Source organism: Pseudogracilibacillus amylolyticus (SeqCode), from assembly GCF_051918545.1.
Classification (GTDB): Bacteria; Bacillota; Bacilli; order Bacillales; family Amphibacillaceae; genus Pseudogracilibacillus.
Genome location: NZ_JBPPZG010000005.1, coordinates 1 through 41,656, shown reverse-complemented (window position 1 = coordinate 41,656; position 41,656 = coordinate 1). Strand labels below are relative to the sequence as shown.

Below are 41,656 nucleotides of genomic sequence, written 5' to 3'. Positions count from 1 at the left end.
TAAATACTGGTCAACTAACTCTTTACCAGTAGGCAATTCATCTTGATTCGGTACATTCCAATCTTGCTTTTTAAGAAATTTAAATGCAGTCTTATCAATATTATATTTCCAAGGTGAAAAGACTTGGACATGCTCCCATGATAAAATATTTTCTCCTACTTGGGAACCGGATTCCAATAAAATAAATGATTGTTCATAACTGGCTAAATGGGCTGCTGCGGCAAGACCTACTGGTCCAGCACCAATGACTACAACTGGTAGATGCAGGTTATATTGATTATTGCTTACTTGTTGTTCTTCTTGGGGTTGACAACAATTCGTTTTAATTTCTATAGGTTTCACGTTCATCATCCTCCTAAATTTTTAATTGTATTCCTTCATCGAATTTATAATCCGGGTCTTTGTTGTATACAAAAACACTAAAGCATTTTACAAATTATTACCAATTATTTTTTCCATTGCCATAACATCCACAAATTTATCATCAAGGATTCCTTGATTCTTAAATACCCCTACTTTACGATATTGCAATTTATTATATAATCCTTGACCTAAAGCGTTAAATGGAAAAGTAAACAGAACTAACTTATAAAAATCGTGTTTCAATACTTCTATTTCTAGTTGTTTTAGTAATTTTTGCCCCACCCCCTGTCCTCTAAAGTTTCGATGAATATAGATAGAAACTTCTCCCACCCTCTTGTAAACTTTTCTAGAATTATAAGGATTGATAGCTGCCCATCCCATAATGCCTATTTCTTTATTCTCTGCGACTAAGCCAACGTATCTACCTTGATGCTGAAGAAACCAGGAATGTATATATTCTTGATTTTTTATCTTCACCTCAAGTGTGGCAATTCTATCCTCTATGGCTTGATTGTAAATATTTAAGATTTCAGTTAGATCTTTTTCCTCCACTTTTCTAATATTCATTATGTATCCCTCCCCAAACAATTTGATTATATCAATACTTGACAAAGTCAAATGTTTACCAATAAGGAAAGCACTATTTATATAGTGGTACAACATCCAGGACCGTCATTCTTCTTCAAAGCACCTAGTAAAATTCGCAAACTGTCTATTACCTGATCTTTTTTATCAATTGGAATGAATCCTAATATCTGCCCAATATATTGATTCATCTGGTCTGAAATTTCATTTGCCTTCGCTTGCCCATTTTTAGTAAGTGATAAGACTACAAACCGTCTATCATTAGGATCAGACATTCGGGAAACATAATCTATTCCCACCAATTTATTAATTTGTCTGCTTAGCATTCCCGTATCCATTGATAATTTCTCAGCTAAGTCAATCAAAGATATACGAGGATGTTTATTCAACTCATATATAATATGGCTTTGCTGAACTGTTATTCCACAACATTCAGACCCTTCACGCTGCAATAAGCCGAAATCCCGAACTAATTGTTGGAGAATTTCTCTTATCTCAATTGCTTCTGTATTCATTATTGTCACCTCAATTCAAATGATAATAGCAATAATTGATTTTGTCAACTAATCAAAATATATTAAGCGATTAATAAAAAAGAACTTAGAAAATATTCTCCATAAAATTTCTTTCCTAAACCTTCCTAAACCCTTTTTATATAATATAGTTAAGGAATCAGCCCATTTTGATAATTTCTTCCTGCCCCGAAGAATAATATTAAATTTTGTTATTACCTTTTGTTATCTTAAATGCTCTAACATAGCTTCCTATATGACTTTACACAAAATCAATTAAATTTTCAATATCCTGTTATATCCTCAAAAAAACTACCATGCCAGCTAAAAACCTACCAAAATCCTACCAAAAATCTTACTTTAAACCCTAACATGTTAAAATTGATATTATCATTAAAAAAAAAGCAAGTCATCATTTTTTATCACGAGTTAATTTTAAAGGGTTATCGGAAAATAGTGTGGAAAGATATTAAAAGACCTATTCTCCAACTATTAAAAACAAAAGCAGGATAGCACTTCTATTCATGATTCTTACGTGTTATCTTGTTTGTTTCACTATTGCGCCCTATTGTGGCATAATGAGTTTTTTTCAAATAAGTAGAGCTTAAATTATGGAACAATTTTTTCAGCAATCCTTGTAGCATCGTCGCTGACACCATAAATTAATGCTGAACTTCTTTTACTTTGCCAACTCAAACCAATAAAATAGAGTCCTTTTATGTTTGTAATTCCATAATGATGAATGGGTTTTCCATTTTCATTAGTGACACCATCAATATTAATCCATGAGTAATTATTATGATAACCAGTTGCCCAAATAATTGATGACACTTGCTTTGGAGTCGAACCCTGAAAGTATATTTGACCATCATTTACGCTCTTAACACGTCCTAAAATCTCAACATGCTTTTTGACAATCTTATAATCATCCCCTATAATCGGATCTCTTTTCTGAAGAAACTTCCCTAGCATTGATTCAGGCTTTGCTTTAGATAGCATTAAAAATTCAAACCACCAAAATAAACTTTTTCCAGTAATTCTTTGAGGTAATCTTTTAATCGGTTTACTTTTAGCAAGCAAAACAGAGTGAGTTCGGCTTAGTTCTGCAGCAATTTGAATACCTGTGTTTCCAGCACCGACAATTAAAACCTTTCCTTCAGGAATTTGTGAGGGATTTTTATATTCAGAAGAATGAATCATAAAAGGAATCGAATTATCATGTATTTTAGGAATAAAAGGATGATGAAAAGCCCCAGTAGCAACTACAACATGTTTTGTTATATACCTTTGATTTTGAGTAATCACCAGGAACTTTTGGTCATTCCTTTGTGTGAGTTCTATTACTTTTTGATTGTATATCACAGGTAAATCGTTTTCTTCTTTAAAACGCTTCAAGTAATCTACAACTTCGTTTTTTAGAGGAAATCCCTCCGGTCTCCCTTTAAACAAGAATCCATGTAACTGACTGTAATTCCTTGGGGTAAACAACTGTAAAGAATCATAGCGTTGTCGCCAAGATTCACCTGTCGATTCGTTTTCATCAAGAATTGTAAAACGCTTATTTTTCTTTTTTAATGAGTAACCCATTGCTAACCCTGCTTGCCCTCCGCCAATTATGATAACATCGTATTCCATGGAAACCTCCAATTAAGCATTAATACTTATAAAAGGGAAAACAGAGTGTTGATCGTACCATTTTCAAACATTATATAAATCCCTAAACCTATGAATACAATAGGTACAATCCAACGTTCATATTTCTCAATTTTTTCCGATACAAAATCTAAGGTGGCTAAGCGATAACTGACATAACATAAAACCCCAACCATTATTAAAAAGACAATAACAGCAACAAAGATTTCAATTATATTTAATGTCGTGAAGTACGGTATATAAATGGAAAAATCATCCGCACTGGATGCCAATACAATGAAAGTAACCGTCAAAAATAACTGATTAAATTTGCCTGAGGAAAATAAGGATAAAATGCTACTTTCATCTTCATCTTCTTCCCCTTTAATCCATATTTTTATACCTAAGTAAAGTGGTAAAAGTCCAAGTAGTCCTATAACCCATTGCTGAGGAATTAAATTTGCAACCCCCAGAGCAACTAAAAGACTTACAGCTATAATAATTGCAGTCCCTATATATTGTCCTATCCAAATATGTTTTACCTGACCTTTTTTTATTTGCGAGAACAAAAGAATTAATATAACGAGATAATCAATTCCTGTTGCTACATAAACCGCAGCAGCAGTAAGCGCCGTTACAATCATTTTTCCATCTCCAATGTTTTTGGGATAATAAGGACTTTTCTTCAAATTGAAAAGCCCTTAAATTGGAACACTTATACAGATATACTAAAATATTTGTTGGCAGGCGTAATTTTATTATTCTGTTTTAACACTTTAAACCTATTCATCTTCATCCACGCGCATAAGCCTTAACCCATTTAACGCTACTAAAAGAGTTGCACCCATATCAGAGAGAATGGCAATCCAAAGTGTTAACCAGCCCGGAATCACTAGCAGTAAAGCAATAAATTTAATAGCAATGGCAAAAGTAATATTAGCTTTGATGATATTTAGAGCTTTTCGGCTAAGTTTCACAGTGAATGGAAGCTTTCTTAAATCGTCTCCCATTAAAGCAACGTCTGCCGTTTCTAACGCTGTATCTGTACCAGCCCCACCCATTGCAATTCCAACAGAAGATGCAGCAAGCGCTGGAGCATCATTGACACCATCACCAACCATGGCTACATTACCATATTCCGATCTCAATTGTTTAATATAGTCCAATTTATCCTGTGGCATCAATTCTGATTGAATATCCGATACGCCTACGTGCGAACCAATTGCATCTGCAGTACCTTTATTATCACCGGTCAACATAATTGTCTGTTTGATACCTAACTGATTTAACTTTTGAATCACATCTTTACTTATTTCACGTACTTCATCAGCAACTGCAATAACAGCAAGTATATTTTGTTCAGTTCCAATAATCATAGCTGTTTTTCCTTGATTTTGAAGGTTTTTAACCTTATCTTCGAACTCTTGGCTAAAATCAGGAACAAATAATTCCTTGAAGAGTTTTGGACTTCCTATATAATAGGTTCTTCCATTTACAATTCCTTTTATACCCCGACCCGTAATAGAAGAAAAGTCTTCCACAGTTATATCTGAGTAAGAGATATTCTCTTGCTCTGCTTTTTTCATAATTGCTGAAGCAAGAGGGTGTTGCGAACGGTATTCAAGCGCTGTAATGATGGAAAACAGCTCTTTTTCTTCTATCTGTCTATTTAATAAGTTGAAATCTGTTACAACTGGAACACCTTTTGTGAGTGTACCCGTTTTATCAAATGCAATTGCTTTTAAGGAACCCATTTCCTCCAAGTATACTCCGCCTTTTACAAGTACACCTTTTTTTGCTGCATTTCCGATAGCTGAAACGATAGCAATCGGAGTGGATATAACTAATGCACAAGGGCAACCAACAACAAGAACAGCTAAACCTTGATAAATCCACGTTTCCCAACTGCCATCAAAAAAGACAGGAGGGATAACAGCAACTAACGCTGCAATAATCATAATGATAGGCGTGTAATATTTCGCAAACTTATCGACAAAAGCTTGCGCTGGAGCACGTTCCCCTTGTGCTTCTTCTACAAGGTGTATAATTTTGGAAATTGTAGTATCCTCTACTAATTTGGTTATTTTAACCTCAAGCAAACCTTCTTCATTTAAAGTACCTGCAAATACATCATCATCAAGCGTCTTGGTAACAGGAACAGACTCACCTGTTATAGCTGCTTGATTCACGGATGAGTTACCATTTACAACCACACCATCCATAGCAATCTTTTGCCCTGGTTTCACAATCATGATGTCACCTACAACGATATCATCCACATGGATCATGATTTCTTGTCCATTTCGCCTAACGAGTGCTTCTTTTGGTGCAATGTCCATTAATGAACTAATCGATTGTCTTGCTCTATCCATAGAGAATCTTTCCAGTGCCTCGCTTATTGCAAAGAGAATAACAACAACAGCAACTTCAGCCCACTCACCAATAATAGCGCCACCAATAACAGCAACTGTCATAAGGGTTTTCATATCAAATTCAAAGCGTAATAAATTTTGGAACCCGACTTTAAATAGTGATAATCCTCCGATTACCATGGAAGCTAAAAATAATAAGGTAGTTACAATGTTTTCTTCACCGTTAACAAACAAGGAAAGATAACCGAAAACAAGAAATAATGCTGAAGTAAGCAAAGTACTATGCTTTTTATAAAAAGGTATTTTCTCTTCCTTTTTTTCTTCTTGAACCTCTTGAGAAGCCTGTTGTCTCCGTTCGTCAGGAGCAACCTTTAAGTTTTCAAAAGCACCAGCCTTTTCTAATTCTTCAATGGAAGTTTCACCATAAACGGATATTTTTGATGCTCCAAAGTTTACCTTTGCATCTTGAACTCCTGGAAGCTCTTTAACATTTCTTTCAAATTTCCCCGCACAATTTGCACATGAAAATCCTTGAACTTGGTATACATTTTTTTCTTGATTAACCTCTGGTTGAGCTTGATTCCTAGTTTTTTCAGGAGCCACTTTTAAATTCTCAAAAGCACCGGCTTTTTCTAATTCTTCAATTGTAGGTGCTCCGTAAACGGATATTTTTGATGCTCCAAAATTTACTTTTGCATCTTGAACGCCTGGAATCTTTTTAACATTTTTCTCAAACTTTCCTGCACAATTTGCACACGAAAATCCTTGAACCCGATAGACGTTCATTTCTTCTTCCATTAGTTTCACCTTTTGTTCAGACATTGACCTTCACTTCTTTCTTATGTGCTAAGGCGATCATCATTATCTGCCTGATATGTTCATCATTTAACGAATAGAAAGCGAGTTTTCCTTCTTTTCTATGGTTGACAATCCCTTGCTTATAAAGCGTTCGTAAATGATGAGAAGCATTTGCTATCGTAACACCTAAGATATTTGCTATATCACAAACACACAACTCTTCATCCTGACAAAGAGCATAAGCGATTTTTGCTCTATTTTCATCAGCAATAGCCTTTAACATTTGGCTAACACCGGAAATATCAACTGTTTGTAAATCCCCTTGTATTCGATTAACCTTTTCTTCATCATAACAAAAAATTTCACAAGTTTGTTGGTTAGACATTTTTTCACCTCAATTTTATTCAAGTATCTATTTGAATGAAGTATAACTTTTTGCATCGCTTTAGTCAAGTAAATATTTGAATGAACAACGAATTTTTTATAGTTTCAAGTAATAAATATTTATGCTAATTTGTTGGTTAGCCATTATTATGTTGTAATTAAAATTACACATGAAATAATTTATAATATGAAACAAAACAAAAAAAGAGGATACCATGTGTATTTTGCAATGGAAAAGTACATAAGATTGCAATGTAAATATACACAAGCTTGCCAGCCTAATTTAGTTTAGTTGTTTCTTGATAATGCATGGGTGATTCTAAAACTATCGCCCGTGAAATTCAGGATGTGGGCATGATGAATCACGCGATCTACAAGTGCTGCTGTTAATCTCGAATCACCGAAAATACGATTCCACTGACTGAATTCTAAATTGGACGTGATGATAAGACTTTTCTGTTCATACCAGGCAGAGATTAGTTGAAAAAAAAGTTCAGCACCTTCGGTGGTGAACGGGACATAGCCCATTTCATCCAAAATGATGAGATCAACATTTTTAAATTTGCTTTGAAAAAATCCCAGTTTATCCTCTTTCCAAGCTTTCTCCAAATTCGCCACCAAATCAGATACACGATAAAACCTTACCTCTAGCCCTGTCTTACATGCCTCGTAACCAATGGCTGTCGCTAAATGTGTTTTTCCTGTACCTGGTGACCCTGTTAAAATCAAATTTTCTTTTGATTGAATAAAGTGCAGTCTCTTTAGTTCTTCCACATCCATTTGAGGAGGAAAGTGAATCTGGTCATGCCACTGAAAAGTGGCAAGCGACTTTTCTTGAAGAAAGCGAGCTTTTTTGATTAATTTTTCTACTTTGGCTGCTTCACGCAACTCTAATTCCTTGGACAGTAAGGATTCCAAATACTGTCGTGAATTTTCAAAGGGAATGCTTTCATATATTTCTGCTATATGGGCGAGACGAAGCGATTTACACATGGCTTTCAATTCACTCATCACGCTTCACCTGCCGAACCTGTTAACTTTTGAAGCTTATCATATTTGGACCAATCAATGTCGTAAGGGTGATGATTCGGTTCCTGAAGAGTAGAAGGCTGCTTACCTACCAGCTCATAAAACGCTTCATTGATTTCTGTTATATCATAAGTGGCAAGCAATGAAATTAACCACTTCATTCTTTCTTTTCTAATATCGTAATTCCCCACTTTGATATATTCAGCGATACGGCCAGGTAAATATTTAGCGTGACGTGAATAATCTACTACACGTGGTTTGGCCAGCCAGCTTTTCAAAATAGAACGCCAAGGTATCTTGTGTCCTTGATGCATATAAGGGCGATAATCTTCATGAAGTATTTCTCCATAAGGAGATATGACCTTAAAACGGTCCCAATACTTCACGATAGTCAGCTGTGAGTAATTATACCCTTTAGGGATATAAACTTTCGTTTTATCTATCACAACTTCTCCGTATTTATTAGCTTTCAATTTTTCTTCCTTGAAAACAGGATACGCTTCATCCGGCAGAGCCAATAGAAATTGATGTTCCTCCTCTGACAGTTCAAGTATCGAACGCTTTTTCTCGTAATGCATTCGAGTACGATCCTCAGCTAATTGTTTTTCCAACAATCGTGTGAAATGGTCTAAATCTTTAATTACGGGAGCTGGGTTAATAAAATTGTAACGAATATACCCAACTTTATTTTCTACATTCCCTTTTTCATTACCAGAATAGGGATTACAAGCCTGCGGCTTAAACCCATGAAAGTTCGCAAACATAAGAAATTCATTGGTAAACACGGTTTCTTCATTCCGGCTCCTTGGTTTTATTACGGCCGTCTTCATATTATCAATCCGTACTTTCTTAGGAACGCCGCCCAACTGTTTAAAGATTTTCTTCATACCATAGAAAAGACATTCTTGGTTTTCTCCCGGCAAAGGAATGGCGTAAGCATCATTACTAAAAGGTAACGTCATGACGAGACAATGGACATCCATATACTTTCCATCCTTCACTGCTTCCATCAGACCGAAATCAAGTTGTGCCTCGGCTGGGGGATGGGATAGCCTTTCGTAGTTTTCATCATGGTCTTCTTCTGATAAATTCCTACTCTCCCGCCATTCTTGAATAAAGTTACATACGGTTCGGTAAGAACCGGGAAATTCCATCTTCTGTAGACTTTCGAATAATTGTTTATTTGTTCGTCTGGATTTCCTTTTCAGTTTTAGATCCTCTAAAAGCCAGTCGGAAATAATTTCTCCCCATTTCTTTTCATACATCATACCTTTTCTATTTTTATTTTTTTCTTTAGGTATCTGATCAACATCAGCATATTTCTTTGCGGTACGCCAGTTGATGTTATGTATATTTGCGATGGCATTAATAGATAATGATTTATCATTTCTCAAACATTTGATAGAATTAACTTCAGGCATTGTCAGCATTCCTTTCGACCTCCACTGCTTTGATTAGACACCAATAACAGTAGAGAAAATTTTGGAGGCTGGCAAGCCTTTTTTTATGTGCAACGTTATGTACTTTTACGCTGCATTACTATGTACTTTTATTTTGCCATATACACCATGCCCATACATTGAACATGATATCCTCTAATTAGCTAAATTAAGTCTATAATTTACTTGTTCCTGTTCCCCATCAAGCCAATTATAAAATGATTTCTTTGATATTTTAATTAAACGCCCTACCCTAACCACTCGAAAAGGCGGATTCTCCAATAACTCATAAGTCTGTCTCCTACCAATATCTAAGATTTCCATAATATCTTTTAGATTCAATACATCTGACATTTTTTATCCTACTTTTATTAATCAAAAACATAAAAAAAGAACAGACATTGTTTGGCTGCTCTTTATAAAAGTAATATTATTTTAATGTCTTATTCAAACGTTTTTGTTAAATCTAAAACATTGTCACTTTCTTCCTTAAAATCTGGTTCATCTTTTATAAAATTCATTTCTTCGCTTGTTAATACCTCTTTACTGCAACCCGAAATTCCATCTTTACATTGACTATCAATCAATTCTCCATTTTCATATTTATAATATCTTTCAAAATCATCCGAACTGGAATGTCTATCAGGATTATCTGCATTTACATTAATTAAAATATATTTGTTATGCCAAATTTGAACATCAGTCACATTTCTCAAATCTTCAATAGTTAACGTACTATACTTAGTATTTGAAAATTCGCCCATATGTTCCGATTCCTCTTTAAATTCTTCTAAAGCTAAATCAATCAAAACCTCATTTTCCGCAGTATCATCGTAATCTATTTCATTTTCTCCATCATTACCTATCTTATCATCTATTTCTTTCATTTCAGACAGAACACCAGATTTTTCATTAGCATCTTCACTACCGCCAATACTACATGCTGCAAGTAATGTCATAATCAATATTAAACTTATCACCTTCAAACTTTTTAAAATAATAATCACCCCACCGATAAATTTATATTAATATAAGGGTAACACAAAATTAATACTGATAAAAACTAAAATCGACTATTCGCCAGCCGTTTTCTGTATTTTCTAAATCCATTTCTATTAATGACTTCACTGTACTTTCGCCACCATAGACATTTAAAATATTATCGAATACACCTAAAACTTTTTGCCTTCCATCTACTGCATCACCTAAATAAATATTTAAATTACTGACTGATGATGTTATATCAGACATTTCTTCCTCATATTCCTCTGGTGAGGAAAAGTTCAAGTCATTTATAATTGCTGGCGATAAATATTTTTCTACATCATCTTGTTTTGGATGCTGTTCATAATTAAAATAGGCTAAAATGAATTTTTCTGCTGTTTCACTAGCTTCAAAATAGAGCGTTTCATTTTCTTCTATCATTTCTTCAAATTTTCGTTCATTATTATCTAACGCATTTTGTAAATTTGATTTTTCTATATATTGAAATATACTGAAAGCAATCAATACGATAAATAACAAACCAATTAATACATAACTTTTCATCATTTCACCTCTTTATAATCCCAATGTGTTTTTAGGGTCATTTTTATCCTCATGCGCTTGACCTAACTCTGTCATATGTTCCAAATGTAAGTGATTTCCTGTACTTGTACCTGTCGTGCCACACTTCCCTAGAGAATCACCTTGACTAACACTATCCCCAACTGATACAGATAGTGATGTCATATGAGCATATCGAGAAAATTCATTTTCAGAGTGTTGAACAGTAACATAATTTCCGTACCCTACATTACTATGAATAGCTTCCACAACTTCACCATTTTTCACAGACAATATGTCATCTTCTGGTGTACAAGCAAAATCTAATCCGCCATGAAATGATTCCGCCTCACCAGTTACAGGGTGTGTTCTTACTCCAAATTCACTCGTTACTCTAATTTCATCTAATGGCATTGCCCAACCACCACTGCTATTACTATCAACTGGCACAGATTCATCTTCTTCCACATAACGCATCACATTATCAACGTAATTTACATCTCCATAACGTGACCAATCCATCTTTGCAGCCATTTCATTACTGAATTGTATAGCCATCTCTTTTGAATATTCTCCATTATTGTGTTCATCTACATAATTGATAAAGCCACTGCCCATGTTATAAGCCTGTAATGCTAATTCAAGATCACCACCAGCTTCATCTAACGTTTGAGCAAAATATTTCACACCTTGTTCAATTGATTTTTCCGGGTCTGTCAGTGTATTTACAGGCAACCCTAGTGATTCGGAAGATTGCATGACATCAGCTAACCTACCGCCCGATTCTTGCATTGTCATAGCCATAATGACTTCTGTATGCTGTTCAATCCCATTTTCTTTAGCATATTTACGAAAATATTCTTCATAGCGTGTTACCTCTGGAGCAATTCCAGAAACGATATATGCACCAGATACAGGCTCTCGTTCTTCTGATTGCTCTTGTTCTTCTTCCATTTGTCCTTGAAGATAATTTTCTATCATTGGATTATCTTCAAGATAAGAACCCATCAATAATAAAAACAATAAAATAACCAAGCCAATAATGAAGAAAAAGAAAAGAATAACCAATGAAATAATTATTCTGTATTGTATCGGTATCATTTTGTACAATCGACCTTTTCTAAGTTTTTTCACTGATCTAATCACCACCTAAAATAAAAAAAGAACTGCCTATTTAAGACAGTTCATTATCTATTTTTCTATCCTTTTTCTTTTGTTCAACGGATTCAATCCCTTTATTACGTTCTACATCATACGCATCGTACAGTGTATTTTTATAGTTTTTATGATTCTTTTTATTAACACCTTCCTTTACATCTAAATTATCAACCTTATCAATCTTCCTACTCTTTTTTATATCTAAATTTTGCGGACTACGGATTGATTTTATTTTTTGTTTCGGGTCAATACCTTCTCCTTCTCCGACGTTATGAACACCATAACCTACTTTATTTCGATTGTTTTTTTTAGTTAAGGCTGATTGTTCCTTTTGGTTTTGTAATCCTTATTTAGCTTCATAGGCTTTTTAGTTGATGGTTTCTTCTTATCATCACTATTTTGTTTCTTAGTTATTTCTTCTGATTGATTTTTCTTATTTTGTCGTTTTTTATCCGGTTGACCTTCCTTCCTACGTGATAGCATTTGTTTTTTGCGTTCAATAGGTGTTAACTTTCTATTTTTTGCTACACGACTATTCTCTTTATCCGTTTTGGATAATTGCGGAGTACGTTTAATCTGTTTAGAATCAGTTTCTTTGCCAGTTTTCGTTTTAGGATTCTTATCGTCTTTATCCTCAGAAGGACTATTATTTTTTGAATTAGGAGAACTAACAGGTTTACTAGGTTTTCTTGTAGGCATAAATTTTTCTTTGAAATCTTTGCCATGACCTTGTACATTATTTTTTACATTATCCATTCCTTTGTGAATATTTGTCATCATATTCTTATCTAAGGAAGTAACATATCCAGCTGTAATCATACTTATTACAGCGTCACGTTTAATAAATAGAAAGTATATTAAACCAGCAATAGCAATCACATTTAAATAATACATACCTGTCGTATCTGGTGGTAAAAAGTTATTAACCACAAACGCAACCAGATATACAAATAATATAAAGATACCTAAAAGAATCTTCAAAACAATTACACTAGCCATTTTTCCGAATGTCTTAAATAAAGTATTTGCAAATTGTGGGATATAACTTATTACCGCCATAAATGGAATAATAAAAGCTATCGCTAATAATAATAACTGTAAAATAAAATTTAATGCACCAAGTATAAGAAATGGTATACTTAGAAAAATAGTAGAAATTAGAGTTAATAGTACCAACCCAAATTGTCTCCATGCACCACCAGCACCCATAGAATTATTACTTTCATGAATAACCTCAGCTTGTGCATACATAGAACGATATGCCATCCCTTTTGATGTTAATTTAAAAGATAACATTCTATCTACTCTGTTATATTCATCAAATCCCCAACCATATTCTTGACCTATACTATCATTATTATTAATATCTTCTTCTTTCGTTTGATTATAATTAATCATTAAATATGGTCTTTTTACAGCTAAATCAAAATATAGGTTACGGATTACCGATACAGTACCATTTAACGTATCATCATCATTAATATTATCTACTTCAGCAAAAACGCCTTCTTTTTCTCCAGCAAAATCAAGCATAGTATTTCCAGCATCTACTAGATAACCTTGCCCTTCATCAGCCCAGTAATTTAATGTTTTTAGAAGAAAAGCACTATTTGCAATCCAATAACCAGCAACTATTACAACTAGCGCAAAAACAAATGATTTCTTTAAAACTGCTTGTAAATTACCTTTCGCAAAAAATAAATAAGCTAAATATGCAACTAATATAAGAAACAATACTTCAACAAAACGGTCTTTTAACTCATCATATATACTAGAAGTTACTGTTTCTATATCATTAGCAAATTGATTTAATATGTCACTTGTAAATAATTCAGCAAATGCAGTGTCCGTTATATCAGCAATAGTATGATTCACAGACATAATAGCATTACTAACATCATTTAAATTACCATTTATCATACCAGACAAATCTTCCGTATGAACTGAATAACGTTCAATTTCCCATCTATCTATTTCTAATTCAATACCACCTGATTCATCAGTATCTAATTCCGGTTTATCATCCATATGTTCAGATGGATCAAAGTCAAAATCTTTACCTAAAATAAAACGGTAAAAGGTTGCAATAACTTGCCATTCTTCATCATTAATATCCCAGCCTGTAAAAGATGCTGGATTTTCACTTTTATCGCCTTCTTCTTCATCCTCTTCTTCCGCATATACATTTGTTGATGTTGTGAGAGTTAGGCATAAAATGAATACAGAAAGTATTCCTAACAACCATTTTTTATTTCTCATTGGCATTCAAATCCTTCTCAAATTCTAGTATTCTTTCACAAGCGTCGATTCCACCTTTACAATAAGCTAAAAATTCAGCATCTTTATTTCCACGTTCTTTTCCTTCTTCAAGCCTTTTCAGCATTTGAAGATTCCCTTCAATACTAGATACATAAGAGCGTAGGAAAATATCATGCGCCATCTTTATCACCAACCTTTCAGATAAAATAAAAAGTGACTGCCTTTTTTTCAGCAGTCACCCTCGATTTTTTATGAATAATGATTCGTTATATAATAAGATAGTTCTACCAATGTTTTTTCTTCTTCCTCATTATCTTCCAATTCTGTTACATGAAAGATACAAACTATGGAATCTTTTTCATAGTCTTTCCTAACATTAACTAAGCCAGATTCTAAACTTTCTGGTAAACACGCCTGTTCAATTGATTCTTCCTCTATGGAAGAATAATCTTTTCCTTTGCCTAGAGCATTTAAATCTTCCTCTAATTTTACAGAGTTACGATAGTTTACTACTTCAATATTTTTCATACATAACAACTCCTTTTATAAAATAAAAAGTGACTGCTTGTTTTAGCAACCACTACTTTTTTTGTTATTCATCCGTTGTATAGCCATCATATACCAAAATCTTTTCTCCCTCGTCATCTTCTGAATCCCAGAATGAGAAATGAAACCAATACTTTTTATCATTATTCCTTTCATCTAAAGCAATCACATAGAAACTTTCAGTTTCGCCCGCTTGTGCCCTTTCTATCGCTTCTAATCTCACCCCCTCATTTAAATGAAAAGCATTTAATTCTACCAATTCTTCCTCAAATTTCATCCAGTTATCAACATCTACAATATTGTTATTCATTCAAAACAACTCCTTTTATATATTAAAAAAGTGACCCTCTTATAAGAAGATCACCTCTTTTTTTCCTTTTTCTAATACTAATATGGTCAACTACTGCAAAAACTGAAAAAATTATTGATAGAACAATATTTATAAAACTCCAAAAAAACAAATAAATTAGCAATTAATTTTACTGGATTAAATTCTTTTCTAATATCCATATAATTCATCCTTCCTTTATAAATGAAAGAATGACTACCAGTTATTGATAGTCATTTCTTATAGATATTTTTCTTCTGCATAAGCTACTTCTGATTTATTGACAGTCTCTAATGCGCCATCCCATTCTTCAAAGAGGTTTTCAATTGTGATTTTTCCAGAACGACCATACATATCTTTCATTAAACATTGACCTTGATACATACTATCCAGCATTTCTATATTTTCTTCTGTTTCTTCCATGTTCATCCACTTTAATATATCGGGTCTTTCATTTTCTTCATCAAAGGCAAAAGCGACACCAAAGTTCCCTGTTTCATTTTCTTCTTCTCGAATCGCATCTTTCGTACTTTGACTAATAAAATATAAAGCATTATTAAAACTTCTTCCGATACGTTTCATTGATTTTTCTACTTTCTTTCCTTGCTGGCTGGCAGTAATCATCCATGCTTCATCAATGAATACTGCTGTATTTTCTTCTTTATCCCTCGTACCAAACAATTCATAAAACTTTCCTAAAGCCATCATAATAGCATTTGATTTCATTTGACTACTTGTATAAGTCTCAATCGGGTCAGTGGCTCTAGGTAAATCAATATTTTCAATTTCAATAATAGAAATTCTATCCTCTAATGATAGAGATTCATTTGAACCATCATGCACTATCAATTTTAATATACTGTCTGCAATACGCTCATATAACAAATCACCAGCATCTTTTATTGATGTTATATTACTTTTCTGCATAAGTTCTATAACTTGCATTGAACCTACTTGTTCGCCCTTTTGCCTACGATCTGTAACTTTATTAATTGCTTGTAAGAAAGCCTTATGAACATCATCTTTTCCCGAAAAATCGTATATTTGAGAAAAAATATCTTCTAATAATTCCTTAGCTGCTGATTTTTTTAAAAACGTTATCGGGTCTAATGCTCCCCAATTTTCTGGCTGTTCATGGTCTAACGTAATAAATTTAAACATTTTTAAATGTTCGACAAATAACGGATAATCACGTTTGATGATACTGTCATTTTTGACTTTCTCTATCCATTTACGAAATTCTTTTTTCGGGTCTATATAAAGCGCACTAACATTTAAGAAAGTCATAAAATTAAATAATAATTTTGCTAAATAAGATTTTCCGTTGCCAGTATCACCAGTAATCAAAACATGTGGTGAACGCTTCTTACTTCCTTTAATATTTTGATTCGCTAGGAATGGATGATGCAAAATAGGATGCCGACTTGTTCTTTTCGCACTTTCTAAAGAATCATGTTCATTGAATCTATCCACCCATCCAATGAAGAAACCAATCTTATTTCCTAAATCACTATTTACAGCAAAGAAATTTTCCGCTACACCGTCTTGGGTCGTTTTTTGCAACCAACTACGTGAAGTAATATCTAACTTTTCACCGGGTAGAAAACGATAAAACAAGTCTAACTGATCGGCAACAGGAACATGGCATCTAGTATTTAACTGTTTAAAAAAACTCTTTACTTGCCTTGCTTTTACTAGACATTCCTTTTTACTTTTTCCAGTTACTGTTATCCCAGCAAGCCAGTTATGCAGGTACGTATCACTATCTTTTAAATCATTTTGTAAATTCCTTACGAGTTTACTGCTATCTGTTAAACTGTCATCAATATCCCCTTCACTAACAGCCTGTTCATTTGCAGCTTCATTCAATTCTCTCCCCTTAATATTCATATTCATTTTAGTTTTCGACTTTGACTCTACCTGTCCTTTTATATTAACTTCCACTTCAAATGGTAAAGATTGCGCTTCAAAAAACAAATCACTTTCAGCCATATTGTGTGGTAATTCGTCTACCACAACAAAGGATATAAAACCCTCATCTTGTTCTGATTCTATTTTTAATGATGCTGTATAACTAGGATTAATTTTAGTATTTGTAATAGCGCCTACTGTACTACCTTCCATTTCTTCTGCTACGTCATGATGTAAGCCCCTTATAAAATCATAACGATTTATATAAATCAATTCATGCTCTTCTAAACGCTCCCCATTCACATTAGAAACAGAAGTCAATACTGTTTCTTCCAACTCCTTAAATTGATTAAAAAAAGAGACAGGAACATTTTGTTCCCATCCCAATACATTAACGACTTTATCTGTCACCGTTGCAAATACATTATAGGCATTTTCCTTTATATCAGCATCTAATCTAATCATATCGTTCTTTAACTTTATTCCAACAATGAAATCATTTTTAGTTAATTTACCCAATCGAGCATTTAATATATTTTGTGTTTCGTGCAGATAATATAATCCAACATCTTCACTATCATTCGATAATTGATAACTTAAATCATTCAAACGGTCTTTCAACCTTAAATCTTGAGGATACATTTTTAAGTGATAATCTTCATATTTTGTTATATCCTCAAAAAATCTTTTCCAGTCCTTTTTATATCGCTCTACTATTTTTTTGTTTTGACTTGGTATCGACTTGCTCTTGATGCGATAATATGCCCACACGTCGCCCTCTCTCGTTAACAGCATATTGTTTCTTATTGTCTTTACTGCTGGTTTCACTTTTACCATGCTTATCGCTCACCACCTGTACACATTTTTTAAAAGTAATTTTTTTATCATCTGCAAAAGCTACACGCCTGTCATTTATAAACTGCTTATTCGGCAATTTAATTGTTATAAAAAACTTGATTAAATCGTACACAAAGATATAAATATTCTTTCCTTCTGGCTCAATTTTTTTAAACAGTGTTGCCATTAATAATGGAATTCCAAGAAGGAATATCACCCATGTTTTCTCAAAAGCATACGGATAAATATCCCTAATTTTATTTCCGACATATAATGTTATTACAAAAAACAATATAAAATTGACCGCAAATATTAACTCAATAGGAAAAGGAAGATAAACGCCAGGCGCTATCTCCCTAAGTTGTTTTGGCTCTCTAAGGGCTTTACGATAGTTAAACACAACTCTCATAATTACTATCCCTTTCTTAAAGTAAGTCTAGTAATGCTTCAAACCAACCGAATACAGTTTCTGTATTTCTGATTGCATAATACGCAAAACCACCAATTGCTAAAGCAAGAACAATTTGCCCGATTTTTAGTTTAAAAACAAATTTTGTTAATACGAAAATAACACCAAAGATAACTACCTGTTCGATAATGTCCTGTAACCAATTAAACCCTTGTGTTGGGTCTGGTAAATCAGCAGTAGCAATTAATAAATCAGTTAAAATATTCATTTATATTCCTCCAATTATTTATATTTAAATTCATCAACATAAAAATTACTTCCATCTTTCGAAATAGACATTTCAACATCATTTACCTGTTGGATGCCCGATATTTCATCTTTGAAGTTAACTTTTATCAACACTTTATAGGTTTCTTTATCTTGATAGATCACCACATCTTGAATTTCTTCAAATAAAAAAGAACCGTTCAATGTTTCCGGTTCTTCCATTAAATATGACATTTCTTCCACAGTTTCTGTCGTGTATTTCTCAAAGAAATTATTTAGAAATATCATGATATTCTCTTTTTCATTGCCATCATATTCTTCCAAATCTATTGATTCTGTCTCATACTCAATGTTCCCAGCCAAAGAAGGAACATCTGTAAAGTAAGGTACAGAAGATATGCTAAATAAACCATCTTCAACAACAATAGGAATATTTAATAACAATGTTTGTTGTTCTTCCTCTACTTCCGTTTCTACTTTCTTGTTTTTTCCTCTACCTGTTTCCACCTCTGTTTCTAGCTTATTAGTAAAAACAACTTTATACTGATAAACCGTATTTGATTGACTTTCCTCTATATTAAATAGAGTAAAAGATTCCAGATTTCTTGTTCCTTCTCCTTCTGGAGAATACATGTCATTTTTTTCATTATTAAATTCATCATTAAATACCATGTATTCTTGTAAATTACTTGCTCTTTCTTGCCTTCCATCACTATCTTTTGGCACATTCATATACACCCTAATAAATGATTGGTCTTATGTCAAGAAAACGGACAAGTTAAATGTAGAAATTTCATAGTTTAACTTCTGACATGACAGAGTCACCTTAAACGAAACACGTCATCATGATATTTACAAGAAGGTCATGTCCTTCCAGGTCCACCACCCTTGACCTTGTTTGTGTCCATGGTAGTGTTCTTGTGGCGGATAGGAAAAATTCAGCCTTTAGGGCTCTCCATCCGCACAGTCAGCGTACCATGGACAATCACTTCTAAGTTCCGCTGTTGGGGCCCCGACCCCTAACAGCGATCACTAAGAAGTGGCACGGCAGTCAAGGGCAAGCAGCTCCGCTGTGGTTATGATGCTAGAACTATGCATGGCCCACTTCCTTAACAGCAATCATTTAACTCGCGAAATTAGCCTCGAAGTCAAATGGCGATTTCATTCCGCAATATCCATGAATCCTAATGGTGTTGTAAAATGCTTCTATATACTCAAATATCAGTTCGTGACCGTGTTTCAGATTTTTAATAACAAATCGATTAAGCCATTCGCGTTTTATTAATGCGTGAAATGATTCTATACATGCATTATCCCAAGGAGTAGCTTTTTTGGAATAACTATGTATATACGGACCTGCTGGTGTCGCTTCAATATAGCTTTTAGATACAAACTGGCATCCACGATCACTATGGATAATAATTGGTTGACTCAACTCACGGCTTGCCTTTGCTTTCTCAACGGCCTTAATGACGCGTTCTGTGGCTAAACTATCTGAAACATGCCAGCCTATAATTTTCCTTGAAAAAAGATCCATAACACTGGTAAGATAGATAAAGCCTTCCAAGGTATGCACGTACGTTATATCCGTAACCCAGACAGTATTGGGTGTTGCTGGCTTAAAGTCTCTATCCAGAATGTTTTTAAGCTTGATATCAAAATCGGGATCAATGGTTGTCCTAATGTAAGGACGAACCCAAATAGCTTTAATGCCTTCCTCACGCATATAGTTGCCAACAGTCTTTTCAGATATGACATGGCCTCTGGACTGCAGGATGGACGTTATTTTCGGCGCGCCATAAATCTGGTAAGATTCATTATATATCTTTACGATTTCTTTCTTAATTGCTTGCTTTCTTTTTTCTTGCCCTGAAGCTTCACGGTTTTTCCAACTGTAATACCCTGATGATGAAACGCCTAATATTTTGAGCACACTGTTAACAGAAACCCTGCGTTTCCCGGCTACTTGATTAGTTGCTGTATAAATATGTTCTGTTATTTGCTCAGTATGCCCATAGCCTTTTTTAAAATTTCCAACGCATCCTGTGAATCACGTAATTCTTTTTTTAAACGTGCGATTTCTTTATCCGCATCAGAACTGTAATTGCCCGATCCCCTATGATCAACAATACCATTGTTTTTCTTAGCTGCTGCCACCCACTTTCCCAATGTAGATTCACCAATTTTCAAATCGGCTGCCGCTTTCTCAAGGCTCTTACCTGATGAAAAATAATAATTGACAGCGTCCTGCTTAAACTCTCCATCGAATTGCTTTTTATTTCTTGTCATATGATAATTCCCCCTAGTTTAATTATATTATACTAAACTAGGAAATCTCTCTATTTAGGTTGTCCGATTATTATTCTAGCACTAGATAACATCAAATTGATGCTACCTTCTTTAATGAATTCAAATATCAACCTTTAAATTCTTTCATACAAATGAATCATTTCCTTAGCCATATGCTTGATTGTTTCAGTGCTCATCAATTGGTCTTCCGCATGCATAAATAACAAGGAAAATGGAACTCCTTCGCCTTTTGCCTCTTTTTGAATTAGATTGGCATGCAATTTATGGGCTTCAGTAAAATATTCATTAGCTTCATTAAATTTATTTTCTACTTGCTCAAAATTTCCTTCTCTTGCTTCTTGCAACGCTTCTATAATAAGCGATCTTGCTGTACCTGCATTACTGATAATTTGAAAACAGATAGATTCCATTTCATCCATATGAATCGCCTCATTTCTCATTTGCCAATTTCTCTGCGAATGCCAAGACTGCTGGTCCGTCATTCATGCCATAATCTACTGGACTAATAACATCCACAGGAACACCGTGTGGAGCAGCCAATTTCTCTGCCTCCTTCTTCCAAAAACGCATTTGTGGTCCAATCAACACTACATCTGCGTCCGGGATATGGTTACTTGCTTCAGCTTCAGCAACTGCCCATATTTTATAATCCTTACCTTTTTCCTGAGCAGATTTCTCCATTTTTGTAACCAGCAAACTTGTCGACATTCCTGCACTACACACCAATAATATGTTCATTACTTAAATCCCCTTTCAATTTTGACAGTTTATGAATAATTTAATTATACACCAAACTCCTGTTTCAATATAAATGTTGTTCCTCCGTAAATATAATCAAGTAATGGGATGTCGGCTTGCACGATATGTCCAATCACATTTACTTTTGGATCTTCATCCAAGTCTTTTAAGGCAATATGAATTTCACCGGCATATCTGCCATATTTTTCGTTATCAATGGTGATAGCACCCTTTTGACGTCTGACTGTATTCTTTGGAATTAACATGCTCTTACTATGAAGGTCAACCCGGGAACCCTCTATTCGAATAACATCTCGCGCCGGATCTAAACGATTACTTTTTTTACCTTCCAAATAATTGTAAAAGTCATCAAAAGTCGGCTCATTTACTTTTGTAAAGCGTAATGAAATATACCCTTTAGTTAACAATTTGAATGTAGAAAGTGTTTTATCAGTAATTGATGGGTCTCCGATAAAAACAAAATCTGTCAGACAGTTTTCTGTCAAATCCAAATATGCATTTACTGGATTCTCATAACGATGTTCCTCTAAAGTTGGCAGTCCTTGATATAACGGTTGACGTTTCTCATCATCACCGGGAACAAAAGCTAAGGTGTTAATGTTGTATTGCTTAAGCAACTTATTTTTTTTAATTAGATATTTTCTTGATAATCCCGTTTCGGGACGCGGATAAAAATTATGAGCAGCTATTGTATTTTCGGTGTTCAAGCCTAGACGAATCAGTTCCTGCAAAAATTTTACTGTCAAGGTACTTGCATTTAAGAAAACTTTTAGCCGGCTGGATAAGTCTACAATTTCCTCACCACTAAATCCATAGTCTACTCTAATACCGGTTACACCCCATCCAGATAATTGTTCAACGTCCTTTACATCTAACCCAATATGTTGAAAGGAATCTGGAGAAATATCAACTATTAGATCCATATCGTTTTTTTGTGCTTGACTGCCCAGGTCTAGCAATAACTCTTTGTAGTGTGCTGGTTCTTCTTCCGGGATATGGAGCGATGTAAAAATGGCAGAAAACCCGTTTTTAGCAGCCTTTCCAATCCACTTTTGATTAAATTCTTTTTTCTCTCTGGACAAATAGACAGAAATACCGGTCATATTGATACCCCTTATTCATGCAAATATTCTTGAGTTCTTGTAGCAATCATATATGCCTTGGAAAGCTTTTGGTTTCCCACTTCTACTGCTCTAATCGTTGCCATCGTCCGGTAGTAATCCTGATATGGCACATTTGCCTCGTTTGCACGGAACAATTCGTAATGTGAAACGGCTTCAAACCATTGGTCGAATGTTTCTTCGATATTAATATATACTTGTGGAATAAATCCATTTAGGTCCTCACAATTCTCACCATAATAAACATAGTCCACTTTATGTGGTTCCTGTCCTGTATTAATCTCTGCATTTGCAGCCATCTTCACTGCTTCCAAAACAGCGTCGTGGGTCGTCACATGGCGGGGATGAAGACTTCCTCTCCAATGAGTAATGACTATATCTGGTTTTTCTTCCCTTAATAATTTACAAAGGTCCATTTGTATTGTCTCTTGAGAAGGTAATTGACCAGCAACATACCCCATCCAAATAGATTCCGCACCCATTGTTTCAGCAACTTTTGGCATCTCTATTTCGAGCTGTTTCCCGTATTCCTCCGGGGTTTTTTTCTTATTCCCTCGCTCTCCCCTCGTAATGTGGACGAATGAGGCTTTGTGTCCTTCTTTTGTATATTTTATGGCAACGGGTCCCCCCATTAACTCTGCATCCAATGCATGTGCGCCGATTGACATAACGTGGTGTATCATTCTCTTGTCCTCCTTGTTGATTAAGCGATCTCGCTGAAAATAATAGAAGCACTGTTTCTTACGCTTTAAATTTTTTCATTGTCGCATGACGTTTCATAACCCGCATCCCAGCCCGGTCATAAAACCGTTGTGCATCATTATCTGTCCATGCAAGCCATACATGATAGATTCCACGACTATACATATCCATTAACATTTCATAAAACAATACACTACCTATCTTCTTGCCTCGTAGTTTTTCCGATACGCCAAACGGACCAAAGTGCCCTTCTAGGTCGTCAATAGCACGCTGACAGTATCCAACGATGTTATCATTCCTATCTATAGCCAATAAGATTCTTTCCTCCCCTTTGAATTTCTGCAGGGTTTCTCGGACATTTCTAACCCATCCACCAGGGAAATTTTCCTTCAAGAACTGTAGTAATGGTAAGGTATAATTTTTGGTGAATGGAATTATCCGAATACCATGTTCGCTTGCCAAGTTCTCTTTTATCTCCAAAATCTTATCAGGGATAACAAAATTGTATAGCACCATATCCATTCCAACCGCTTCACCTAACACTTCATATCCCAGTTTTTCAAAGAATGGTATGGAATTTCCGTATGCATCTTTATCGGGACCCGGGAAAAAATAGTTTGGACTATACGCCCCAAGTGTAATATTGGTTTTTTCTAATCTGTTAAATTTTTCTTCCAAGTTTTTGACCAACTTGGTTCCAATCCCCCGACCTTGATAATCAGGATGTACAAACATAACTGGAATCCATGCACGTTCAGGTTCCATTCCTCTTTCTTCATATGGATATTTACGGACCATTCCCAAGCAATAGCCAACAATTTTTCCATTGCTATTGTCCTGGGCAACTAAACAGAGATCCGATTCAAAATTTGGATCAAGCAAAATTTTTGCATGAAACATTTCCGTACTTACAGGATCCTTAAATAAACATTTATTCCATGTCTCGATGACCTCTTCTTCATCAAAGTACTTATATGGTCTTATTGTCACCTCTGTCATTTCATTCACCTTTCCAATCATTTGTTATTTTCTGTTTCACTTTGTTCTTTCAATGTCTGACGTTCCAAAATTCTATAGAATGGCAGCCAAATAAAGAACATAATCACATAGTTCAACGTTGACAATATAGCTGCTGCCCAACTACCGCCCGTACCTAAGTATGCACCAATAGGCCCAGGGGTTGTCCATGGTAATAGAATATATGGCGCCGGAACCAATCCGGAGGCAATCACCAAATAACTAAATACGAAAATAACCAAGTATCCAAATACCCATGGAATGAATAATATCGGATTCAAAATAATCGGCAGTCCAAATATTACTGGCTCAGCGATATTAAATAGTGATGGTGCTACAGCCAATTTTCCTAAGGTTTTATATCGCTTCACACTGGACATTAGCATTAAAACAATCAATGGCAATGGACTAACACGAACAAAGTAATTCAGAAATTGCTCACTGGCAATTTGCGGTATTACATTACCAGCCTCAGCAGCAGCTTGGTTTTGACCAAGCATGTCGAGCCAAATCGGTTGCATAACAGATGTAACTACATTTGTACCATGTATACCAACAAACCATAACAGTCGATCCAAAAACACACCAATAAACTGAGCTATAAAACTTGCGCCACCGGCTACAATCGGTTTGAAACCAGCCATAATCAAACCTACAATATCCAAATTTAACGGATAACGTATAATCCACCAAAGTGTGACTGTTACAAAGATGGGAATCAGAGAAGTAAACGCATTTGCCACCATTGGTGGGACGCCTTCAGGCATTTTCATTACGATATTTTTTTTAACCAACAAACGGTAAATTTCTATACTAATAATCCCAACGATTATCGCAGCAAACATACCAGTACTTCCTAAATTATCTGCAGGCAAGTAGGCACCTATTTTATCATTTGTTCCTATTGGAAATAACATTAGAAAACTAAACAAGCTGATAATTGCTCCGGAAAAAGGATCCACTTTATCATCGTATTGCTTGTAATACCCTGATAAATAAAAACCTATTCCCAGGGACAATCCTATGGATAACAGTCCCATCGTTGCACTATTTCCTGCCCAGAAATAAGAACTGATGGGTTCAATCAGCTTTTGCCAGGCCGGTATTGGAAAAGAGGCCAGCAGGACAAAAAACGAAGCAATAATAATAATAGGCATTAATGTAATAAAAGCTTTTTGAATAGAATCAAGATATCTGTTTTTGGATATCTTGATCAATGGCGGAGCTATCTTATTTTCCACGACATTCGTCAGTCGATCCATCATTGACATTATTTTCACGCCCTTCTCTAAATTATTATTATAATGTTTTATGAACAAACCCTTTAGCCTTGTCGAGTTTTTGAATGGCTTCTTCATAGGTGGCACTAGTCAACAACATGATAATAGCAACTTTAGGCTTCTTTTGAGCTTTATCCAGATATTCTTCCGCTATTTTGTAATCACATGAAGTCGCTTCCATAATAATTGACTTTGACCTTTCTTCCAGCTTTTTATTAGTTGGTTTTAGGTCAACCATTAAGTTACCATACGTTTTTCCAATACCTATCATTGAAGCTGTAGATAACATATTACAAATCATTTTTTGAGCAGTTCCTGCCTTTAACCTTGTTGAACCAGTTAAAACTTCAGGTCCGCAATCAACCTCAATGGCTACTTTAGCTACTTCCCCAATTTCTGAATGAAGGTTACAACTGATCGCAACTGTTTCAGCTCCAATTGAATTTGCGTAATTAAGTCCACCTATTACATAAGGTGTGCGGCCGCTTGCAGCAATTCCAACAACGACATCCCTTTTATTCAATGAAATAGATTCCAAATCTTTTTCGCCATATTCTATATTATCTTCAGCGCCCTCAACTGCTTTCACAAAAGCCATTTTACCACCAGCGATTAGGCCTAAGACCTGTTCCGAATCTGTTCCAAAAGTAGGCGGACATTCCACTGCATCGAGTAAACCAATTCTACCGCTTGTACCCGCGCCAATATATATTAACCTTCCACCTGATCTCAGTGCTGTAGTAAGAACTTCCACTGCTTTTATTATATTTGGGATCTGTTCGCGTACGGTAGAAGCCACTTTTGCATCTTCACTATTCATCGCTCTCAAAAATTGCTCAATTGACATATTGTCAAGATCCATGGTGAGTTCATTTCTTTTCTCTGTTGTTAAATCCTTTAGCATTATATCCCTCCCTTGTAATCGCATTCTTAATCGCTTACAAACATATTATAATACTATTGAAATTCAATTTCAATATTAAAACTAAATTTATAAAATATTTTTTTAAACAAATCCAAAACTGCAGGTGCCCGCCAAAATGCTATTTTTACCGTATATTTATTATCTACTCCTTTGGGAACTTCAAAAGTTCAGATCCAATTCAGATGAAAAATACCCCCCTTAAAATGTCAAGGAGGGATTATTATAAAATTAGCATGAACAATATCTATTTTTCAGTACCGCAAAATTTTGTTTCATAGAAATGTTTGAAACGAATGGTTCCCTACGTGATTGTTTTAAGTGAATCGGACAATAACAGTGTTATCACCGGCCGATATTTATCTTGGGTAAATACGCTAAATGTTTGATGACCTTTTGTGGCCCGAATCTCTTATACCAACTATTCAAAGTATTAGCCCGAACGTTTCACATCAATTTATAGAGAAGATTGCCATTCCTTTAGTAATAAATCGGCATCGTTTTTAAGAACATCATATGCCTTCTCGGAAATCTTTCCTTCTTTATTTTGGTGGGCAAGTAAGGTCTTGAAACCATCCATATGTTTGATCACTTTATCTGTTTTCATTTCACTTTCATAATGTCTAACAGATTTTAAATGGGTTTCTAACAAGTGTGCGGCTTTATCATTTTTAATTTCCCCATTTTTTTCAAGCTGCTTGACATGCCCTTCTATATCCTGCACCATAAGATCGGAGTTTAAATACACTCCAAACTCCCATAGTGAAAATGCATCGGGTGTCCATTGTGAACTTCCTGCCTCGGCACCGGTTTTTGCGGGCCGTTCCTTCATAGAAATTCGCACATAACGGGCATTGGCAATTGTTTGTAATTCAACGATTTCAGTTGGTTGCGGTGAGTCTTTCACCGTTTTTGCATCGGTTTGATCTCCAATTTTTGTCCAATTCTCCCCATCATTTGACACTTCCATATTATACTTTGTTGCTGGGTATTCCCAATTTAATTTAATTTGATTGAAATTAAGCTTTTGGCCCAAATCTACCTGGAACCATTCATTTTTATTTTGAAAAATTCTCGATGCCCAACGTGTTTCAGTATTTCCATCTATCGCTTTATCTGCCTCGAAATCATGTGTATTGTAATATTTTGTATCGGTTTTTAGTGCATCGGAGGAACTCTTTGCCGTTTTATTCAAGGCCAGATTGGCTTTTTGATCTAGTTTGGTATCACTGTTTCTTCCCGGTATTTTTAGCGATACCACAGAATAAGCAGGAATGGTTTGTTCTGTTTTTTGTCCGATGCCTTTAATGGACTGCTTACGTAATCCGTAATCATAAACATGATCAGCATTTGTTGGACCGTCCAATATCCAAGCTTCCGCATCCCCTCTAGGCTTGAAATTTCCCAATTTAAGGTCTACCTTCGTATCCTTGTCAGGAGATTTGTTGATCATCATGACATACAGATCTTTTCCATCCTTGCTCGTACTAGTATATGTTGATAAATTTTTCGCATCTTGCGTTTTGTTTTCGACCAATTCCTTACCAAAATGTTGATTAAACATGACAAATGGATAGTAAGCAACGTAAGGTTTCATCTCAGGGCTAAAGATCCCAAAATCTCCTTGCCCAGGTGGATAAGGGTTCATTAATGCCCAGTATGCAGCCGCATCTACCTGTTCAGTAGCAAATGTTCCCAGCATGTCAGCTGTCCACAGTCCGGATGGCAGCGAGTTAACGCTCCAATCTTTTGGTCCACTTGCTACAGTGCTGTACGAGCCAATCTGATAATCTACATTTTTATCCGGATAAACATCTGTTACCCAGCCTTTTAATGTCTTTAGCTGATCTTGGACCTTGTTCGGAAGTTTTAATAAATCCTCATAAAACTTTTCTTTATTATCCGCTGATGGAGAACCTTCGAGAATATGAATGGAATAGACATCAATCATGTCCCCAACCTCATCAATCACTTGTTTTGTAAAATCAGGATCATACATACTGACATTTGCTACAATTTTAATGTTTGGGTCTGCCTCCTTCATTTTTGGAACGAAGGTTTTCATTTTTTCAATGAAATCCGATGCGCTCATCAAGAGATAAGGTTCGTCTACAACCTCCCAATATTTAACGTTTTCCCCTTTTTCCTTATTCACATACCTCACCCAATCCGCAGCCAATTTCGGGGAGGCTTTATAGTTAACAGTGATTTTCTTTTTCGCATTAAGTTTATTGGCCATGTCAAGAAATTGATCGGTATCAATCTCTCCGGGTAAGTTCATGTCATCCCACTTGAAGGAGGCACTGTAATTTCCACCCGGATAAACCAAATATCCAAAGCCGGCTTCTTTTGCCATCTTTAAAAAATTCGGTCGAAGCGAACCGTTTTGATAAAGTGTTTCATTCCATGCCGGAATGTGCATACCAAAAATTTTCGGATCAATATCCCCTATTTTCTTTTTCGCGTTGATTTTGATTTGCCCTTTTTCCCCATTGTTGGAAGCCTGTTTGGATCCACTGGAATGATCCGATTTCCCCGCGGAAAACCCATCGGAAAAATCAAACCCTACCAATGAGATAACAAGTAATACTGACATCATGGCATATAACGCATATTTTACTTTCTTCTTCACGATAGAATTCCTCCCTCTCTTTATCGAAATAAAAGATTTACTCCAATATGCTGTCTCTTCATCAAATTTACGTTTGGACTCAATAGAACTTCTTCATTTGTTCAAAAGAACACGATGACTTTGAATTTTCTTTGCTTGCGGTTTAACATACAACGGTCAACACAAGGTTATTCTGACTTTTGTTTAATACCAAGTACCCAATTCACCAGTCACCCATGGGAAAACTATAATCTTTGACAGGATTGACAATCTTTTTTCAAACTAGGAAATTCTCAACATTAACACCCCCTTTTCCTATAAGATTGTCTTGAATAGCGATAACTGAACAAATCAGTTTATGATAACCCCCTATCGAATACCAAATTTGCTACGGCTGGTACACGGTTAAAATGCAAACGTTTTGTATGTAACACTTTCTGCTTGTCTATCAAAGGAATAAACATGGATTACCGATTGTTGTTGAGGCCTGGTATGAAAGCCCTTTCTAAATAGAACATAAAATAATTCATCCCACTTTTGAGCCCGTCAACAATACCAGTTTTCGGGGACAATGATTGAATGAAGCATTCCTGTTATATTCTCTTATAACTACTTTAATCTTCAAAACTTTTAATAATCCCGCTTAAAACAAAGTATAATAAACTTTATTTCATTAGTCAACATAAAATAGGAAATTTTATTTCAAAAAATAAAATACCAATTTCATCCTGACATCAATCCTTGTAACTTCTTTTACATAGATATCAAGTTTACTCGCTTATGGGTTCTGTTAATCTTACAATCAATTTGTGACCCATGAGTTAAACCCTCCCCCGCCGCAGCATTATGAAACACTTTCCTTAGCCCCGTTAAAGAAACTCTCTCATAATGCACCCTTGTTGGTCATAATACCTTAAACAGAGACGAATCTTGATCCATCAAGATACTTTTAAATCCTGCGAATCTAACGTTTGTAGTATTTCATAGCAGCCATCCGAAATATCCTTATCCTTTTTCAAGAATTTCTCTTCGAAGAACTAACGGCCTTTCGTGTCCTCTCCAATTTCCCAATCACTTCCTGATAACGTTCACTGGCAATGCCTATGTACAAGATGTCAATGATACTCAACATAGATATCCGTGAACTCATTGCCCCGCTACGGATGCTGTTTTCGAGGGAACTGGCATACAATGTGATATCGGAAAGTTTTGATACAGGGTTGTCACCGAATTTTGTCAGTGAAATCACGCTAGCACCGTTTTCTTTGGCCAGGGATAAGGAACGGATGATATCTTCGGTTTGTCCTGAGTTGGATACACCCAACACAACATCTTGATCAGTCAGATTGGCACTGATCGTCGCCTGTTCATTAAAGCCGAACCCTGCCTCACACCAGCGCCCAATCCTCGCTAATTTCTGGCGAAAGTCTTCAGCTATGACGGCGGATGCCCCGATTCCGTATACGGCAATCTTTCTTGCTATCCGTAAATTTTTTATCGCCTTTTCTATTTCTTTTTCGGATAGTACAGATAAGGTGTCTTTGATTGATTGGATGTTATTATGGGAAACGGAACGAATAAGTGAATGAATCGATCCGTCCACAACGATCTCTCTATAAGAATCCTGTGGATCAGCCTCATTGTTAAGGTCATAGGCAATGCGCAGTTTTAAATCCTGAAACCCTTTGCATTTCATTGTGCGAGAAAATCGAACGATTGTGGCTTCACTAACATCTGTCAATGAAGCCAATTTCTGTACCGAACAATTGATGACTTTCTCTGGGTGTTGCAAAATGTATTCTGCCACTTTGCGTTCCGAAGGTTTCAAATGGGGAAGTGATTGTTGGATACTGACAAATCCACCTTGTAGCATAAGAGTTCCTCAATTCTTTTATAATGTCATATATGTAATGATTATTTAAGAGTATAGTAAATTTCATAATAAACGTCAACATAGCTAGTATCCTATTGAATAGCGATATGGCACAATTTTTTTGGATAGTTATAACGCTGTCTGTTATGGAATAGGGTATCCTATTTCACCTTAACCATGGTTTCATTTCCTTTTAAGGGTTCTCTTTGATCCGAGAACGCATCACCTGTGCAATGTCGCAAACCCCTTATCCCCCTTCTCTAATGAAATAATAAAAAAACCCTTGATAAGTAAATTAACACTTCACTTATCAAGGGATTACTTATTTTATGGCAATATATATTTAATCTTTAACAATAATTACTGCGGAATATCCATTAGCCCTAACGCAACTAAGATATTCGCAATAATACCTACTGCAATTGCACCAATAGGACCTACAGCCATACGGACTAACGGTCGGCCGGCAGCTTCATTTAATAGATAGAAACCCGCGATAATGAAGAAACCAAATCCAGGAGCAATCAAGTTAGAAGCGTTTGCTCCTCCAATTAATAACGCAACTTCAAGTAATTTTGTCATTGCACTACGGATGTTTTCACCTGAGTTACGAACCCCAGGGTATTTATCCAGGAATTTAGCAATGACACTTAGCAACATAACTTCACCAAAGATAACAACAGCACCAATGATTACTGCTAACCAAACATTTGGAGAGAATAAACCAACAACGAAAATGAGCGTAAATCCAACTGGGCTATACACACCAGTTGCAATTGCTGTACTTGCAACTAACGGAATAAAGCCAATTGCCCTCGCTATTGATGTAATACCTGCATCTGTTTGTTTACCCTCAGCTAATAGGTTAAGAGAAATTGGGTCCCCAGCCATTAATAATAGGTTAGTGGCACCTGCAATCAATGCACCGACTATCATAAAGAAAATAACGTTTTTCTTAATTTTATTCACTTTATCACTGAAAACAGCCGCCAAGTCGACAGATGATCCTTCCTCTGCTTTTTCCTTCATAGCAAATCCAAATAAGAAGATCATACCAACAATTAAAGCCATACCTTCTTGGTTCAACGAAATCGTATTACCACCAATATGCAATAAACCTTCTGTATTCACAAAAACTGCAAGCTGTCTAACAATTGCTGCAACCGCAAACGTTAGAATACCTTTTTTAATACCAAACTGCATTGCTACTGCTAAGGCAGGGAATGCCATAAATGTAACAACAACCGGAGTTCCAACCTCTCCAAGTGGATCCAGGAAATTAACAGGTAAATGTTCAAATAGCTTCACGAAACCATCAAGGCCAGCAATTAAGCCCCAACCATACAGGCCACCAATTATCGCAGCAACAGGTGTACCCCATTTATTTTTAGGTACAACTAATCCGATGATATCTGTTCCTAATAATATACTATGAATGAGAATAATACTTGCTGATAATGTGAATGGAATACCAAATCCAATAACCAGTCCAAAACTCATTGCAAACGCAGTTAAGGCTAGCTCCCTGCGTTTTAAACTTCCTTCAATATGTTCTGAGACGATTGGTCGAAGTCCGTCATTAAATACGGCAATATTTCTATTTGCCAAAACAGCGGCCACCGCACCAATTAGTACTACAAATAAAGTTTCCATCTCTTAGTTTCCCCTTTTCTTAGGCGTTGTTCTTGATTGCATTCAAAATCATTGGAACTGCTACATCAACATGGTCACCCGTAAAACCAAATGCCTTTTTACCTGCTTTAACAGCTTCTATCACATTCTCTTCTTTCGGTTTCTTTCCTGGCATGGATACAGTTTCACATTGATTTCTACCAATCATCGCAATAGCCATTGCTAAGGCTCCTCCACCGCCAGTATGACATGCACCAACGTAATAATCTGCTTGCCCTGTTTTGATAGCCATAGCCGCCTCCAAGTCAGAATTAACAACGGTTTCAATAGAAGGATCAAGCCCCTTTATTAGTTTTTCAATTTCCTTTTTCTCCACCTGTCCACCAATAACAATCTTCATTATATTTCCTCCTCATAAATTAGAATTTAAAACAGTTGTATAATGCATATATAAATACTCTTTTTCAGCTTGTGGCAGAGGTTTCCCCCACAATTTCTCAATAGATGTAACTTGCTCCTTCGCTAATTGGAAATGCTCTGACTCTTCTACCTCACGCATAATAGCAGCTGTTGGTGCCTCAACCTCATCACCGGTTTCCAATCTTGTTAGTGCCAACGGTAAATGTGTAAACAGCAATTCTGCATGATCTATATCCGTTTTATTGGTTAAATCGATAAACCGTTCAAAGGTTTTTAATGCCACATCATGGGATTCATTCGTGATAACTTCTTGATCAAGTAGTATTTGTAATCGTTGGTTAAATTCTTCCAAGTTCACCTATATCCCTCCAGTTACACGTTTAACGCTGTATATAACATCTTAGAATCTCACAACTTCCATCATTGACTTGTTCAAAACGATAATCCCGTAAACTTCTGTTCGTTTTCTACAAAATACCTTCTCCATACTTCTGGTAGTTTGATAGATTCCTCCAGCTGCTTCACTAAATCAAATGCCATTTCACAATGTTCTGTTCCCGCTTTAGCTACTACAACCAATCCGCTTGCAAGTGTGTTGGTCGGGATGGTAATAGCTGTTGCCTTACTCATATTAGCGGATCTAATAAGGAATTTCCCATGGTTTTTACTAATATCCCGTCCTACCTTTCCAAACTGTTCAGGAATGGTTTCCCCATAACCATAGACATCAACAGGCCCTTCACGGGTAACGATTAAATCAAATTCATCTTTATGAAAACATGTATCTATAAGTTCCATTCCTTTCTTACGGTTCCCGATCCCGGTCATATCTACTTCTTCAAAATGGTATGGCTTACAATCAATTAAAGCCAAATGATTCATGACCCTATCATGCATATCATACCCATCTGGAGTGATCACTGATCCTTTCTCTGGAATGGCAACATGAATCATTTTTCTTGGCGTAGAAGAAAGTTTTTGATCCAACAAATTCTCCATTACCTTTTTCAATACGGATATATGTTTTGCAATAACACCAACACTGCCAGTAAACGCCATTTGATCGGTAGAAACCTTTTTATTTTTAACAAATAATCCCGTTCCAGCACCGATGATAGACGGTAATTGGCAGCTCATGGCAGGAGCAAGGACTGAACCACCTCCATCCGTACCGATTGCAAAATCATTTAATCCCTTCAAGATGTTTACCGGTCCGCCACTAGTTGAACCTGTCATGATTCGATACGTTAGGGGATTGATCAAGTCAGTATCGATTGCCCTTCCCTTATTTGAAGACTTATCTATTGTTAACCAAGCGAAATCAGGATGGTTTCTTAAGCGAGCAATTAGTTCATCCGGAATTTGATTTGTATCTTTTATTCCAAAACTTAACATTTGGGCATTCTTATCCATTACTTCATCGTTTAGCTTCGGATTCACTCCTATGACCGATTTACCCAGCTCCCTAGACGCTAGCTTTATTTTCTCATCCATGATTGACATAGGTGGACTCATCTCCAATTCCTATCAATATCGCTTTATACAAAATATCGTATATTGTAATTATAACGGTTTCATATATTTTTTCAATATCATAATTTAAATCTTTCATTCACTTTTAATAATTTTCTTTGTTCCACAATGCCTTTTACAATGAATTCATGAAACATTAGAGTCGTATGAAAAGTATTATCGAATCAATTTGCCGGTGGAATCGTATATACCCAAAAGTTCTGGATCTTTATCTAAATTACGAATAACCGCTAAATGGGCATTGGTCACGAAAATTTGTGTACGGAACGCATATATGACCGTATCACCAACAGTTACCTCATCAGTATCCAATGTCCCATAATAATCGATGTTTGTCGGATCATTTTTAATCACTGGAACCCTTTTGAGATCGCCTTTATCGGAAGCGACTAGTGCACCTTCCATCCGGGATCTTGGATAAAATCCACCGCCAAAAACATATGCCTTATTTTCATAAAGGTGGGCTACTTCTGAAACGTAGACCATCGCTGGTTTCTCAGGATAATCCCCAGATGCGTGTAAAGGTGTTGTACCTGTTAATGCATGCCCCGGTTCACCTTGCGTTGCGCCATTTTCCCTTAACAGCTTCATTGTCGTAGTTGAAGTTGCACTAGGCATGTTCATCTCCAGGTTTTGATATCCTTTATTCTCTAACAACTTTCTGGCTTTCTGCATAGAGGTTACATTTGGAGTTATGTTTGCTTGCCCATCTCCAATTAATACACAGGGAAAGCTAGTTAGTCCGGCAATTTCAACTCCACAAAGCTGCATGAAATAATCAATTTCCTGATCTAATTTTTTTAATGTGAAGCCACCTTTTTGCCCATCATAGATATAATCCTCGTTCTCTGCTATTCTTAAAAATATTTTTTGCTTTTTCCCCATATCCATGGCAACATCACTTATATTTTGTGCGTTCTCATAGCTAAATACAGTTACATATTCTGGTTCCAAATCTAATAGTTTTCGAATCATATGCTTTGGTATCTGCACAAGATGACCAACATGCCCGATTTTAATGCCATGCTTATGAAGTGTTAATGCTTCCCAAGGGTCAACAGCAACTGCTTTTTCAATTCCAGCTTCCACAATAGTCCTGGCAACTAACGCATTGCGACCAATCTGCTTCGTCATAAAAAATAGTTCAATATCCTGTTTTTTGGCTTCTCTTGCCAAAGCCTGGGCATTTTTTTGAACCATATCCAAGTCAATTACATAAGTGTCAGGAGAAATGAGCCCTTTTTGATGGAGCTGAATGGAGACATCAATTAAGTTTCTGTTATGTTTTAATGTAGCGTCTAAAAACATTCTCTTTCTCCTTTCTATTTTCTCTGTATTAAAGGAAGAAATGAAGTACCATTTTCGGGTTTATTAAGTTCCAAAAAGTCCGCCCCTGTAGCAGCGATATCTGAAAGTGTCTTCCTTTCTCCTAAATTAATCGATGTAATATTTTTTTGATAAGCAAGCAAATAGGTTTTTTCCCTTGTATGCTGATTGTGTCCAATGGTTGGATCATTTCCATGATCAGCACTCATGATGAGAAGATCCTCGTCAGTCATTTTTTCTAATATGGACGGCAGATAATGGTCGACTAGTTCAATTCGATTGGCATAACGCTTTGCATCTTGCGCGTGTCCTGCTAAATCTGTTTCTTGTACTGTCGCAGCAATAACGCCATGTTGTACATGATCCATTTCACTAATGATGTCTTTCATTACTTTTTCAGTATCAACACCAGGGAATTTTCTAGCTTCTTCACAAAAAATGACGTCCTGCATTTTTCCAACAAGTGACACCTCAAGTCCTGCATTTTTAGCAATGGTAGGTAACTGACAATCCGGTGTAATGCCGAAGCCAAGATGACGTACCTGGTAACCTTGCTTGTATACGTTTGATTTAGGTGAGTTAACTCCAACCAAACCATCTTCTCTTCTTTCTACTGATGCCTGTAAATGCGTTGGCGTCACATTTTCACCACCAAGTGCGATAACACGATTTACTTTTACATGAGCCCGTACAACTTGACCGATTTTTAGAACCTCTTCAAATGTAATATAATCCAGCGGGGCACTTACATTATAAATTTGACCATAATCTGTTTCGATGTTATCTGCAACGATAACAAGATTATTTACCAATAGATAAGGCAAGTTCTCATCAGGTATCTTAACCTTATAGCCTGCTTCTTCCAGGGCTGCCTTCACTTCTTTCATATTATCAATAAATGGTGCCAAGTAGGTTTTCTTTGGTTTATTTCCCATGATTTCATTATGGCCCTCAAAGCTATCTGCACCGTGATGCATTAAATTTAAACAGCCATAGCTAGCAAGCGGGTTCTCACTCGTTTGTAATGTTGCATGATCACTCGTTTGTAATGTTGCATGATGAATAATCTTATTAATTCCAAGCCTTTCAAATGTTGGAATGTGTAGGGATGGAACTGTATCGATAATGTGGCGGAATGTGTTTGCACCTACATCTTGCGGGTGGTAATCTTTTGCATCCTCCATATATCCAGCACCCAAGCTGTCCAAAATTAAAATGATTACTCTTCTACTCATGATGTTCCTCCTATATAAAACCTATCTATTTACTTGTGCAATAGCCGAAGAAAGAATCCGAATAATCGTATCTGTACCACTACGCAGTGGATTGATTCGTATCATTGTCTTCTCAAGCCCCGGGTCGGCAGCTAGAAATGTTCCCGATACGCGATAAAACATTGGCACAAATTCATACTTGGATTCTGCCCCTACCGGGTTAGGCGCGGCACCAAGTTTTAAGGCATGTTTCAAAACCTTCTCCGCAATTGGTTCCGTCAATTCTACTAATAAAACTTTCGACTGGGCATTGGCTAAAAAGGCCTTCTTCACCCCTGCAACTTCTCCATTATTTAACCGCTCAACCAGTTGTTCATTCACATTAGCTTGGATAGCCAGCATGACCGGGGCATAAATCAATCCTCTTAGTGCTTCCAACGCCTCATATCCTTGTACCTGACTGCCACCCGAATAATTATACTTCTCAATCTGCTCAATGAGTTCATTTCTTCCCAGGATTAATCCGATACCCTCTGGGCCTAATAACTTGAACAATGAAAAAGTAGACAAATCTGCACCAGCCTGTGCACCAATGAATTCGACTTTCATCGCAGCATAATTATCATCCGTAATGATTGGTAGGGAGTCATTTACCGATTTAATTACACGAATTGTCTCCGATAAATCATAGTGATCGTCTATTTTTTGCCGTGTATGCTGGATTAGTGCACCTCTAATGTCTGGGTTTTCCTTCATTATTCGTTTAATAACCTCAACATTGTGGAAGTCCGCATATACCGGAACGACTCCCATAAATTCTAATGTTGTTTTACTCGTTGGATAGATTGGCGCGTCATGAACTAATAGTTTGTCATTTGGTTTTAAAAAGCTCATAAATCCAAAGCGCAATGCACCCGTCCCGGCGCCACGAACTAATTTAGCTCGTTCCACACCGAAAAATTCAGCAAGTACCTCTTCTACCTTCTTTGTATATTGGGGTATGTTTAGCCCTTTTACAACACCCAAGTCTCCAAGTGATAAGATTTCATCTCCTCGGAAATACTTTGTGATAATATCTACTAAGGTGAACTGTCTAGCTTGTGCTTCTTCCAGTGAGATACCTTTAAGCGGAGCTGTTTCCATGTCATCACCTTACCCCTTCATAAATGTGATTGGGTTTTTTACTAGCAATTTATCAATTGATTCATCTGTGAGGCCATTTTGTTCCAAAAGAGGAATAAAATGATCCAACAAATAGGAATAGCCTAATCCGTCCTGATATTCAAGATGGGATTTCCTTGTAATATCCATGGAAAGAAATACGTTGTCAATATAGCCTAAGTCTTGAATTTTTTTCAAAATATCAGCGCGTACTTGATCTGGCATATAATTTTCCTTACCAATGGTATCGAACTCCACATAAGCACCTTCTTTTATCATATGGATAATATAGTCAGCATCTCCGGTTAAATCAACATGCCCGATAATGACGCGGTTTAAATCCACACCGTTCTCTTTGAAAAATGCAACCTGCTCATGTCCAAGTGTACCTAACGAAGTGTGCGTCGTAATTGGCTTACCCGTTTCCTTATGGGCCAGCACAACCGCATCAAATACCTTTCGCTCAGTTTCCGTCCACTTATTATGACTTGTGCCAATTTCACCAATAATTTCCGCCTTCACATCAGTTCCTTTTATACCTTCATTTATCTCACGTACCATGCGTGCAGCCAGTTCTTCTTTTGTCTCCCGAAAAACTTGGATTGGATAAAATTTATCCTGGTAAAATCCCGTCGCGCACACGATGTTGATGCTGCTTTCCTCTGCAACCTTCTGAACATACGGGATGTTCCTTCCCATTCCAAAGTTTGTTACATCAACAACATTCCGTACGCCCTTTGAATATAATTTCTTATATTCCTTCACAGTTTCAGTGAAAACATCTAAGTGACAATCTTCATCATTCTTAACCTCTGACAGATCAATCGTTGTATGCTCATGCATATACGTCATTCCATCAACTAACATGAAATTCCACTCTCTCTTCTGTTTTAATTTCGTACAAGAAGCTCCTTTAACATGAAAGCAGTCACTAACTTAACAACTTTTTCTTTCAGTACGGATTAATACCTTGGTATTTTTTCACCAGCTTCAACACGCTCTTGAATTAAAAGAATATCACCTATTGCAACAGATCCCCATTTATCCTCCAATTCTTCCTTACGATCAACATCAATTACAATGACAGCTTCTGAAGTATCTTCAGAGATCTGTTTAGCTGCTGAAGACTGAAAGTCAATAGAATGAAAGGTTTGTATAATGCGTTTATCATCCATGCTCCAAACCGCAGCATCTATTTTTTTTGCATCGAGCATATCAAATAACTGCATATAATTAATATAGACATACTCTACGTCCATTCCTTGAAACTCACTAAAAGTTAATTCCTTTTGGTCCGGGGAATCCATATCAACACCAATTTTCATCCCACTTCGAATGTAGGGGTCCTGTGCATCTGCCAGAAAAATTTTGTGAGCAGATACATAACTATTTGTGCCCAATCTTTTCATAACCATTAAATTGGGGTATTTTATTAAACTGCTTTTCGCTGTCATTTTCGATACAATGGCAAAATCGCTTCGTTTGGTGCGGACGGCTTCAATCCGATTTAACCCGCCACGCATGAAAGATAGGTTAATCGTCTTACCAGCTAGTTCAAATGCTTCTACCATTCCAGTTGCCAATCCCTCGTACTTTCTCGAGTATGGAAGTGGCATGGAACCAATTAATGGTGAAATACCAGCAATTTCTTGTAATAACTCAATATCCTTATCGACCAGGAACGTTCCAAGATGTCCCCGAGCTTCTACCCTTATAGCTTTTAACTCTTCTAGTAATCCAAGGGCAATTTGCACAGTTCCTCTGCCAATAGATAATTTTTTACTATAATCCGCTACACGAGGAATCTTATCCCCAATCTCCAATTCTAATAATTCCTTTGCAATGTTTTTAGCTGTCAATCCATTTTTTGAATATAATTTTTCCCACATAATCGCTCATACCTCAAATCAATATACTATTTTTTGTATATTATAAGCGTTTACATAGGAGAAATCAATGGTTTGATGCGCTCCAATGAATCTAAAATAATTTTTCCGGGTTAAATCGGTTTTCCGGGTCAATGGCATGTTTTATTTTTCGCATTAAGTCTATTTCGACTGAACTTGTCATTTTCTCAAGGTAACCCTTCTTGACGACACCTATTCCATGTTCTGCAGAAGGCAATCCGCCTAATTCGTCTACTTTTTGGTAAAGATCATCTAATAAATCTTTCCTTTTTGCTAGCCATGTAGCTTCATCTAGATCCTCTTTCATTAATACCGTATGGATATTACCATCACCGGCATGTCCAAAGTTTAGCACCCTTAACCCATGCTTTTCCTGTAACTCTTTTGTATAACTAATCATTTCAGCAAATTTATTTATTGGTACAAACCTCTGGTATTTCTTCTTTGATATAAAGGCGATTTTTATCTTGGATAATATCTTGTAGCTTCATGTAACATCCTCCTTGGTTTATGCTAATATATTATTCACTTTCATAAAACAAAATACGATATTTTGTATATTTATATTGTAAATGCTTTCAGTTGGTTTTTCAAGGTGAAAGGTTTAAAATCCGTGCCATCATACTTTCTAAACTAATAACCGTCAAAATTCGGGAAGTGAGAGGATACAAACACGATCGCCGTTCAAGTGTATTCAGCTACAATATCTTCCTTTTGCTTGGACTCTGTACTATACCAAGAGGGCTCATTTTTGTTCAGACCTCAAATTGCTTCATTACGGGAATGCTTTCTTATCTTTTAAAAATAGGGAGGAACCCTTATATTTCCCCTACTTTAATTCCCCTAGCATAGCAAGAGGTTTTCGAAATTATTAATAAATCCCACCTTTAATGCAGATGGGATGAGATGTATACTCTTTTAGATAATTACTGAGGACACAGCATTCCTGCGGTGGTGTGTTGAGTTAACATTAATAGTAGCATTAAATATGTTTTGTTTTTGCTTCATATTTATCATACAAATGCATAAACTTCAAATAGTTTTTCTTTGTTTTTGGGAATATGTTTGTATACATTGCTTTAAATGCCCATGTAACCAAAATTTCAACAGGTAATATGATAAGAGACTTCGGATCCAAAAAGGAAACAATAATCACATATAAAATCACAAGGTACATAATGGACATTATCAATATAAACATACCACTCATAGTTATAAAAGATGATAGTTTTGCTTTTACGATCTTATTCTGTACGTCTTTTTTAAATTGAATATCCTTTTTGATTTCTTGTATAGCTGTTCGAAATGGAGACTGGTCTTATGTCAAGAAAACGGACAAGTTAAATGTAGAAATTTCATAGTTTAACTTCTGACATGACAGAGTCACCTTAAACGAAACACGTCATCATGATATTTACAAGAAGGTCATGTCCTTCCAGGTCCACCACCCTTGACCTTGTTTGTGTCCATGGTAGTGTTCTTGTGGCGGATAGG

General features: G+C 35.9%; 43 protein-coding genes. All 43 read right to left on the bottom strand.

All coding sequences use genetic code 11. The features are described 5' to 3' along the window. A partial coding sequence (locus tag ACPYKA_RS01220) for an NAD(P)-binding domain-containing protein (RefSeq protein WP_479540589.1) occupies positions 1–342 on the bottom strand: 342 nt, incomplete at its 3' end. An 87-nt stretch (positions 343–429) separates the two neighbouring features. Continuing rightward, positions 430–930 carry an arsinothricin resistance N-acetyltransferase ArsN1 family A gene (locus ACPYKA_RS01215; protein WP_479540588.1) on the bottom strand — a complete coding sequence of 167 codons (501 nt, stop codon included), beginning with the start codon at positions 928–930 and terminating at the stop codon, positions 430–432. A gap of 77 nt (positions 931–1,007) precedes the next feature. Beyond that, on the bottom strand, positions 1,008–1,463 hold the full coding sequence (locus ACPYKA_RS01210) for a MarR family winged helix-turn-helix transcriptional regulator (RefSeq protein ID WP_479540587.1): 456 nt from the start codon (positions 1,461–1,463) through the stop codon (positions 1,008–1,010). A gap of 606 nt (positions 1,464–2,069) precedes the next feature. After that, on the bottom strand, positions 2,070–3,095 hold the full coding sequence (locus ACPYKA_RS01205; protein ID WP_479540586.1) for a flavin-containing monooxygenase: 1,026 nt from the start codon (positions 3,093–3,095) through the stop codon (positions 2,070–2,072). Positions 3,096–3,121: 26 nt separating this feature from the next. Further along, the gene (locus ACPYKA_RS01200; RefSeq protein ID WP_479540585.1) at positions 3,122–3,736 is read right to left on the bottom strand and encodes a CadD family cadmium resistance transporter; all 615 of its coding nucleotides are present in this window, start codon (positions 3,734–3,736) and stop codon (positions 3,122–3,124) included. A gap of 138 nt (positions 3,737–3,874) precedes the next feature. After that, positions 3,875–6,286 (bottom strand): heavy metal translocating P-type ATPase, encoded by a 2,412-nt coding sequence (locus ACPYKA_RS01195; RefSeq protein WP_479540584.1) that lies wholly within the window; start codon positions 6,284–6,286, stop codon positions 3,875–3,877. After that, on the bottom strand, positions 6,279–6,647 hold the full coding sequence (locus ACPYKA_RS01190; RefSeq protein ID WP_379588271.1) for an ArsR/SmtB family transcription factor: 369 nt from the start codon (positions 6,645–6,647) through the stop codon (positions 6,279–6,281). Before ACPYKA_RS01190 ends, ACPYKA_RS01195 begins: the two co-directional genes overlap by 8 nt. Positions 6,648–6,934: 287 nt before the next feature. Then, on the bottom strand, positions 6,935–7,660 hold the full coding sequence (gene istB, locus ACPYKA_RS01185; protein WP_343770210.1) for an IS21-like element helper ATPase IstB: 726 nt from the start codon (positions 7,658–7,660) through the stop codon (positions 6,935–6,937). Further along, positions 7,657–9,096 carry an IS21 family transposase gene (gene istA, locus ACPYKA_RS01180; protein WP_479540583.1) on the bottom strand — a complete coding sequence of 480 codons (1,440 nt, stop codon included), beginning with the start codon at positions 9,094–9,096 and terminating at the stop codon, positions 7,657–7,659. Before istA ends, istB begins: the two co-directional genes overlap by 4 nt. A gap of 174 nt (positions 9,097–9,270) precedes the next feature. Then, positions 9,271–9,468, bottom strand: a complete 198-nt coding sequence (locus ACPYKA_RS01175; protein WP_479540582.1) for a helix-turn-helix domain-containing protein — start codon at positions 9,466–9,468, stop codon at positions 9,271–9,273. 89 nt (positions 9,469–9,557) lie between these two features. Next, positions 9,558–10,121 (bottom strand): hypothetical protein, encoded by a 564-nt coding sequence (locus tag ACPYKA_RS01170; RefSeq protein ID WP_479540581.1) that lies wholly within the window; start codon positions 10,119–10,121, stop codon positions 9,558–9,560. A 40-nt stretch (positions 10,122–10,161) separates the two neighbouring features. Next, a complete protein-coding gene (locus ACPYKA_RS01165) occupies positions 10,162–10,662 on the bottom strand; it encodes a hypothetical protein (RefSeq protein ID WP_479540580.1) in 501 nt (166 codons plus the stop codon). Positions 10,663–10,674: 12 nt separating this feature from the next. Next, positions 10,675–11,793: a lysozyme family protein gene (locus ACPYKA_RS01160; protein ID WP_479540579.1), complete on the bottom strand. Its 1,119-nt coding sequence runs from the start codon at positions 11,791–11,793 to the stop codon at positions 10,675–10,677. Between the two features lie 336 nt (positions 11,794–12,129). Next, the gene (locus tag ACPYKA_RS01155; protein WP_479540578.1) at positions 12,130–14,082 is read right to left on the bottom strand and encodes a CD3337/EF1877 family mobilome membrane protein; all 1,953 of its coding nucleotides are present in this window, start codon (positions 14,080–14,082) and stop codon (positions 12,130–12,132) included. Then, positions 14,066–14,200, bottom strand: coding sequence for a hypothetical protein (locus ACPYKA_RS01150; protein WP_479540577.1), 135 nt, complete (start codon positions 14,198–14,200; stop codon positions 14,066–14,068). The genes ACPYKA_RS01155 and ACPYKA_RS01150 overlap by 17 nt, the downstream gene beginning before the upstream one ends. A gap of 125 nt (positions 14,201–14,325) precedes the next feature. After that, entirely contained in the window at positions 14,326–14,604 is a 279-nt protein-coding gene (locus tag ACPYKA_RS01145; protein WP_479540576.1) for a hypothetical protein, read from the bottom strand. A 64-nt stretch (positions 14,605–14,668) separates the two neighbouring features. Next, positions 14,669–14,932, bottom strand: coding sequence for a hypothetical protein (locus ACPYKA_RS01140; protein ID WP_479540575.1), 264 nt, complete (start codon positions 14,930–14,932; stop codon positions 14,669–14,671). Between the two features lie 258 nt (positions 14,933–15,190). Beyond that, the gene (locus ACPYKA_RS01135) at positions 15,191–17,656 is read right to left on the bottom strand and encodes an ATP-binding protein (RefSeq protein ID WP_479540593.1); all 2,466 of its coding nucleotides are present in this window, start codon (positions 17,654–17,656) and stop codon (positions 15,191–15,193) included. Further along, a complete protein-coding gene (locus ACPYKA_RS01130; protein ID WP_479540574.1) occupies positions 17,562–18,107 on the bottom strand; it encodes a conjugal transfer protein in 546 nt (181 codons plus the stop codon). The genes ACPYKA_RS01135 and ACPYKA_RS01130 overlap by 95 nt, the downstream gene beginning before the upstream one ends. Before the next feature lie 16 nt (positions 18,108–18,123). After that, positions 18,124–18,375, bottom strand: a complete 252-nt coding sequence (locus ACPYKA_RS01125; RefSeq protein ID WP_479540573.1) for a TcpD family membrane protein — start codon at positions 18,373–18,375, stop codon at positions 18,124–18,126. Positions 18,376–18,389: 14 nt separating this feature from the next. Then, the gene (locus ACPYKA_RS01120; RefSeq protein ID WP_479540592.1) at positions 18,390–19,118 is read right to left on the bottom strand and encodes a conjugal transfer protein; all 729 of its coding nucleotides are present in this window, start codon (positions 19,116–19,118) and stop codon (positions 18,390–18,392) included. A gap of 379 nt (positions 19,119–19,497) precedes the next feature. Continuing rightward, on the bottom strand, positions 19,498–20,361 hold the full coding sequence (locus tag ACPYKA_RS01115; protein ID WP_479540591.1) for an IS3 family transposase: 864 nt from the start codon (positions 20,359–20,361) through the stop codon (positions 19,498–19,500). Between the two features lie 8 nt (positions 20,362–20,369). Further along, the gene (locus tag ACPYKA_RS01110) at positions 20,370–20,663 is read right to left on the bottom strand and encodes a transposase (RefSeq protein ID WP_479540572.1); all 294 of its coding nucleotides are present in this window, start codon (positions 20,661–20,663) and stop codon (positions 20,370–20,372) included. Between the two features lie 134 nt (positions 20,664–20,797). After that, positions 20,798–21,124: a PTS sugar transporter subunit IIA gene (locus ACPYKA_RS01105; protein ID WP_479540571.1), complete on the bottom strand. Its 327-nt coding sequence runs from the start codon at positions 21,122–21,124 to the stop codon at positions 20,798–20,800. After that, positions 21,114–21,422: a PTS sugar transporter subunit IIB gene (locus ACPYKA_RS01100; protein WP_479540570.1), complete on the bottom strand. Its 309-nt coding sequence runs from the start codon at positions 21,420–21,422 to the stop codon at positions 21,114–21,116. The genes ACPYKA_RS01105 and ACPYKA_RS01100 overlap by 11 nt, the downstream gene beginning before the upstream one ends. Before the next feature lie 44 nt (positions 21,423–21,466). Further along, entirely contained in the window at positions 21,467–22,546 is a 1,080-nt protein-coding gene (locus ACPYKA_RS01095; protein WP_479540569.1) for a DUF871 domain-containing protein, read from the bottom strand. An 11-nt stretch (positions 22,547–22,557) separates the two neighbouring features. After that, positions 22,558–23,247 (bottom strand): PIG-L deacetylase family protein, encoded by a 690-nt coding sequence (locus ACPYKA_RS01090; protein WP_479540568.1) that lies wholly within the window; start codon positions 23,245–23,247, stop codon positions 22,558–22,560. Between the two features lie 58 nt (positions 23,248–23,305). Then, the gene (locus ACPYKA_RS01085) at positions 23,306–24,265 is read right to left on the bottom strand and encodes a GNAT family N-acetyltransferase (RefSeq protein ID WP_479540567.1); all 960 of its coding nucleotides are present in this window, start codon (positions 24,263–24,265) and stop codon (positions 23,306–23,308) included. A 17-nt stretch (positions 24,266–24,282) separates the two neighbouring features. Continuing rightward, positions 24,283–25,554, bottom strand: coding sequence for a PTS sugar transporter subunit IIC (locus tag ACPYKA_RS01080; RefSeq protein ID WP_479540566.1), 1,272 nt, complete (start codon positions 25,552–25,554; stop codon positions 24,283–24,285). 28 nt (positions 25,555–25,582) lie between these two features. Beyond that, the gene (gene murQ / locus ACPYKA_RS01075) at positions 25,583–26,467 is read right to left on the bottom strand and encodes an N-acetylmuramic acid 6-phosphate etherase (protein ID WP_479540565.1); all 885 of its coding nucleotides are present in this window, start codon (positions 26,465–26,467) and stop codon (positions 25,583–25,585) included. A 475-nt stretch (positions 26,468–26,942) separates the two neighbouring features. Then, a complete protein-coding gene (locus ACPYKA_RS01070) occupies positions 26,943–29,117 on the bottom strand; it encodes an FIMAH domain-containing protein (RefSeq protein WP_479540564.1) in 2,175 nt (724 codons plus the stop codon). A 994-nt stretch (positions 29,118–30,111) separates the two neighbouring features. Beyond that, entirely contained in the window at positions 30,112–30,969 is an 858-nt protein-coding gene (locus ACPYKA_RS01065; protein WP_479540563.1) for a MurR/RpiR family transcriptional regulator, read from the bottom strand. A 360-nt stretch (positions 30,970–31,329) separates the two neighbouring features. Beyond that, on the bottom strand, positions 31,330–32,622 hold the full coding sequence (locus ACPYKA_RS01060; RefSeq protein WP_479540562.1) for a YhfT family protein: 1,293 nt from the start codon (positions 32,620–32,622) through the stop codon (positions 31,330–31,332). A 19-nt stretch (positions 32,623–32,641) separates the two neighbouring features. Beyond that, the gene (locus ACPYKA_RS01055; RefSeq protein WP_479540561.1) at positions 32,642–33,001 is read right to left on the bottom strand and encodes a DUF2620 domain-containing protein; all 360 of its coding nucleotides are present in this window, start codon (positions 32,999–33,001) and stop codon (positions 32,642–32,644) included. 12 nt (positions 33,002–33,013) lie between these two features. Continuing rightward, complete coding sequence (locus ACPYKA_RS01050; protein WP_479540560.1) at positions 33,014–33,379, bottom strand: PRD domain-containing protein; 366 nt, start codon at positions 33,377–33,379, stop codon at positions 33,014–33,016. 74 nt (positions 33,380–33,453) lie between these two features. Beyond that, positions 33,454–34,524 (bottom strand): hypothetical protein, encoded by a 1,071-nt coding sequence (locus tag ACPYKA_RS01045; RefSeq protein ID WP_479540559.1) that lies wholly within the window; start codon positions 34,522–34,524, stop codon positions 33,454–33,456. Positions 34,525–34,710: 186 nt separating this feature from the next. Next, entirely contained in the window at positions 34,711–35,862 is a 1,152-nt protein-coding gene (locus ACPYKA_RS01040; protein WP_479540558.1) for a YhfX family PLP-dependent enzyme, read from the bottom strand. A gap of 14 nt (positions 35,863–35,876) precedes the next feature. Beyond that, a complete protein-coding gene (locus tag ACPYKA_RS01035; protein ID WP_479540557.1) occupies positions 35,877–37,115 on the bottom strand; it encodes a phosphopentomutase in 1,239 nt (412 codons plus the stop codon). 21 nt (positions 37,116–37,136) lie between these two features. Further along, complete coding sequence (locus ACPYKA_RS01030; protein ID WP_479540556.1) at positions 37,137–38,237, bottom strand: aminotransferase class V-fold PLP-dependent enzyme; 1,101 nt, start codon at positions 38,235–38,237, stop codon at positions 37,137–37,139. A gap of 9 nt (positions 38,238–38,246) precedes the next feature. Further along, on the bottom strand, positions 38,247–39,122 hold the full coding sequence (locus ACPYKA_RS01025; RefSeq protein WP_479540555.1) for a phosphotriesterase family protein: 876 nt from the start codon (positions 39,120–39,122) through the stop codon (positions 38,247–38,249). Between the two features lie 95 nt (positions 39,123–39,217). Further along, entirely contained in the window at positions 39,218–40,144 is a 927-nt protein-coding gene (gene yhfZ / locus ACPYKA_RS01020) for a GntR family transcriptional regulator YhfZ (RefSeq protein WP_479540554.1), read from the bottom strand. Positions 40,145–40,235: 91 nt separating this feature from the next. Further along, on the bottom strand, positions 40,236–40,580 hold the full coding sequence (locus ACPYKA_RS01015) for an FAD-binding oxidoreductase (protein ID WP_479540590.1): 345 nt from the start codon (positions 40,578–40,580) through the stop codon (positions 40,236–40,238). Positions 40,581–41,144: 564 nt separating this feature from the next. Continuing rightward, complete coding sequence (locus ACPYKA_RS01010) at positions 41,145–41,354, bottom strand: hypothetical protein (protein ID WP_479540553.1); 210 nt, start codon at positions 41,352–41,354, stop codon at positions 41,145–41,147. Between the last annotated feature and the right edge of the window lie 302 nt (positions 41,355–41,656).

Bases quoted from the DNA above. Each gene is read 5' to 3' on its own strand.
- ACPYKA_RS01215 (WP_479540588.1), bottom strand. From the start codon at position 930: ATGAATATTAGAAAAGTGGAGGAAAAAGATCTAACTGAAATCTTAAAT.
- ACPYKA_RS01210 (WP_479540587.1), bottom strand. From the start codon at position 1,463: ATGAATACAGAAGCAATTGAGATAAGAGAAATTCTCCAACAATTAGTT.
- ACPYKA_RS01205 (WP_479540586.1), bottom strand. From the start codon at position 3,095: ATGGAATACGATGTTATCATAATTGGCGGAGGGCAAGCAGGGTTAGCA.
- ACPYKA_RS01200 (WP_479540585.1), bottom strand. From the start codon at position 3,736: ATGATTGTAACGGCGCTTACTGCTGCTGCGGTTTATGTAGCAACAGGA.
- ACPYKA_RS01195 (WP_479540584.1), bottom strand. From the start codon at position 6,286: ATGTCTGAACAAAAGGTGAAACTAATGGAAGAAGAAATGAACGTCTAT.
- ACPYKA_RS01190 (WP_379588271.1), bottom strand. From the start codon at position 6,647: ATGTCTAACCAACAAACTTGTGAAATTTTTTGTTATGATGAAGAAAAG.
- istA (WP_479540583.1), bottom strand. From the start codon at position 9,096: ATGCCTGAAGTTAATTCTATCAAATGTTTGAGAAATGATAAATCATTA.
- ACPYKA_RS01175 (WP_479540582.1), bottom strand. From the start codon at position 9,468: ATGTCAGATGTATTGAATCTAAAAGATATTATGGAAATCTTAGATATT.
- ACPYKA_RS01165 (WP_479540580.1), bottom strand. From the start codon at position 10,662: ATGAAAAGTTATGTATTAATTGGTTTGTTATTTATCGTATTGATTGCT.
- ACPYKA_RS01155 (WP_479540578.1), bottom strand. From the start codon at position 14,082: ATGCCAATGAGAAATAAAAAATGGTTGTTAGGAATACTTTCTGTATTC.
- ACPYKA_RS01150 (WP_479540577.1), bottom strand. From the start codon at position 14,200: ATGCTGAAAAGGCTTGAAGAAGGAAAAGAACGTGGAAATAAAGATGCT.
- ACPYKA_RS01145 (WP_479540576.1), bottom strand. From the start codon at position 14,604: ATGAAAAATATTGAAGTAGTAAACTATCGTAACTCTGTAAAATTAGAG.
- ACPYKA_RS01140 (WP_479540575.1), bottom strand. From the start codon at position 14,932: ATGAATAACAATATTGTAGATGTTGATAACTGGATGAAATTTGAGGAA.
- ACPYKA_RS01135 (WP_479540593.1), bottom strand. From the start codon at position 17,656: ATGCTGTTAACGAGAGAGGGCGACGTGTGGGCATATTATCGCATCAAG.
- ACPYKA_RS01130 (WP_479540574.1), bottom strand. From the start codon at position 18,107: ATGAGAGTTGTGTTTAACTATCGTAAAGCCCTTAGAGAGCCAAAACAA.
- ACPYKA_RS01125 (WP_479540573.1), bottom strand. From the start codon at position 18,375: ATGAATATTTTAACTGATTTATTAATTGCTACTGCTGATTTACCAGAC.
- ACPYKA_RS01110 (WP_479540572.1), bottom strand. From the start codon at position 20,663: ATGACAAGAAATAAAAAGCAATTCGATGGAGAGTTTAAGCAGGACGCT.
- ACPYKA_RS01105 (WP_479540571.1), bottom strand. From the start codon at position 21,124: ATGAGAAATGAGGCGATTCATATGGATGAAATGGAATCTATCTGTTTT.
- ACPYKA_RS01100 (WP_479540570.1), bottom strand. From the start codon at position 21,422: ATGAACATATTATTGGTGTGTAGTGCAGGAATGTCGACAAGTTTGCTG.
- ACPYKA_RS01095 (WP_479540569.1), bottom strand. From the start codon at position 22,546: ATGACCGGTATTTCTGTCTATTTGTCCAGAGAGAAAAAAGAATTTAAT.
- ACPYKA_RS01090 (WP_479540568.1), bottom strand. From the start codon at position 23,247: ATGATACACCACGTTATGTCAATCGGCGCACATGCATTGGATGCAGAG.
- ACPYKA_RS01085 (WP_479540567.1), bottom strand. From the start codon at position 24,265: ATGACAGAGGTGACAATAAGACCATATAAGTACTTTGATGAAGAAGAG.
- ACPYKA_RS01080 (WP_479540566.1), bottom strand. From the start codon at position 25,554: ATGTCAATGATGGATCGACTGACGAATGTCGTGGAAAATAAGATAGCT.
- murQ (WP_479540565.1), bottom strand. From the start codon at position 26,467: ATGCTAAAGGATTTAACAACAGAGAAAAGAAATGAACTCACCATGGAT.
- ACPYKA_RS01065 (WP_479540563.1), bottom strand. From the start codon at position 30,969: ATGCTACAAGGTGGATTTGTCAGTATCCAACAATCACTTCCCCATTTG.
- ACPYKA_RS01060 (WP_479540562.1), bottom strand. From the start codon at position 32,622: ATGGAAACTTTATTTGTAGTACTAATTGGTGCGGTGGCCGCTGTTTTG.
- ACPYKA_RS01055 (WP_479540561.1), bottom strand. From the start codon at position 33,001: ATGAAGATTGTTATTGGTGGACAGGTGGAGAAAAAGGAAATTGAAAAA.
- ACPYKA_RS01045 (WP_479540559.1), bottom strand. From the start codon at position 34,524: ATGTCAATCATGGATGAGAAAATAAAGCTAGCGTCTAGGGAGCTGGGT.
- ACPYKA_RS01040 (WP_479540558.1), bottom strand. From the start codon at position 35,862: ATGTTTTTAGACGCTACATTAAAACATAACAGAAACTTAATTGATGTC.
- ACPYKA_RS01035 (WP_479540557.1), bottom strand. From the start codon at position 37,115: ATGAGTAGAAGAGTAATCATTTTAATTTTGGACAGCTTGGGTGCTGGA.
- ACPYKA_RS01030 (WP_479540556.1), bottom strand. From the start codon at position 38,237: ATGGAAACAGCTCCGCTTAAAGGTATCTCACTGGAAGAAGCACAAGCT.
- ACPYKA_RS01025 (WP_479540555.1), bottom strand. From the start codon at position 39,122: ATGTTAGTTGATGGAATGACGTATATGCATGAGCATACAACGATTGAT.
- yhfZ (WP_479540554.1), bottom strand. From the start codon at position 40,144: ATGTGGGAAAAATTATATTCAAAAAATGGATTGACAGCTAAAAACATT.